This is a genomic window from Limosilactobacillus sp., assembly GCF_051873035.1.
In the GTDB taxonomy this organism is placed as follows: Bacteria; Bacillota; Bacilli; order Lactobacillales; family Lactobacillaceae; genus Limosilactobacillus.
Window position 1 is genome coordinate 1 of sequence record NZ_JBJEEL010000057.1, and the last position, 56,533, is coordinate 56,533.

A 56,533-nucleotide genomic window follows, 5' to 3' on the forward strand; every position below is an offset into this window, starting at 1 on the left:
GGTCAGTATTATTTATTTGAGTCCAGTGGCTAACTTATTCTTGAAATTTAGGAATAATAATGAAAGGATAATTTTTCATATGAATACCGATGACTACCTCTTTACCTACTTTGTAATTCTCGATAAAACCGCCAGTATGATCCCGACCTATGACCAGGTGGTAGTGCATGAATTGGTCAAGAATAACCAGCGCTTCACCACGGTGACTAAGAAATACGACCAGGCAACGGTCGACCAAACCATCCACGAAATATTCGTTCAGCTAATTAACGGTCGGATTTTCCAGGGAAACATTGCTAAGGATGAGATCATCATTAGCAATACCACTCCCCTCGCCGTGGAAATTTTACAACACGTTCAAGATCAATCCTTCTGGTCGGCACTTAAGCAAACCGCTGACCAGTGGTCCCAGACGCCACTAACAAAATTTGTAGTTGATTACGTTGAGCACTAATTATAAAACCCGGTACCACGATAAATACGCGACACCGGGTTTTAGTATTTTAAAAATAAAAAAAGGACGCTTTTTAGGCGCCCTGCTACCGGTACGATTATTGAGGAGCTACCTCAATATCATTTTGCACACCGGCCTTATTATTCTGATAACTTAATTATAGCACAACTTAATTATGATACAATTGTTGTGCACATCGGGTGGGTAGCTCCCACTTAAACCATGTGCAATAGGAGGTGATCTCCTATGGGACATTGGTTCCTTGTTATTCTGATTGTGTCTAGTAAGCACATTAAAAAACTAATTCATAAACTATTCAAGTAATAGTTTCAGCGCTCGTTCAAAGATGAGCGCTTTTTAATTTTAAACCAAAAAAGAACCCTTGTCTAGCAAGGGTTCTTATGTTTAGATTACTTTTCGCTGTCGCGACGACGTTCAGCGATACGAGTAGCCTTACCAGTACGTGCCCGCAGGTAGTACAGCTTAGCACGACGTACACGACCATGACGCAGAACATCGATCTTAGCAACCCGTGGTGAGTGTACTGGGAAAGTACGTTCAACACCAACACCGTTACTGATCTTACGAACAGTGTAGGTAGCGCTGATACCAGCACCGTGGCGCTTGATAACAACACCTTCGAACATCTGGATACGTTCGTGGGAACCTTCAACGATCCGGGCGTGAACACGAACAGTATCACCGGCACGGAAGTCCGGAATATCATCACGTAATTGACTAGCAGTAATCTTTTCGATTAACTTATTTTGACGCATAAAAATTTCTATCCTTTCGCCGACATTCATGTCCTTAAGTGGGCAGCGGAATACCGTTATTCACGGCTAAACAGCCAATAACTACTATACATACTTTTGCCTTTACTTTCAAGGGTTATTCCTGATGTTCTTCATTAATAATGGAATGCCGGATCCCATAAGTAAAGTAGATCAACAGGCCGATTACAAACCAACCGACCATCAAAATCTTGGCATCTCGATTCAGTCCCCAGAAAATCACTGCCGAAAAAATTACCGAAACTGCCGGTAAAACTGGATACCAGGGCATCTTAAATTGGGCATCTGGCAGGTCCTTCCCTTCCCGGGGCCGCAGGGCGTAAATGCCCAGCGAAACAAAGATGAAGGCCACCAGGGTTCCCGCGGAAACCAGCGTGGCCAAGAACGTAAACGGAAAAACGGAGCCTAAAATCATTGCTAAAATCGTAATCAGCCACAGGGCGTGGCTTGGCACGTGCTTTTGGTCAACCACTCCCAGCGTTTTAGGCAGTAGGCCATCCCGACCGAAAGCGTAAATTAGCCGTGACGAGGCCAGCAGGATTGCAATCAAGGCGGAGAAAATGCCGACAATGGCCACAATTGACAAGAGGTTAGCTGTCAGGTAGTGGCCAGATTGCCGCAGGGCCCAGGCCGCTGGTTCCGCATTATTGGCGTAGCGGGAATACTTAAACATCCCCACCAGCACCAAGGAAACGGCAATAAAGAAGCCCGTCCCCAGTACCAGGGTGCCAATTAATCCCCGGGGCATCGTCTTTTGGGGGTTCTTCGTTTCGGCTGTGTTAGCCGCGATGGCGTCAAAGCCCACGTAGGCAATAAAAATCTGCGCGGTCCCCGCTAGAATCCCCTGCCAGCCACCAAAGGTCGTCCCGGCACGGTGGGGCGGAATAAACGGTACGTAGTTCTTAGACTGAATCGCCGTCGCGCCCACCACGATGAACATGATGATTACCAGGAGCTTTACAGCAACGATGGTATTTTCGATCCGACTTACCTGGTGGACCCCCCGCGAAATCAACAGGCCCACTACCAGGATCGCCACCGCCGCCAACAGGTCGACGTACGACCCCTGCTTGGGGTTAAAGCCCCCCGTCAGTGCAGTCGGTAGCTTAATTCCCAGGCTCGCCAAGAAGCCTTGCATATAGGCCGACCAACCAGACGCCACAAAAGCCACCGAAATAAAGTACTCGGCTAACAGGGCCCAACCCGCAATCCAGCCAAAGAATTCACCAAAGAGCACGTTGATCCAGGAAAAGGCCGAGCCGGCAAAGGGCAATACTGAAGACGTTTCGGCATAGGCTAATGCCGATAGGCCCGCCCCGATCGCTGCCACAATAAAGGCAAGCGGAACCGCCGGACCGGTATGTTCGGCCGCCACAATTCCCGGTAGGGTAAAAATAGCGGTCCCAACCACCATCCCCGTTCCCAGGCCGATTAAATCAATTGTCCGTAGACTGGGGGTCAGCTTGGCATCCTTTTGCTGGTAAACGGTTGGATCCTGTTTCCAAAAGAGGCGCTTAATTAACTTCTTCATTGGCACCTCCTAGTCCGGCACGTTCGGATCCTGGTCTAATTTAAGATCCTGGAGCATGATTTCCTGTTCACGGGAAAGCTTAGCGGTCTTCAGGAGGTCGGGCCGCCGTTGAAGGGTCCGGCGTAGGGATTCACGCATCCGCCATTCCTTAATCTTTTGGTGGTTACCGCTGGTCAACACTTCCGGTACCTTCATCCCCCGGAAGTCAGCTGGCCGGGTATACTGCGGGTATTCCAGCAGGCCATTGCTAAAGGAGTCCCCCATCGGCGAGGCCATATTACCCAAGACCCCAGGCACAAAACGAACGGTTGCATCAATCATGACCATTGCGGGCAATTCACCACCGGTTAACACGTAGTCCCCTAGGGAGGCCTCATCGGTCACCAGGTTACGAATTCGTTCATCATAACCCTCGTAGTGCCCACAGATAAAGGTCAAGTGTTCTTCTTGAGCAAGTTCTTGAGCGTAGTCTTGGTCAAACTTACGGCCAGCGGGATCCATCAAAATTACCCGTCCCTTAGGGTATTGACCCGCTGTCTCCTTTTCAATCGCCGCCATTGCATCATAAATTGGCTGGGCCTGTAAGAGCATTCCAGCGCCACCGCCAAAGGGTGCATCATCAACGTGGTTATGCTTATCGGTGGTATAGTCCCGAAAGTCAGTGACGTGCACGTCTAAAAAGCCATTATCCTGTGCCTTTCCGACAATTGATTCGCCCAGCGTGGCCTGAAACATGTCCGGAAAGAGGCTTAAGATATCAATTCGCATTATTCTAACCCCTCCATTAACTCAACCAACACCTGACCATTTGCCAGGTCAACCTTCTTGACGACATCATCAATCACCGGTAAAAGGAGGTCCTGCTTACCGGCCCGTTTGACCACCCAGACATCATTGGCGCCAGGCGAAAGAATTTCCTTGATGGTTCCTAATTCACGGCCATCATCAACCGTTTTAACAGTTAGGCCAATAATTTGGTGGTAATAGTATTGACCATCTTCAAGTGGCTGTTGGTCCTCACCACTAACCTGTAATTCGTGGTCACGGAACTTCTCCACATCATTGATATTGTCATAGCCGACAAACTTAACCAGGACAAAGCCCTTATGCTGCCGGGCCTTTTCAATGGTTAACTCCAACGGTGCCCCTGCCGTCTGTAGGTACAGCTTGTGCTGGGGAGCAAAGCGTTCTTCGATAAAGTCGGTAGTTGGAATTACCCGGACTTCACCACGAATGCCATGCGTATTAACGATTTTACCAACGTTATACAGTTTCATATTTCCTCCTAAAACGAGAAAAACTCCCACCAGAAAGTGTGGGAGTTTTTTTATTTAGTGACGATGATCGTTAATCAGTAACCGGACTTTTTTAGAGTTGGAACGCCGAGAACGCGCACCTTCGACAACGGTCCGCAATGCCGCAGCAACATGTCCCTGTCGTCCAATCAAGCGGCCAACATCATCCTTACGAACGTCAACAATGTACCGATGATAGCGACCACTATCATCTTGCGTAATCGTCAACGCCTCAGGATGCTTTAAAAGTGGGGTAACTAAACTACGAATCAGCGTCTCTATATTTGTCTCAGTCATGATAACTCATCACTACTTCTTTGCGTACTTAGCTTCGTGGTACTTCTTCATCACGCCAGCCTTTTGAAGCATGTTACGAACCGTGTCAGATGGTTGGGCACCCTTTTGTAGCCAATCCATAACAGCGTCTTCATCAAACTTGACTTCCTTAGGAGTAGTCAATGGGTTGTAAGTACCTAAAGCGGTAATGAAACGACCATCACGTGGTGAACGTGAGTCAGCTACGACGATCCGGTAGAAAGGACGCTTCTTTGAACCCATACGCTTTAAACGAATTTTAACAGACATTTTTGCACCTCCCTGAATTCTTTTAACAGATAATAATATACCAGTCTTCAAGAAGAATGTAAAGTAGTTTTTCTTGACAGGCTTAATTATTTTTTGGTCGACGGCGAGCCAGGCCAAATAATGCCGCTAAGGCCGCTAGCCCCAGTGCCAATAACCCGTACTGGTTGGCCGTTCCCGTTTGCGGCAGCTTAGTTGCTTGCGCAGTCGCGACTGTTTTGTTTGATTCCTCAGGCAGAGCTGGTCTTACAGGGTCACCTGGTTGGGATGGGGTAGCTGGCTGGGTTGGCACCTCCGGAGTGGTCGGGTTAGCCGGTGTAGTTGGGGTCGACGGCGTAACTGGATCAGTTGGGGAGGTTGGAGCAACTGGCGTAGTTGGACTCGTCGGTTGTGGGTCCGTTGGCTGCGGGTCTGTCGGCTGTGGATCCGTCGGTTGTGGGTCTGTTGGCTGCGGGTCCGTCGGTTGTGGATCTGTTGGCTGGGGATCCGTTGGTTGCGGGTCTGTTGGCTGCGGGTCTGTTGGTTGTGGATCCGTCGGTTGTGGATTCGTTGGCTGTGGGTCTGTCGGCTGCGGGTCCGTCGGTTGCGGATCTGTTGGCTGGGGATCCGTTGGTTGTGGATCTGTTGGTTGCGGATCCGGTTGCGGATTCGTCGTGTAGTTAACCACAAATTCAAAGTGCTTAGTCGCACCGTTGACAAAGTCCGCCGCTGATAACTGCGGAGCAGCAACTAGTGACTGATCAGCCTGGTAATTACTGATTATTGGCGACTGGACATTCCCAAAATTACCGTCAGCCTGCCAAGCACTCCAATCATTCAACACCTGATTATTAGTTAAATCAATGCTCCGCTCCCGGGAATAGTTAATAACGTGATTATAGTCTGGGGCGGCCGTTTCTCCTGCGTGCTCACCATTGGCATAAACGTACTTAATATTCTCCGTTGCCGTAAAGTTCTCCGTCTCAACCTGTACCCGATGCTTCAAATAAATGTAAACATCCTGGTGACCCGCCGTGAAGTTCCCGGCGGTCGCTGCTGAATCAGCTGTGGCGGTCGCTAATTCATACCCCGCCTGACGGTAGTCCCAAAGTGTATTAGTATACCGGTCACCGACTTCACCAGTTCTTGACTGCTGCTGGGCCGTCAATTCCGTTCCGTCCTGAGGAGTAAAGGTGGTTGCACTTGGGTTAACGCCCTCATCCATATAATGAATCGTAACGCTCCCCTCCTCTGGCTGGGGAGTAGGCTGGTCTTTCTTGTAAACGACGTATTCGACAAAGTTATCGTGAGGAAAGCCAAATGCGTCCTCATGACCATAGACTTCATGGCTCTCACTATCGCCAGTTAGCTTACTACTCGTCACCGCTTTGCCATTTACCAAAACGAGTTGGCCGTTTTGATCCTTTTCGCCGACAAAGGCCGTATAGCCATCACGATGAACGTCAACGTCCGTAAATGCCTGGGTTTGTCCCGCAAAGTCATTTTGGTCGCCACCACTAACAAAGCTAACGGTCCGGACAAGGTCGCTGACCGGCTGTCCATTATCGTCCTTCATCGGTTGACCATTTTCATCTACAAAGTGGATGGTCTGGCTGACCCAGCCGTAGAAATGGTTAGCAATGTAGCCATTGTTAGTCGGGCGGTTGTCCGAACTAGCATCAATCCAATAACCATAATCTGTCGTATAGTTGTATCCGGCGTCATTGGCGACAGCCACGTGCCAGGGATGACTATTAAGGTAGTTTCTAACGGCCTGGTTTTGGATTGGGTAGCCGCTGAACCAGTTTTGCCGGTCATTGTCCCCCTGGTAGGTGACGTTAGCCTGATCCTTGGCAAAGTCCGTAATTGAATCCGGTGGTAATAATGCGGTTGGATCAGCAGTTCGCCAATTAATTAGGGTGAACGGTGCGGTATTGTTGTAGGTTACCCGAAAGCCTTTGTAGGCCTGGTCAACATTTACAGTATAGGTAACCGTGTTGCCGTTATTAGAATAATTAGCGGTCACCGTCACTTTCGGCTGCTGGTAAAGCGATGGATTAGATAGGTAGTAGTCGCCAGTACCAGTAACCTGGTCGACTAATTGAGAACGATTATCTTCTGGGACGATTAAATCCTGTAACTGCCTTTGGACATCCGCGGCTGTCACGAAATCAAAACTAACATCGGCATTATTGGCCGGTTTGGTAACCGTAATTGTAAATTGTTGTCCCAGTTGGTGATTATTTTGATCCTTATTTGCCAAGGAAAGACCCACACTCTGGGTTTCATCGTGGGGAATTAAATATTCCTGACCATTAGCCGTAAACCATTCATGTGCTGGCATGTTGCCAGTATGATTGCTAGCGATTGGCTTATCCGTCACTTTAACGTTCGCCTGACCTGAATCGATCTTTTGAACCGTAAATTGCAGACCGCTAGCGAACTTCTTATCACCAACCTGTAAATCATCATTTGGCGTATAGGTACCCGCATTACCGGTACTAGTATACAGGGTAAATGGCGCGGGGGCGTTGCTCTTCTTATCCTGATACGATGAGCCATTGTACCAAACCAGGCTAAAGTCAAAGTGCCAGGTCCCGGTGGTGCCGGCGTGGCTTGCCAGGTAGTCTTTGATCCCATCCGTAAAAATAAGGCGGTAATAGCCATTACTAGTCCCCAGGCTATCCGCATCACCATTACTATTCTTGGTAGAGACTAACCGACCATTCTGGCCGATCGTTTGCTGGTAGCCATCTAACTGCCCAACCGGAACAATGTACGCCGCCGTCACGCCATTACCCGTCACTGCTAAAGGCTGGGCCTGGTTATTAATAACTCCGTAACTCATTACCCAAGACTGACCGTCATTGGTTTGGTATGGTAAACCTAATTTAATGTCAAGGTAGTCTCCCGCCTTCAGTTGGGCCGCCTGATTACTGGGAATATCTAGTCCCAGATCTAAAGTAGTGGTTCCGGGAGTCCCCGTTTGCTGGTCCCCGCTTGCTTCTACTACCTGATGGTTGCTAATTTCAATCTGGTTATTGCTATCACCAACCTGATCATTGATCGCTGTTTGGGCGGTTGGCACTGTTGATGTTGCTTGCTCTGCCGGGGCCACCTGGACTGGTGATGAGCTCTCACTTGCTGCTGGTTGCTGGGCACCATTACCTAGCGACTGATCACTGGCCTGTGCCTGGGTCACTTCACCATTTGCCGGGACGGTGGCGGCATGCCCCGTGTCTGCACTTAATCCGAGGTAAAACGATGTTGATAATAAAACAGAGGCCACACCAATGCTAAGTTTACGTAGGCCATAGTGCGGTAACTGTTCTTGTGATTGCTTACTCTTCCAAGCCATCTTAACTTTCCTCCGTTAATTAGTAAATTCGGCGGGGTATTCCCCCGTGATATCAGCTACTCATTCCAGCAAGGATTATTAGTTAATACCACAATTCAATTCTAATTATCTTAGCACAATTTTAGGTAACTGAACAAAGAATTTGCAATCAAGTGATAAGACGTTCTAGATGCCATATTCAAGCTGTTTTTCGTCATAATTTCATTAATATCAGTTTGGAAGATCACTATGCTCAATATCTATTTAATTATCGGACAATAATTAACCACTAAAGTCAATTATCGATGATAGTTATATAAAATAAAGCACCAGTGTCAATTACTAACACTGGTGCTGATTAATAATTATCTCTTTTTACGCAGCTTCCGGAGCTTTTTAATTCGCTTGGCCTTATCCTTCTTCATCTTCCGGGCCATCCGATTCATTGCCATCTGCCCCATCTTACCGCCAGGCATCTGACCGCCAAACATATTCTGCATGCCACTCATGTTACCATTAGTGACCTGCTTCATCATCTTCCGCATCTGGTTAAACTGCTTGATCATCCGGTTAACTTCCACAATTGGTCGCCCGGCACCCGCTGCTAACCGGCGCCGCCGACTTGGATTCATCAAATCCGGATTCTCTCGTTCTTCCGGCGTCATCGAGTAAACAATTGCCTTGATGTGGTCAAATTGCTTCGGGTCAACGTTAAGGTTCTTCAGTGCCGGATTGTTGGCCATCCCCGGCATCATCTTAATGATATTTTCAATTGGCCCCATCTTAGTAACCTGGTCCAACTGGGCGAGAAAGTCGTTATAGTCAAACGTGTTTTCCCGCATCTTGTCCATCGTCTCTTGGGCCTTTTCTTCATCGAAGTCCTTTTGGGCCTTTTCGATCAGGGTCATCATATCCCCCATGCCCAAGATTCGGGAAGCCATCCGGTCGGGGTGGAAGACGTCTAAGTCGGTCATCTTTTCTCCTTCACCGACGAACTTGATTGGCTTACCAGTAACAGCCCGAATTGACATGGCAGCCCCACCACGGGTGTCACCATCCAACTTGGTTAGTACTACCCCAGTGATATCGAGCTTGTCGTCAAAGCCTTGGGCCGTGTTGACGGCATTTTGCCCGGTCATGGAGTCAATTACCAGCAGGATTTCATCCGGGTGCACGAGTTCCTTAATGTTGGCCAGCTCATCCATCAGCTGCTCGTCAATTTGCAGACGACCGGCCGTATCGATGATGACATAGTCATTGTGGTTCTGCTTAGCCACTTCCATCCCCTGACGGACAATTTCTACCGGGTCAACATCGGTGCCCTTTTCAAAAACCGGGACATCGATCTGGTCGGCCACCTGTTGCAGCTGGGTGATGGCCGCTGGCCGGTAGACATCGGCCGCGATAAACATTGGCCGGGCGTGCTCTTCATTTTTTAAGCGGAGGGCCAACTTACCGGCCGTGGTCGTCTTACCGGCCCCTTGTAGACCAACCATCATAATAACGGTTGGAATATGCTTGGACTTATTAAGCGGGACCGCTTCTTCCCCCATTAACTTTGTCAATTCATCGTTAACGATCTTAACAATTTGCTGGGCCGGGTTCAGGCCCTTCAGTACTTCAGCACCGGCGGCCTTTTCCCGGACCGTTTTAACGAAGTCCTTAACCACCTTAAAGTTAACATCGGCTTCTAGTAGGGCCAGGCGGATTTCCCGCATTGTTTCCCGCAAGTCGGCTTCCGTCACCTTAGGCTTACGCCGGAGTTTTTCCATCGCCTTTTGCAGGCGTTCAGTTAATCCTTCAAATGCCATTCTTTATTCTTCCTCCAAACTTTCCAAATGACTAACCAGGTCATTCAGCTTTGCATCCGCTGGGTAGTGACTACGAACATATTGTTGAATTTCGTCCGCCTGCTTATTACGGGCCTGAAATTCGGCGTATAAATGGAGCTTTTGCTCATAGTCTTCCAGGATGTTTTCTGTTCGTTTGATATTATCATAGACCGCCTGGCGACTCACGTGAAAGTTCTCCGCAATTTCACCGAGGGAGTAATCCTCACCATAATAGAGCTCCAGGTAGTCATTTTGCTTTTTGGTCAATAGCGGTTGGTAAAACTCAAAGAGGGAGTTAATCCGGTAATTTTTTTCAATTTCCATAGTAACTCCTAGTTAACATCAACCAGGCCCTTGAAGAGGCCGTAAACAAAGTCTCCGGCGTCGAACTTCTCCAAGTCATCGACCTTTTCACCAAGGCCAACGTACTTAACTGGCAGGTGAAGTTCGTTACGGATTGCCAGGACAATCCCCCCACGGGCCGTCCCATCCAACTTAGTAAGGACAATTCCCGTCACGTCAGTACTTTGCTTAAACAGTTTAGCTTGGTTCAAAGCATTTTGTCCAGTCGTGGCATCCAAGACTAATAGAACTTCGTGGGGGGCATCCGGGATTTCCCGGGTCAAGATCCGCTTCATCTTGGCCAACTCCTTCATCAGGTTGACCTTGTTCTGCAGCCGACCCGCGGTATCAACGAAGAGGATGTCGTAGTTCTCCTTCTTCGCCTTTTGCACTGCGTCAAAGACAACTGCCGCCGGATCACCGTTTTCGGGGCCGGTCACAATATCAACCCCGTCACGCTGGGCCCAAACTTCTAGTTGTTCGGTTGCCCCGGCACGGAAAGTATCGGCCGCGGCCAGCAAGACACGTTTGCCTTCCTTCTTGAAGCGCGCCGCCATCTTACCAATGGTGGTTGTCTTGCCGGCACCGTTCACACCGACAAACATAATGACGGTTGGGCCTTCCTTAGCCATCTGCAGGTTAGGATTTTCATCCTTACCCGCCGCCTCATAGATGTCGACCATCTTTTCAATGATAACGTTGGACACGTCCTGCTTGCTCTTGGCGTTTTCCAGTTTAACCTCTTCCCGGAGGCTGTCGCTGAGTTTCATCGCCATGTCATAACCCACGTCAGATTCAATTAACAGGTCTTCGAGGTCATCAAAGAAGTCCTCATCAACGTGACGGAAGTTGGCTAAGAAACGGTTCAGGCGGGCGCCAAAACCAGTCCGTGATTTTTCCAGGCCCCGGTCATACTTGGCCTCAGTCTGGTCGGGTGTTTCTACCGTCGCTTCCGTGGTGGTCGTGTCAGCTGTAGGTGTTTTTCCCACCAGCGAGGTCGAGCTGGCCAGTGACGTGGAGCTGCTCTCACTGGTGACACTAGAAGTGGATACACTCTGTGAAACACTCATGCCAGTAGATTGACTGCTACTCAGCTGGCTTTCAACCGCACTAACAGCTTCCTGACTAGCGCGCAACGATTGGATCAGGCTGGTCGTGGTTGAGAGTGACATGACCATAGAAGTACTCAGTGAAGTTGACTGGCTTAGCGATCCACTGACGGACTGGCTCTGTGACTGTGCCACGCTCGTGCTAATACTGATACTCGTTGAGGTAGAGGTCGTCGTCGATAAGGACGCCGTCGTTGAAGTAGACTGACTAGCCGTTGACGTTGACGCTGACTCCGAACTTACTTGTTTTTTCTTGTGCCGGCGGAAAATATCAAATAATCCCATATTTATTCCTCCTCATTATTACTTTTATCCAGGGTATCAACCACGTCGACAGAAACCATCTTTGAAACACCTGATTCCTGCATGGTAACCCCATAGAGAACGTTAGCCCCCATCATTGTCCCCTTCCGGTGGGTAATAACAATGAACTGCGGGCCGGACTTGCCAAACCGCTGCAGGTAGTTGGCAAACCGTTGCACGTTAACGTCATCGAGAGCTGCTTCCGGTTCATCCAAAATTGCAAATGGAACTGGCCGGACTTTGAGAACCGCGAACAATAAGGTAATTGCGGTCAATGCTCGTTCCCCACCAGATAACAGGTTCAGGTGCTGGTTCTTCTTGCCCGGTGGCTGAGCAATAATATCCACCCCTGTTGTTAACAGGTGCTGCGGATCAGTCAATTCAAGTTTAGCCCGGCCACCATTGAAGATCTGGCGGAAGGTTTCATTAAAGGCGGCCGAAACCTGATTAAAGGTCGTCAAGAACCGTTTCTTAACGGTACTATCCATCTCAGCCATGGTTTGTTGTAACTGGTCACGCGACGTTAAGAGGTCGTCTTGTTGGCCCTTTAAGAAGTCGTACCGTTCCTTTACCCGGTCATACTCCGCAATGGCACTGACATTAACCGTTCCTAACTCATCGATCCCCCGTTGCAGCAGTTTCAAGCGGGTAGCCAGGTCCTGGTCACTAATGTCTTGATCCGCCTTTTGCCGGGCCGCATCGATTGTCATCGAGTAGTGTTCACTCAGCTGGTTTAATAACTGGTCAAGTTGTCCTTCACACCGGATACGTTGGGCGGTCAGGTCACTGACATTATCAGCCGCTGCCCGTAGCAGTCCCTGCAAACGGTCCTGGCGTTTTTCTTCGCCACTTAATTTTTCTTCAACCGCTGTCAGGTCATTGTTGGCCGCCGTTAGCTGCTCCTGCAGGCCGGCTAACCTATGCTTAGCCTGGTCGAGTGCGGCCGCGGTCGACTTTTCATCACTGTCCTGAACCTGGAGACTCTGCAGTAGCTGGTCACGCTGATGAGTCAGTTGCTGCCCCTGCTTCTCCAATTCCCGTAACCGGGCTACCAGCCGTTGCTCTTGCTGGTGGTACTGCTGCCCCCGTTCATCGGCCACCGCTAACCACTGGTGGAGTTGGTGAACCTGCTCGTTTTGGCTATCCGCATTGGTGCGCAATTGTTCAATCTGCTGGTTAACCGACTGGGTTGCTTCCTTCACCTGTGCCAACTGGCGATCGGTTTGCTGTTGGGCCGCCTGGTTTTGAGCCACCTGAGCCTGGTAGGACTGGTGCTGGTCCGTTTGTTGATTATTTTGGTATTGGAGCGAACTGATCTGCCGGTCCAGTTCCTTCAGCTGGTCACGCAGGCGTTGAACATCATTTTGGGCCGCCTGGAGTTGCTGCGTCAGGTCATGACCCTTTACCTGCAACTTAGCCTGGCGATCCTGCCCCTGCTCTTGGGACTGGTGGAGTTGGGCAACCTGGGCCTCTAATGACTTAGCAGACGCTTGTTGCTGCTGCAGAAGCGTTGACAGTTCCTTGCCGGTTTGCTTCTGGCTTAAGACCCCGTGTTGCTGGTGACGGTTAGCACCACCGGTCATTGCCCCACTGGCATTGATCAATTGGCCATCCAGGGTAACTACCCGAACCTGGTGACGACCGGCACGAGCAATCGTAGCCGCGTGGTCCAAGTTATCAGCGATAACGGTATTGGCCAGTAGGTGGTCAACGATCAGCTGGTACTTAGCTGGGTATTGAATCAGTTCGGTTGCCCGACCAACATAGCCGGGAAGACTCGCCAGTTCAGTCCAAATAGTTAATGGCCGGCGCTGCCGTAGGGTATCTAGTGGCAAAATAGTTACCCGACCACCACGCGTTTTTACCAAGTAGTTGATAATCGCCTTCCCGGTTGCCTGCTGGTCAACCACTAGCTGCTGGAGCTGGCCACCAAGAACCGTTTCAATTGCCGTCGTCAGTTTGCTAGGAACTTCGACCAGTTCACTAACCGCCCCTGCCAGGCCGGGGAATTGATCCCGGTTTTTCAAGACACTCTGCACTCCCCGATAGTAACCGGCATAGGTCTCTTCCATTGCCTGAAAGGCCTTAATCCGGGAGGCCGTCGAATGGGCATCCCCTAATACCTGATACCATTGCCGTTGGGTCTGCTGGTAACGGTCCGTCACCGTCGATAGTTGCTGGTTAACGTGGGCTAATTCTTGCCGCTGCCCGGTGAGTGCTGCCTGCAACTGGTCAACCCGCTCTTGCTGGGTCGTTAACTGAGCACTAACCGACTTTTTACGGTCTAGCCGGGCTGACAGGTCGGCGTTACTCTGTTTCTGCTGACTGAGGCTTTGCTGGTGATTTTGCTGCAAAAAGGTGGCCTGGTTATGAAGGGTGGTCTGCTTTTGCAGCAGGTCAATCTGCTGGTTTTGTAACTCGGCCAGGCGCTGTTGTAACTGCCGTAGCTGTTCACCCGCCGTCAAGTGCTGGGCCCGGGACAATTCTTCACGGTGACTAGCAATTGCTGTCTGCTGTTCTTCGATCGTGGCCTTTAGCTTCGTCAGGTCCTGGTTAGCCCCGGTAACGGCCTGCTGGTTAGTCGCCAACTGCTCTTGAAGACGTTCTGCCTCTCTTTGGCGCTGTTGCTGCTTAACGTCCGAAACCGACCGCCGGTTACGGTAATCAGCAATCAACTGCGTCTGTTTTAAGATTGACTGTTGGACCTGGTCCTTCTTTGCGGCTAAAGCTGTCCGGCCTTCCTTATGCTGGGCTAATTTCTTTTCGGCCACCGTTGTTTCCAGCTGGTACTTTTTAGAAAGCTGCTGGGCTTCCTGCAATTTAGCTTGGAGCTTCGTCAGCTGGCCATGTTGCTGGTCATAAGTACGAACTATCCGGGTCTGGTCAAAGCGGTCAAATTGCTTCTTTTGCTCTAAGTAGTCCTTAGCCAGGGCACTTTGATCGGCCAGTGGATCTAACTGACTCGATAGTTCATGAATAATGTCACTAACCCGGTTAAGGTTATCCATTGTGGTTGCCAGACGCTTTTCCGCCGTTGACTTATTCTTTTGGTACTTGGCGACGCCCGCTACGGCCTCAATAATGCCCCGCCGGTCTTCGGGCTTACCGTTGAAGATAGCCGCAATTCGTCCCTGCGAAATAATTGAGAAGGACTCCCGACCGAGCCCGGAGTCAATAAAGAGGTCAACGATGTCTTTTAAACGCACTTTTTGACCGTTAATCAGGTACTCACTGTCCCCATTGCGGTACAGCTTCCGACTAACGGTCAATTCAGTGTAGTCACTCGCTAGGTAGTGGTCACTATTGTCAAAAGTAATTGAAACCAGTGCCCGGTTAAGCGGTGCCCGGTTGGCAGACCCATTAAAAATCACGTCGGCCATCTTATCACCACGCAACTGACGGGCCGATTGTTCACCCATTACCCAGCGGATCGCTTCAATAATATTACTCTTTCCACTACCATTTGGCCCCACAATCCCGGTCATTCCTTCTTCAAACTTAATCGTGGTCTTGCGGGCAAATGATTTAAATCCATCAATTGTTAATGATAATAATCGCATTCTGATCTTCTCTCACGTTAGTTGTGGGCGCGGAGCTTTTTGAGCGCACTTTGGGCTGCCTGCATCTCCGCCTGCTTCTTAGATGATCCTTGACCATCGGCAATGACCTTGCCATCGGCTGAGACATTAACGTGAAATTCGGGAGCATTTTCCGTCCCCGTCTCATCCAGCAGGTGGTACTCAATCAATACGTCCCCGTCCCGTTGAAGGAATTCCTGTAGGCTCGTCTTGGCGTCAACCGCGTGGTCAAACCAGCCCATGTCAAGCTTAGGGAAGATCACCCGCCGGACAAACTTCTCAACCGCCGGGCGTCCTTGATCAAGGTAGAGGGCACCGACAAAGGATTCAAAGATGTCACACAACAGGCCGGGACGTTGCCGTGCTCCTGCCAGTTCTTCACCATGACCCAAGCGGATGTACTGGTCAAAGTGGCATTCCTTAGCAAACTTGGAGAAGCTATCCTCACAGACCATTGCCGCCCGCAGCCGGGTTAACTTTCCTTGAGGAAGCTCAGGATAACGTTTATAGATGTATTCGGAAACGATCAGTTCCAACACGGCATCGCCAAGAAATTCGATCCGTTCGTAAAACTTCAGATTCTGGTCCGGGTGTTCATTAACGTATGAAGCCTGTGTGAAGGCCTCTGCCAACAAACTCGGATCAGTAAAGTGAATATCAAATTCCTTGGCCAAGTAGTCTTGTAATTCTTCAATCATAAATTAAAGTCCTTTCTGCTAATTAAAGATACATTCTTTCCTATTATACTAAACAAAACCGCTTTGCACAGGCTCTTTACCTAATTTACTTTCGATTGTGACTTTTAAAATCAGCGGGCAGCCGTACGGTACACAAATAGCCTCAAACATTCGGTAAACCCGAACGCTTGAGGCCGCTTAGTGCTTGCGGGAGTGTCTATCACACTCCCGCATGATTATCTTTTTAGACGATCCTAATTGGTGTGCGTGGCAATGTAGTCAACTACTTCACCAATGGTTGATAGCTTCTCCGCTTCATCATCTGCGATTTCCGCATTAAAGGTATCTTCCAGCTCGAGAACAAATTCAACAAAGTCAATTGAATCTGCATCTAAGTCCGTCTTTAGGTTCAAATCATCAGTCACTTTGGCCCGGTCAATATCAAAATGGTCGGCCACGATTTCTGAAACCTTGTTAAAAATTTCTGTACGCTTATCATTTTCAGCCATGGTAAATAACCTCACTTTATTAAATACGAACCTATTTTATTCGTTTTTGTCCGCTTTGTCTACTGATGAATCCTGACTAAAGAACTCAACCGTTTGTTCAACCACTCCTGACTTTAGCATTGTCCGGATTTGTGAAATGGTGTTGGCAACCGCCGCGGCGTCGGAAGCACCGTGCGTTTTAACAACTGGGGCCTTCAAGCCCAGTAGAACTGCCCCACCATACGTGGAAGTGTTCATCCGCTTACCAATCTGGTGAAAGACCGGCTTTAGTAATAGGTAACCAAGCTTGGCCCGCAGACCACCATTTAAAATACCGTGCCTAATCAGGGTTAGCATCATTTTAGCCGTTCCCTCGGTGGCCTTTAGCGCCGCGTTGGCCGTCCAACCATCACTGACCACCACATCCGCCTTGCCAAAGAGGAGGTCACCGGATTCGATGTTACCAACAAAGTTAAGGTCGGCCTGCTTGTTGAGTTCTTGCCAAACGGCCTTATGGAGCTTATCACCCTTATCTTCTTCGGCCCCGTTATTTAAGAGCGCGATCCGCGGATTCTTAACGCCCAGGACGTTTTCAGCATAAAACTTACCCAGGTAACCGTACTGAACCAGGTTCCGTTCCTTACTTTCTGCGTTAGCCCCCGAATCAAGGTAGACAAAACTCTTTTGCTCGGCACCCGGCTTAGTAATCGGCAGGATACTGGTCAGCCCAGGCCGGTCAATTCCCTTAATCCGACCGACAACAAAAATACCAGCAGCTAACACCGCACCCGTGTTACCGGCAGAGAAGAAGGCATCGGCCTCGCCGTCCTTGACTGCCTTAGCAGCACGCACGATCGACGAGTCCTTCTTCTTGCGGATTGCGCGTACCGGTTCTTCACCCATCGAGATTTCCTGACTAGTAGCCACCATGGTTAGCCGCTCTTCATTCTTGATCAACGGCTTTACCTTTGCCGGGTCACCGTATAGTTGAAATTCAAGGTCGGTAAATTGATCCCGTGCTTTTTCAACCCCTTCAATAATTGCTTGGGGGGCATTGTCGCCACCCATTGCATCTACCGCAATTTTCATCATAATCTTTACTCCTTAATCAAAGTGTGTTTCAAGCTGGTGGCGTTGTAGGTACAGCACCAGCGGTTGGTTATCATCTTGTTCATCCCAGTGGGGGGTCCGTAATAGGTTGGCCGCATCCTCACGGGCAATTTGTAGCATTTTTAGGTCACCAACTGGGTCACCTACTTTAAAGTCCGGCACCCCAGATTGCTTGTTTCCTAATACATCCCCGGCGCCCCGCAGCTCCATATCCTTTTGGGCCACCACAAAGCCGTCGTTAGTTGCCACCATCGTCTTCATCCGTTCCTTCCCCTCAGCGGTTTTCGGATCGGCCAATAAGAGGCAGTAACTCTGCCGGTCACCACGGCCAACCCGTCCCCGCAACTGGTGCAGTTGGGCCAGGCCAAAGCGATCCGCATTATAAATCATCATCACGGTGGCGTTGGGGTTATCAACCCCCACTTCAACCACGGTCGTCGAAACCAGGACCTGCAGTTTGCCGTCCTGGAAGTCGTGCATCACGGCGTCCTTTTCGTCACCACTTAAACGACCATGAAGCAACCCGACCCGGTACTGGGGGCCAAAGTATTCTGCCAGCTCGTTATACAGGTCCGTCGCGTTTTGTACATCGAGCGCCTCGGACTCCTCAATCAGGGGACTGACAACGTAGGCCTGCGCCCCGGCTGCTAATTGGTCGCGAAGGAAGTGCAGGGCCTGGCTCTGCTGACTGACGGTTAACCACCTGGTCTCGATCGGCTTCCGTCCTGCCGGTAGCTCATCAATTACCGAAACGTCCATTTCACCGTAAGCCGTAATGGCCAGGGTCCGGGGAATCGGGGTTGCCGTCATCGCCAAGACATCGGGTTGGTCACCCTTTTCCCGGAGTTGCTGCCGTTGGTTAACCCCAAAGCGGTGTTGCTCATCGGTAATTACCAATCCTAAATTAGCGTACTCAACGTCATCTTGAATTAAGGCGTGGGTACCGATTACCAGGTTGACATCCCCACTCTTAATCGCTCGGCCCAACTCACGGTGTTGCTTGGCGGTCAAGGACCCCGTTAGCAGGCCAACATGCACATGGGTACCGGCAAAAACCTTCGCCAGCTTTTCCGCATGCTGGGCCGCCAGTATTTCGGTGGGAGCCATTAAGGCCGCCTGATAGCCCGCCGTAATGGTAGCGTAAATGGCAATCGCTGCTACAATCGTTTTACCAGAACCGACGTCCCCCTGTAGGAGGCGGTTCATCTGGTAAGGCTCACGGAGGTCCCGACAAATTTCATTGACCACCCGCTTTTGGGCATTGGTCAACTCAAAGCCGATCCCGGCAATAAACTCCTTTAGTTCATCATTGTGGTAGAGGATACGGTTGCCCGTGGCCCGGCGGTTAGCCTGCCGAATTGCCTGGAGGCGAAGTTGAAATAAGAAGAATTCCTCATAGGCCGCCGTTCGTCGGGCCGCCTGGGCGACACTCGCGTTTTTGGGGAAATGAAGGTCCCGGATCATCGTCCGCCGGTCTAATAACCGGTAATGCTCCCGCAACCGCTGCGGTAATAGGGTGGGAATTACATTTTGGTAATCATCAAAGGCCTGCTTAATCAGCCCCCGCAAAGTGGCCTGCCGAATATGCTTGTTGACCGGGTAGATCGCACCAGAACCAGTTTTTTCTTGGTCACCAGACGCCAGTAACTTATTAGCCGTCACCTGCTGGCGCTGGGCGTCCCACTTTCCCATTACCGTCGCCGGCTGGTTTAACTTAACCTTCTTTTCGAGGTAGGGCTGGTTAAAGAAGGTGACTAAAATTACCTGTTGTCCCACCCGGATTCGAAAGGCCAGCCGACTGCGCCGGTAACCAAACCGGGTCAAGAGGGGCTCAGAAACTACCATCCCTTGAACAGTAACCTTTTGGCGGTCCTTAACCGTCGCCAGGTCCACCGGCGTTACATCGTCATACCGACTAGGGTAATAAGTCAGCAGGTCGCCGACCGTATCAATGCCGAGGGTTGCTAGATCAGCCACCCGTTTAGGGCCGACCCCTTTGAGGCAACTCACGGGATCCTGCAAACTCTTCACTCTGCTTCCCCCCTTTTTACAGAAAAAGGATGTGACCACATGCCGACATCCTTTTCGTGTTTATGTTAATTCATCAGCAAGCTATTCTACCGAAATGAGGTATGGATAAACTGGCTGTCCACCGTCATAAATCTGCACATCCAATTCATCGTCCACTTCTTCCACGGCGGCCTTAATGGCTTCCGCGGTCTTTTCATCGCCATCTTCGCCATAAAGGATCGTGACGATTTCGCTATCCTCATCCAGCATCTTTTTAACCATCTCAATGGCCGTCTTCTCCAGGTCTGGATCGGTCTCGACGATCTTGCCATCAACGATTCCAAGGTAGTCATCCTTCTTGATGTCTTGACCATCAATGGTGGTGTCACGAACAGCATGGGTCACTTCCCCACTCGCAACACTGTCTAGGTTAGCTTCCATATTTTGTTGGTTAGTCTTGAGATCCGCTTCTGGATTGTATTCCAATAGTGCGGACATCGCCTGGGCAATTGTTTTGGCATGCACAACGGCCGTTGGAATGTCCACCACTTCGGCTGCTTGTTCAGCCGTCATAAAGATATTACCGTTGTCCGGTAGTACCAGTGCCTGCTTAGCACCACTATTATTAATGGCATCCACGATATCCTGCGTGCTTGGGTTCATGGTTTGCCCACCACTAATAATATTAGTAACACCCAGGCTCTTTAATAGCTTAATTACCCCATCACCAGAAGCAACCGCAATCACGGCCGTGTCAGGCTGTTCGTCTTGTTGTTCCGCCATCTTGGCCTTTTCAACTGGGGTCGGTTCCTGACTCTCACCAGCGGTTTCATCATCGTTTTCCATGATTTCTTCTTGCTGCCAAACCATGTTATGAATTTCGATCGTTTGGAGGTCACCAAATTGTTGACCCCAAGTCAGAACCTTGCCGGGATGTTCAGTATGAACGTGTACCCGAACCACTTGGTCATCATTTAGGACCAGTAAACTATCACCTAGTTTAGCCAGGTAGTTGTAGAAGGTATCGTAGTCAAACTTCTTGGTGACCTGCTTACCCTTACCAATCCGCACTAACATCTGGGTACAGTAAGTATACTTAATATCAGCTGGGTCGAGCTTTCCCTGGACACTTTGGTGATCCATCGCATTAACCATCTCATCAACTTCCGCTTGGTCTGGTTGATAGTCGGCACTCTTCTCAACTTGCTTACCACTCAGTGATTCGTCAAAGGCCTCTAAGACATCGACGAGCCCTTGACCACCGGAATCGACCACACCGACTTCTTTTAAGACTGGTAAGAGGTCAGGGGTCTTCTTCAGGGCTGCCTGACTAGCTTCATAAATTGCGTGAACGATCTCAAGCAAGTCATCGCTTTCCTTAATCTTATTCAGACCAGCCTGGGCCGATTCACGGACCACCGTCAAAATCGTCCCCTCAGTCGGCTTCATGACCGCCTTATAAGCAACCTTGGCCCCATTCGCATAGGCATCCACAAAGTCCTTGGCAGTCAAAACATCCTTACCATCAACGGCCTTGGCAAAGCCCCGGAAAATTTGTGAAAGGATCACACCGGAATTACCACGGGCCCCCATTAAAAGTCCCTTTGCCAAAGCGGCACTTAAATCGCCAACCTTGTCACTAGAAGCCTCACGCTCGTACTTAGCGCCACTCGCCATCGATGAGGCCATGTTGGTACCCGTATCACCATCCGGAACGGGGAAAACATTCAAGGAATTAATGAAGTCCGCTTGCTGGTTTAACTTGTCAGCAGCCGCTTGAACCATCTTACCAAATTCAAGGTTTGTAATTTCTGTTACAGCCAATTAAAATTTCCTCCCGTACTCCAAACTAATCTTCCGTCGACCGGACACCTTGAACACAGACGTTTACGGCATCGGCACTAATGCCCAGCATTGATTCCAAGTTGTACTTGACCTTGGACTGGACACTCTTTGATACTTCTGAGATCTTCGTCCCGTAGCTAACGATAATGTTAACGTCAACTACGATACTGTTGTCTTGTTGGCGAACCACCACTCCGCGGTTAAAGTTCTCCCGCCGGAGGATTTGGTTAACGCCGTCCCGAACCGGGTTACGACTTGCCATTCCAACAACACCGTAATTATCAGTAGCAGCGCCACCGACAACTGTCGAAATCACATCGTTATCAATGTCAATTGTTCCAGCTTTTGTTTTAATCTTAACTGCCATCGTCATGGCCTCCCTGTTAGTTTATCAACTTTAATTCTTATTTTGAGCTAACAATATCATAGCATAGCACACCCGTAATAAAAAGTAACCCGGCGAAAGTAGTTAATGGGGTAAACTATTTCGGATAAAAAGAGAAGTGGCCAGGTCAACCTCATTGCTGGCCTGCCCACTCGCAAGAATAGTTGAGTTGTCGTCTTCTAGTCCGTCTAGCAACCATCCTTGCCGAGTCTTTCTTTAAAAAAGAAAGGAGAGGCTGAGTAATACCCCCAGCCTCCCATTTGAATTAAACCCGAGTCACTTTACCGGACTTTAAGGTACGTGCTGAAACGTAAACCTTCTTAGGCTTACCATTAACCAAGATGGTTACCTTTTGCAAATTAGGCTTCCAGCTACGACGACTTGAGTTAAGGGCGTGAGAACGCTTGTTACCAAAGCGTGTCCGTTTACCGTTGATAAAATCTTTAGCCATTGGTGATACCCTCCTCTTTATTTCAGTATTTATTTACGCATTACTGCGATATAACTCACCTAATTAATTTACCATAGCGATTCCGACAATGCAATAGTTTTCTTTCAAGTATTTTTCCTTGACAGCTATTGCAAAGGAAGGTCACGACACTGAATCACGGCGACCACACCAGAAGCAAAGGAGAAATGGTTCACCGTGCCAACAAACTCGTTGCTGGTCCAGGAAATGGGGATGGTGCTTGACCAGTCCTGCAGTGGGTACTTTTCGTCGGTTAAGGTCAGGTGGGTCACCGGGGTGAGGTTAACAAAGGCCAGATACTTCATCCCCGCCTCCTTGGTAACTGCGTACTTCCCCGGCCGGTAGTAGGTTACCGTGTTTCCACGGTCAATCAACCGGATCCGGTCCAGGTAATCCTGGTAGGCACTTTGCAGTGGTAAAAAGAGGTTAGCCAGTAGGTGGTCGAGCCGGCCCCCCGTCGCACCAAAGATATCAATTTGCGTTGGCTGGTACCGCTCAATCGCCAACTTAACCCCCAATTGGGTATCGGTAAAGTCCTTGGCAGGCGGGAAAAGTTCAATTTCCGCTAACTGGTCCTTCACTATCTTCATTTCGGCAGCACTAGTTGAGTCAAAGTCCCCAATTGCTACGGCCGGCTTAATTCCCCACTTTAATAATAGGGTCGTGCCGTGGTCGACAGCAATCCACGTTTCCGCTTGCCGAGATTTAACCTGGTCGACCGGAATTAACGACTGCGGCCCACCGACGAGTAAGTTTACGCGCATTCAAATTCGCTCCTTATCAAAAAGAGGCTGAAAGTTGACTACTCTCCGCCTCTTTTTATTAATATTTGGTTTACTTAGTTGCGTCCCGCAGTGCTTCAACCCGTTCTGCTGGATTATCAGCATTAAAGACGTAGGAACCAGCAACGGCAACCGTGGCACCAGCCTTGTAGCAGTCCACAACGGTTTGGTTGTTAACCCCACCATCGACTTCAATGTCAAAGTTGTAGCCCTTTTGCTTCTTCAGTTCGTTCAATTGAGCGATCTTTTCAACCGTTTCGGGGAGGAACTTCTGACCACCAAAGCCAGGGTTAACCGTCATCACGAGCACTTGATCAACCATGTGCAGAACTGGTTCAATCATAGCTACCGGCGTACCAGGGTTAATAACAACTTCGGCCTTTACGCCGCCGTTCTTAATGATTTGCAGGGCCCGGTGAATGTGCTGGGTTGCTTCAACTTGAACACCAATAATATCAGCGCCGGCATCAATAAACATTGGCAAGATGTGTTCTGGGTTTTCAACCATCAGGTGGACATCCAAAGTCATGTTAGTAATTGGCCGAATTGCTTTGACAAAGCCTGGACCATAGGAAATACTTGGCACAAAAGTCCCATCCATTACATCGATGTGCAGGTATTCTGCACCGGCCTTATCAACCTTTTCAATGTCCTTTTGCAAGTTTACGTAATCAGCACTCAAAATGGAAGGTGCAACCTTAATCATTCTAAATTCCCTCATTTCTTATAATTTGGTTTCTGGTTAACGATAATGTCATGAAACTGAACATAATCGTCATACCGACTCTTCATGATTATACCATGTTCCAGGGCATCCTTCACCGCGCAATGCGGTTCTTTCAAATGAAGGCAGCCCCGAAACTTACATTCCGGAGCAAGCCGGCGCATTTCAGGAAAAAGCTGCGGAAGCTCTTCAACCGTCATTGTAAAGGTCTCGTAAGAGGAAAAACCGGGAGTATCAGCAATCAGAGCCCCATCAACATTTAGGAGGCTTACCTTTCGCGTCGTATGCCGGCCCCGTTTTAGCGCCTGGGAAATCTCGCCCGTTGCCAGGTTTAATTCCGGTGCAAGGTGGTTTAACAGTGTCGACTTACCGGCCCCGGTCTGCCCCATCATCGTGACGATTTTGCCTTTTAGGAGCGATTTAAGTGCCGCTAACTGGTCAGGGGCAAAGGGATCCCGGTTAAAGAAAACCTGGTAGCCCACTTGCCGGTAGCCGTCTGCAACCGTTTGTAATTGCGCCAGTTCAGTCTCCCTTAGTAGGTCAACCTTGGAAAAGAAGATAACAGGAGTAATCCCCTGTTCTTCGAGACCGACTAGCTGCCGGTCCAACAGGTTAGCAGAAAAGGTCGGCTGCGTTGCGGCAGTAACCACTACTGCCGCATCAACATTAGCAATGGGTGGGCGGACCAGCTGGTTGCGCCGGTCCAACACCTTTAATAGGTAACCATCGTTGCCCGCCGTAATCGAAAATTCGACCCGGTCACCGACTACTGGCTTAATCCTTTTAGCACGAAAATTCCCCCGACCACGGGTCCGGTAGATTTCACCATCTGCTAATACGTCATAAAAGCCACTCAATGATTGTTGAATAATTCCGGTTTTCACTGCACACCTCCAACTCTAAGCAGTAATGTTCGTGGCACTCGCAATCGTCCGCCCATTACGAACGACCCGGTAAGCACCCATTTGACCAGGCTTCAATGTAAACGGCACGTTAACCGTCGTTTCCTGGTTAATTGTAATGTCTTGATATTCCATTGTCAGGTTGTGGTTCGCATCCCGGATGTAGATTTGAACCCGGTTTTCCCGTTGACCACCATTACCATCAAAAGGAACGTTAATCTGAATATTAGTGGTCTTGGTTTGCCGCCCTGAATTTGCTAGCGTCACCGTCAAGGTATCACCATGGCCCAGGGTTCCCCCGGCCTTTGGGGTTTGACTGATCACGTGGTTCGTGGCCACCGTCTTGGACTTCTTTTCCTGGGTGGTCAGCTGAAGCTTATGTTCATTTGCAAACTTTTGGACAACGCTGATGTCCTGGTTGCGGAAGTCGGGAATCTTAATCTGCTCCCGTCCCGCGCTAACTTCAAAGTCAATCGAGTCACCATTCGTGGCGACGGTCTTCCCCTTGCTATGGTTTTGTTTAATAATCGTTCCCTCATCGGCGGTGTCAGAATAAACCCGCCGTTCGTGAACCACAAAACCCTTATCCCGCAATGAGGATGCTACTGAGTCATAGTCGTCGCCAACATAATCCGCCATTGACATACTCTTAACACCGGTGCTGACCTTCAAATCAACGGTTCCGTTAATCCGCTTCTTGGCACTATTACCCGGATCAGTGCTAATAACGTGGTTTCTAGCCACCTGTCCATTATTAACCCGGGTAATATTTCCGACCCGGAGGTCCTGCCGGCTCAAAATCCTTTCCGCCTGAATCGGTGTCTTTCCCGCAACGTCAGGTACAATCACCTGGCGAAACATGAACCACCAAGTTGCAAAGGTTACCCCGAGGACCATCAACGCCGCAATTTCCGACAACCAATACGGTAAGAAGCGGTGTTTACGCGTCGGTTGCTGATTTTCCCGCGTCTCATCATGGTCATCTTGTTCGGCAGCTGCCTGCTGGTCATCAACTTCACGGACCTGCTTAGCAATCTCCGCTGCTGACAGGACCTTGGTCTTACCGTCATCACACTGGGCATGCCACTTTTCTTCATCAGCACGCTCAGGATCTAGACTCGTTGCTAAATCATCGGCCATCTCACGAACACTGTCGTAACGTTCGTGGGGACTTTTCGCCGTTGCCTTTAAGACAACATTTTCAAGTGCCTGTGGGATCCGGCTATTAACCGTGCGTACTGAGGGAATATCCTCACGAAAGTGCTTAAGGGCGATTGAAACTGCGGTCTCACCCTCAAACGGGACCGTTCCCGTCAGTAATTCATAAAGAATAATCCCTAATGAATAGATATCAGACTGCTTAGTGGCAATGCTTCCCCGTGCCTGTTCTGGCGACAGGTAGTGGACCGACCCCATCAAGGTATTGGTCTGGGTCAATGAACTTTGCGAAGTTGCCACCGCAATGCCAAAGTCTGTAATTTTGATGTTTTTATTAGCGTCAATTAAGATGTTTTGTGGTTTTAAATCACGGTGGATAATACCGTGTGCGTGGGCCGTTTTAACCGCCGACAAAACCTGCTCCATGATATCAACTACCTGGGGGAGCGGGATTGGGTAGTGTTCTTTAATAAAAGCCTTTAAATCGGTCCCCTGGACATACTGCATCACCATATACTGGAGGCCATTGTCTTCGCCCACATCGTATACACCAACAATGTGGGGATCATTTAACTGCGTTGCCGCTAGAGCCTCCCGATGAAAACGACGTTTCGTGTCTGGGTCATCTCGTAAATCCAACCGTAGAAGCTTGACTGATACATCGCGATCTAAAACCAAATCATGAGCTAAGTAAACATTTGCCATTCCGCCCTCACCAAGGGAACGGATAATCCTGTATCGATTACCAATTGTATCTCCAGGATTCATACTCAACCCTCCTGGCTATTATCATTTATTCCAATTAGAACAGTGATATTATCAGGTCCCCCGGCGGCGTTTGCCATCTTAACCAGTCGTTCACACTTATCACCGATTGGCGTGGTGGCTGCCAAGGCACTTTTAAGTACCTGGTGGTCGACAGTCTTAAACAGGCCATCAGAACACATCAATAACTGGTCGCCAGAGTTGAACTTAAAACGATTTACTTCAATTTGCGCATCTGGTGAAATACCAATTGCGCGCGTAATAATGTTACTTTGGGGAAGCTTGAGAGCCTCCTCTTCGGTAATATCACCGCTCTTAACGAGCTCATTTACTAAGGAATGGTCAATTGTCACCTGGGTCATTACCCCATCATGAAAGAGGTAGCCACGACTATCACCAATGTTAGCAACCACGAGGGTCGTCTTAAAGGCAATGGCAGCCACCATTGTCGTGCCCATTCCTTGATAAGTTACTTGTTCTTTTGATTTTTTTAAAATTTCATCATTAATTAGTTGAACTTCCCGGGCAAACCACCGGATTGCTTCCAGTGGGTCTTCCGGTCCATCCTCAATAAAGCGATGACCGAGTCGTTTAACCGTCATTTCAGCTGCGACGTCCCCGCTACGGTTACCACCGATCCCATCGGCAATCACCACTAGTTGATTCCCGCGTTTATCGGTAAATTCAGCCACCCGGTCTTGATTTTGTGACCGTTGGTGACCAACATCTGTTTGATAAGCAACTCTCATCTTGGTGCTAATTCCCTTCTACAGATTTCGCTGGAGACTACTGATAAAGAAGCCATCAGAACCATAATCAGATGGCAAGATAGTCAACGTATTTGAACTGCGATCATCTTTTAGTTGCCGTGCCGTTTTGGTCTTTAATAGGGTGAAGTCAGGATGGCCAGCCAAAAAGGCTTGAACCGTTTGATCATTTTCCTGCTTCAAAATTGTGCACGTACTATATGTGATTATACCGCCTTTTTTCACTTTTGGGGCAACTGCATTTAAAATACTTTTCTGAATCTGGTGTAAATTAACGCTATCTGCCAGTTTCTTCGTATACCGAATCTCCGGTTTACGTCGTAAGAGCCCCATTCCGCTGCATGGCGCATCAACTAAAATCTTATCAAAAGTCTCATCAGCAAATTCATCGTCCACCCGCCGGGCATCGAGGGCGTGACTAACCACCCGGTCACTAACGTGGAGGCGGGCCGCATTGCGGTCAATTAAGCGCGTCTTATGTTGGTGAATATCAAGAGCGTCAACGCGACCACCCGCGGCGGGGTCAAGCCGGGCTGCAATTTGGGTTGTCTTCCCCCCCGGGGCGGCACAGGCGTCCAAGACCCGGTCACCCGGTTGAACATCCATACTATCAACCGCCAACATGGCACTTTCGTCTTGGATCGTAATCTTTCCCTGGTCAAACAAGGGTGATCCGACGACGCTACCACTAGTGATTACCAGTGCATCAGGGACCACCTGACTATCTTGGAATTCAACTCCACTAGCAGTCAGCTGTTTTTTCACCGTCGCAACGTCCGTTACCGCGGTATTTACCCGGATTACTAACCGAGCGGGTTCGTTAATTGCCGCTAAAATTGCCCGGGTCTTGGACTCACCATACTGGTCAGATAACTCACCGACAATCCATTCTGGGACACTGTACTTAATCATCAGGCGCTTTTGTTGGTCTGCAATCTGATCAAGGTCGGCCAGGCCCTGGCGAAGGATCGCGTGCAAGACCCCCGTCACAAACTTACGGATTCCTTGACCGCCACGGTGTTTGGCAATTTCAATTGACTCGTTAGTGACCGCCCAATCCGGTACCCGTTCTAGATAATGGTATTGGTAAATCGACAGTAACAAGAGCGTTTCTACCCACGAGTCAAGGTGTTTTCCCTTCACGAAGGGAGCTAACCAATATTCAAGGGTTAGCTGGTGCTGTAAAACACCGTAGACAAGCCGCGTGGCTAGCCGGCGGTCACTATCGTTTAAATGATTTTTAACCAGTAACTGGTTTAACTGGAGGTTGGAGTAAGCCCCGTTTTGGCGTACCCGGTCAAGTGCGGTTAGTGCAACCTCCCGGGCTGTCATCTGTTTAGTCATCGGTTACTGCCTGACCTCCTTCGTGCAGGTCCTGGTGGCCATTCAAGTAGGCCGTAATATCCATGGCCTGCTTCCCGGCCGGCTTCAAGCGGTTAATTTGGTAGGTGGTTCCCTGACCGGCTGCTAGGACAAGCTGGTGCTTGCTGATCCGCACCACCTGGCCAGGCGCCAAGTTAGTCTGTTCCTCTAAGGGGGTCACGTCGTAAATCTTAGTCCGCAGGCCGTCAATTACCATATTACCCAGGGGTGCTGGCCGTAACCCCCGCACCTTATCATCAATTTCTTGGGCCGTCATCCGGTAGTCAATCCGCTCTTGCGCCGTGGAAATATTCGGTGAGAAAACCACTTGCGATTCATCTTGTGGGGTAGCGGTGGCCGTACCATTAATTAGGTCGGGCAGCGTTTCGAGCAAAAGGTCCCGCCCTAACAGGCTTAGTTTCTTAAACATGGTACCATTATCATCATCTTTTTCGATTGGAATTGCCCGTTGCGCAATCACGTCACCGGCATCCATTTTCTTAACCATGTACATGATGGAAATCCCGGTTTCCGGATCCCCGTTAATAATCGAGTACTGGACCGGTGCCCCTCCCCGGTACTTCGGTAGTAACGAACCGTGAACGTTGATGGCCGCAATTTGAGCCGCTTCTAGTAACTTAGTTGGTAAAAACTGTCCATAAGCAGCCGTGATTAAAAGGTCCGGGTGCAGGTCGATAATTTCTTGCATCTCAGGACTCTTACTCAACTTAGCCGGCTGCAAAACCTTAATGTTGTTTGCTACTGCCAGTTGCTTAACCGGTGAGGCAGTTAGGACATGCTTACGCCCTACTCGGTGGTCAGGCTGGGTTAAGACTGCTTGAACATCATATTCTGGATGGTCGATTAAACTTTGCAAAATCGGTACCGCAAACTCAGGAGTACCCATAAATACGATTGATGTTGACATTTAAAATCATCCTTTCACATGAAGTATTGTGGATCCGGATCAATACTAATTTGGACATCCTTAAAGCCTTTACTCTGCGTTGCTTGTAAGACTTCTTGTAACGCCGGATGGAGGGCCGGATCATGTTTATACTTGATTACAATTTGATAGTAATAGCGCCGCTTCATTCGGGCGATTGCCCGGGGAGTTGGTCCCAAAATAATCGTTTGCGGTGCCAGTTCTCGCTGGAGCTGTTCCTTAATTCGGGCCATTGCCCGGGCCGCGGCCTGTTCTTCCGGATGACTGGCCATCAGGCGAACGGTGTAATAATACGGCGGGTAGCCGGCCTGGTGGCGAAGGTTCATCTCCTGGAAGAAGAAGCGGTCATAGTCGTTGGCCTGGGCATCGCGGATTGCGTAATGGTCAGGGTTAAAGGTCTGAATAATTACCTGTCCCTGCTTATCAGCCCGACCTGCCCGGCCACTAACCTGGCTAAGCAGGTCAAAGGTACGCTCACTGGCCCGAAAATCGGGTAGGCCCAGGCCAGTATCAGCGTTTAAGACCCCCACCAAGGTGACGTTCGGGAAGTCCAACCCCTTAGCAATCATCTGGGTACCCAAGAGGATATCCGCCTGGTGGTCCCCGAATTGCTTTAAGAGTTTTTCATGCATCCCCTTGCGCCTGGTAGTATCCACATCCATCCGGATAATCCGGGCCTGGGGCAGTAACTGTCGTAACTCTTGTTCTACCTTTTCGGTCCCGGTACCGTAGTAGCGGATTCGGCGACTATGACAATTGGGACAAAAGCGGGGAATCGGCTCTTCGTGGCCACAGTAGTGGCATTTCATCGTCCGGGTATCCATGTGGAGGGTCAAGGAAATATCACAGTTGGGACATTTCAAAACGGCCCCACAATCCCGGCACATCATAAAGGACGAAAAACCCCGCCGGTTAAGCATTAAAATTGACTGCTCCCCCCGGCTAATCCGGTCACTTACGGCCTGTAATAGCGGACCAGAAAAGTTACTTTCGCCCCGTTGCTTAATTTCCTGGCGCATATCAACCACTTGAATTGGCGGCAGTGGTTGCTGGTTGACCCGGTGCGGGAGTTGTAAGAAGTGGTAGACCCCCTTCAGGGCCCGGGCGCGACTTTCCAAGCTCGGCGTGGCAGATCCTAACACGACGGGGGCATTATGGTAACGCCCCCGCCACTTGGCCACTTCCCGGGCATGGTAGCGCGGCGCCTCATCTTGTTTGTAACTAGACTCGTGCTCTTCATCCAGAATAATTAGGCCGAGATTTTGTAAGGGGGCAAAGACCGCGGACCGGGCCCCCACAACTACCTTAGCTTCTCCCCGTTCAATTCGCCGCCACTCATCGTACTGCTCACCATTTGAGAGGCCGCTATGTAAGACTGCCACCTGGGAACCGAAACGGCGGCGGACCCGGTTAACGATTTGGGGCGTCAAGGAGATCTCTGGAACAAGCATCAGGGCAGTCCGCCCCTGGGCCAGCGCCTGGGCAATTGATTGTAAATACACTTCGGTCTTACCACTTCCCGTAACGCCTTGCAAAAGGAAGGTCGTGGCCTGGCGGCCCTTTACCGCCGTATTAATCTGGTCAACTGCTGTTTGCTGGTCTGGATTTAGCTTTAAGGCTTTTTGCAGGTGCTGGTCATCAGGAAGGTCATCCTGGGCATGCGGTCGACGGTAAACCTCGACCGGAACCTTCTTTAGCCAGCCCTTTTTCGCCCCCTGGTTAAAGGTGGCTGCCGACAGCTGGGCGGTCTTTTCCGCCTCTTTTTGGATAACCGTCCGTTTGCCAAGACTTTGGAGATACGAAATTAACCGGTTCTGGGCATGGGCGTTAGGGTGGAGAGAGGTTCGTGCTTCCTCAAGTTCTTCAAAGCCCAGCTGGGGAGTAATCCCCATCACGGTTTTAGCCCGGGCACGGTTTTCAACCTGGTAGTCGATTCGGATTTTACCGGCCCGCTTGAGTTGAAGGAGCCGGCTAACAGCCATTGGATCATCAGCAAAGTCCGCGTAGTCACGCGAATCCCGTCCCGCAAAGAGGTCAAAGTAATCCTGCTCATTTAATTCATCAACTACCCGAACCACCCGGTGACTCTTCCCCTTCAAGAGGTTTGGTAGCATCGTATACAGGCAGGCAATCCAAAAGGAATAGGTGGTATCGGCCAACCACTTACTTAGCTTGAGCATTTCCGTATTCATTACTGGTTGGAGGTCCATTACCGCTTGAATGGGCTTGAGCTTACCGGCATAGTCACTAGTAGCGGTAAAGCCCACTACGAAGCCCTGAACCTGACGGTGGCCATTACCAAAGGGCACGACCACCCGCATTCCCACCTGTAACTTCTGTTCAAGTACTTCCGGAACCTGGTATGTGTACGGTTGGTTAGTCTGCATTGTTGGCACATCAACGATGACTTGCGCCAATTCGGCCATTTAATCACCTGATTTCATCATTACAATTTGGTGGAGTAAGCGCTCCGCTACTTTCTTTTTAGACATTACGGGCCAACGATCAGCTGGCTGGTGGGGACGGAGAATCGTAACCTGGTCATCATCACTACCAAAGGCACTATTGGTCCCGCCAACACCATTAGCCACAATCATGTCGGCACCCTTGCTGGCCAACTTTTGCTGGGCATTAGCCAACAGGTTTTGGGTTTCCGCAGCAAAGCCAATGACGAGCTGGTCAGCCGTTTTCTGTTGGGCAACCGTCTTCAAAACATCGGTCGTCTCCGTTAGACCTAGCTGCCAGTCAGTCTTCCCCGCCCGTTTTTTAACCTTTTGATTAGCCGGTTTAAGTGGCTTGAAATCTGCCACGGCCGCGGCCATTAATAAGACATCGGCCCGTTTAAATTCGCGCTGGACAGCTGTCAAGAGGTCGGTGGTACTCTCAACCGGAACGATTTTTAAGCGCGGTGACTGGGGAAGGGGCACGCTAACCTGCCCCACTACCAGAGTAACTGTCGCCCCAGCTGCCAAGGCAGCCTTAGCCAGAGCTATCCCCATCTTGCCAGAAGAACGGTTGCCGATAAACCGGACCGGGTCAATTGCCTCCCGGGTACCACCAGCCGTGATTAATACCCGGCAGCCACTGAGGGGACCGTCGGCGGTTAATAGCGCTTGGAGGTCGGTAACAATACTCTCTGGTTCGGGCAGCCGTCCCTTCCCTGCATAGCCTTCCGCCAGGCGGCCTTGAACTGGTTCAATAATGGTTACACCGTCTTGCTTGAGCTGGGCCAGGTTACGCTGAGTCGCGGGAGCTGCCCACATATGACTATTCATCGCTGGCACTACTACTTTGGGAGCACTAGTGGCAAGCAGGGTTGTCGTTGCCGCGTCATCTGCCAGGCCATTCGCCATTTTAGCAATTATATCTGCTGAAGCCGGTACAACAACTGCTAAGTCCGTCCAATCCGCCAGCTCAATGTGGGGGATGGGATCCTGGCTATCCCACAACGACGTTAATACCGGCTGCTTGGTCAGGGCCGCTAAGGTCGCGGGGGCAACTAACTTAGTAGCGGCGGCAGTCATTACAACCCGGACCACCTGTCCTGCTTTTTGTAGGCCCCGCACCACTTCAACTCCCTTATAAGCGGCGATGCTTCCTGTTATGTATACTGTTATCTTTGCCATTTTTTCACCCCGTCAGCGAATTGAATTTACCATCTGATTATAGCATTTATCCCTAAAACGAAAAAAGGCTGGGAAAACATGTCTTTTCACCAGTCTCTTATCATTATTCTTTTATACCCGCTAACTAGTTACGACTAGTCTTGGAGATCTTCAGTGTGGTCCGGGTCAATCGTTACCTTGTCAGCCAAGATTTCTTCGAGGGCCTTACCAACTGACTTACTAGATTCGTAGTGTTCTAGCAGTGGTGCAGCACCATTATCTAGTTCGTGAGCCCGCTTACTAGCTAGCATTACCAGTGAGTAACGAGAGTCAATCCGCTTAAGTAATTCATCAACTGATGGGTAAAGAATCATTTTTCTGAATCTCCTAACATTTCAAGATAGCGTGGCATTACCCGCGGAACCCGTAAACGTTCCGTCCGGATAATATCCTTAATTTTCTCAACGGCCCGCGGTACTTCATCATTAACTACCGCGTAATCGTAATTTTGCATCATTTGGATTTCACCAAAAGCCTCATGGATCCGCTTATTGATGACTTCCATGCTGTCGGTTCCCCGGTGAATCAAACGTTGCTTTAACTCATCTAGGTCCGGCGGCGTCAGGAAAATAAAGACACCGTCTGGCACCTTAGAACGAACCTGCATTGCACCGTTAACTTCGATTTCTAGGAAGACATCCTTCCCCGAATCCAGGGTTTCATTTACATATTTTAATGGGGTGCCGTAATAGTTGTCAACATACTTCGCATACTCAAGCATCCCCCCGGTTTGGATGTGGTGCTCAAATTCTTCTTTGGAGACAAAGTAATAATCAACCCCATTGACTTCCCCGGGCCGTGGCTGACGGGTGGTCATCGAAACTGAATATTGAAAATCATTGTCATTCGAATCAAAAATTGCTTTACGTACCGTTCCCTTACCAACACCAGAAGGTCCCGAAAGAACAATCAACATTCCGCGATTTGCCATCATGTAACTCCTATCCAAAATTTAACGTATTACTACTATAATGCACTAACTTTGTCATAAAATCAACTCCCCGCCACTTTTAGAAAATAGTGCTTGCAATTTTGAACAGACGTTCGTATACTAAGGATGCAAACAAATGTTCGGAGGGTGACATCATGCAACAACCAAAGTCTTACTCACTATTTAAGGAAACACCGCAACTATTGTCACGGGTAATTGGACAGCTCTTCGATGATGAACCGATCCGCCAACGTCAGCATACTGATGTCACCCTGCTTAAGCCCCAGCCGGCTGCACAGCGACGGCAGTTTCTACGGCAAGCAATTGACCGCCACTACCGGGTACTTCTCCAGGTAGTGCCGGCCGGTTCGGATGGCTTTCCCGAAAATATCCGGGGATACGTTAAGAAGCTAGGCCAGCAAAAGTTCCTTATTTATAACCACAACCTAATCTACGCCGTTAGCTTTGACCAGATCCGCTACATCATCCACCAGGACTAACTCATAATTTCAACTTATTATAGTTAGCTAGGCAGCGGCGGCTTGCTGCGTAGTGTTTGAATCAAAAAAGAGGCTGAGAAAATTTCTCAGCCTCTTTTTTTACTGACGCGGGTGAGCCATCTGTAAGAGCTCTTTAGCATGTTCCTTCGTCAGCTTAGTAACCTTTTCTCCAGAAAGCATCCGGGCCAACTCATCAACCCGTTGCGCCGGTTTCAAACTAGTTACGGTCGTCGTCGTCCGGTCATCGTGAACACTCTTCTTAATTAGGAAGTGGTGCTGCGCAACCGCCGCCACCTGGGGTAAGTGGGTAATACACAGGACCTGGGAGTGGGCCGCAATCAGACGAATCTTATCCGCAATTGCCTGGGCGACCCGACCGCTAACCCCGGTATCGACCTCGTCAAAGATAATACTCGTCACCCCTTCATTAGCCGCAAAGATCGTCTTTAAGGCCAGCATTACCCGGGATAGTTCCCCACCTGATGCGATCTTAGCCAGGGGACCCATCGACTCACCCGGGTTAGTTTGAATGTAAAATTCAACATCATCAATTCCCGTCGGCGTAAAGCGCGTTGTACTAGAACGTTTCGCAAAGTGAACTTCAAAATCCGCCTTAGCCATGTACAGTTCCGCCAGTTGCTGGTGAACTCGTTTCGCAAGGTCATGGGCCGCCCGTTGACGAACCTGGCTGAGTTCTTCCCCAGTTTTCAATAGCTGGTCTTCCGCCGTCGATAGCCGCTCCTCAAGGTCACTGCTCGAGTCCGCCGCTGCTTCCATCGAATCGAGTTCCTTTTTAATCTTCTGGTAGTATGCCAACACCTTTTCAACCGTGTCGCCATACTTATGTTCAAGGTCCCCAATCAGGGTTAGCCGTTGGTCAATTTCTGCTAACCGCTGGTCGTCAAATTCCAATAAGTCCAGCTGTTGACCAGCCTCATTGGCCACGTCCTGGAGAGCATAATAGGCATCGTTAAGCGCCTTACTGAGTGAGTCGTATTCGTCATCAAAGGCCGCAATCCCGTTGATGGCTTCCATTACCGTCGCGACCCGATCCAGCACCGGTGCCTCCCCTTCATTAAAGGTTGCCACCGCCTGCTGAAGGGCATTATTAATCTGCTGAAAGTGCTCCAAGCGGTCACGTTCACTCGTTAACTGCTCTTCTTCACCCGCCTTTAACTGGGCACTACCAATTTCGTTCACCTGGTAGCGGAGCATATCGAGGCGTTGGGCCCACTGCTGCTCATTCGCCTGTTTTTTGTTAACGGCAGCCTTTAGGTCGGTATAGCTATGGTACAACTCCTGGTAGCGGGCCAACAGGGGCTGCACTTCCTTATGGGCAAACTGGTCTAGCATACCGAGGTGCTTTTCGGGCTGCAGGAGCTGCTGGTGTTCATTTTGTCCTTGAATATCAACCAGGTAAGCCCCGATCTGGCGGAGCATCGTGGTATTAATTAACTGTCCATTCGCCCGAATCGTGTTCCGACCATTCCGGTGAATCTCCCGCATAATAATCAACGTACCATCCTGGTGGTCAATCCCTAATGAATCTAACAGTGCCGTCAGCCCCGGATCCGTGGTAAGTGTAAACTGCCCCTGGAGGCGGAGCTTTTCTTCTCCCCGGCGAATGAACTCCTGGGATCCCCGTCCACCAGCGAGTAGCCCCACCGCATCAATAATAATCGACTTCCCGGCCCCGGTTTCCCCGGTTAGTACGGTCATCCGGTCAGCAAACTCCAAGCTCAGGTGTTTGATGATCGCTAAGTTATCAATTGTTAATTCCTGCAGCATTGCATTTCCCCGCTTATTCTGCCAACTGCTTGAGGTAGTCCTCTAGCTGGGCCGCCCCCTCAGCAGAGGTTGAAACGACTAAGACATTGCTGTCATCCCCAATAGTGGTAAAGACGTCTTGGTTGGATAGCTTACGAATAAGGTTAGCAACCACGGGCCCGTTCCCTGGTCGTACATCCAAAGCTAAAAACCGGTCGCTACGCTTTAACTGCAGTAGGCTATCCTGGAGAGTACTACCCAGCTGGTCAGTTTCATCCCGTTGCCGGGTAGCGGGCATTGCATAGCGGTAACCACCACTCGCTGCTGGCACCTTAACCAGCTGCATTTCCTTAATGTCTCGTGAAATCGTCGCCTGCGTCACTTGCAGTCCTAAATCATTTAACTTACGAACCAAGTCTTCCTGCCGTTCAATACTTTGGTCAGTAATAATCTCACGAATCTTTTTTTGCCGGTCAGCTTTTTTCATAAGTAACCCCACCTTTCTAACTATTGGTTTAACTCCTGATCTGCATTAGCAATTACCTGATCGATATCAACATGGGGATCAAGTGTCCCGGGCTGATCACTCAACCGCAAGTGGACCAGGAATTCCATGTTTCCCTGACCCCCTTTAATCGGTGAAAAATCAAGGCCCAACACGTCAAAATGATCCTCGCGGGCAAAGGTTAACACCTCGTGGAGGACCTCCCGGTGAACCCGGTGGTCCTTAATAATCCCGTGTTTACCGACGTGTTCCTTACCGGCCTCAAATTGAGGCTTAATCAGGGCGACCACCTCACCACCTGGCTGGAGGATTCCCGCCAGTGGCGGTAGGATTAACCGCAGTGAAATAAAGGAAACATCGATTGAAGCAAAGGCCGGCTGCCCATGGGTAAAGTCAGCTAACTTGCTGTAACGGAAGTTGGTTTGTTCCATCACCACAACCCGGGGATCTTCCCGTAACTGCCAAACCAACTGGTTAGTACCAACATCTAGCGCGTAACTTAGCTTGGCACCATTTTGGAGCATTACATCGGTAAAGCCACCGGTTGATGAGCCAATATCCAAGACCACCTTATCCGCCACGCTAATGTTAAAGACCTTCAAGGCCTTGGCTAATTTTAAACCGCCCCGGCTAACGTAGGGCATCTTATGCCCCTTCATATGCAGGGTGGTGGTCACCGGAATCTTTTGGCCCGGTTTATCAAGCCGTTCATTATTTTTGCCAAGGATCTCACCGGCCATCACAGACCGTTTTGCCTGTTCGCGTGAATCAAAGAGTCCTTGCTTGACAAGTAAAACATCAACACGTTCTTTTTCCATAGTTCTTTTCCTTATAATTTAAAATACGCTAAAAAATCATCATACGCAGCAAATGCCCTGCCCGTTAACTGGGCCAGGTCAGCCTGGGTTTGCCGAGCCCCAGCTAGGGCCTGGTGAAGTTGGTCTTCAGCAGCCGGGACACCGAGTAAGCCCGGGTAGGTGTTTTTATGTTCTTCCGCATCCTTACCGACTTCTTTCCCCATCTGCGCGGTCGTTCCTAAAACATCCATGAGGTCATCATAAATTTGAAAGGCCAGACCATAGTAGTCACCAAACTTAGCTAGAAGCTGCCTAACGGCGGTTGGTTGGTTAGTAATAATTCCCCCCGCCAAAACCGCATAGTGAATCAACGCCCCGGTCTTTTGCCGGTGGAGGTACCGTAACTGATTCAGTGACAGGTGCCGACCCGTATTTTCAATATCTCGGGCCTGGCCGGCTACCATACCAGCGGGACCCGCGGCCATTGCCAGCTCACGGGTCAGGTCAACCTTAACCGGTGCTGGTAGCTGGTTATCGCTCACCCACTGGAAGGCCAGGGTCAAGAGCCCATCACCTGCTAAGGTCGCCATGCCAGCACCAAATCGACAATGATTAGTTGGCTTCCCACGGCGTAGGTCATCATCGTCCATTGCTGGCAGATCATCATGGATCAACGAGTAAGTGTGGAGTAGTTCTAGTGCCGTCGCTGCTCGCATGACATCCGCATTCAATTGGCCACCCAGTACTTCAACCGTCGCCAGGGTCAGCGTTGGCCGAAGTCGTTTGCCACCAGCCATCGTTGAATAAAGCATCGCGTCGGCCAGCGTTGAATAAAGCATCGCGTCGGCCAGCGTTGGTTGGTCAATATCGGCGGGGAGGTTGGCCGCCAGATAGTCATTCACCCGTTTTCTTAAACTCGTTAGTGATTCTACCATTATTAATCCCGCCTAACTAATCTTCACTACCGAAGCCCCGGTTACCGCCACCATTATTGCTGGGGTCATCCGTAGCCTTTTCGTATTCTTTTTCGTTACCATCGTCATCAATTAAGTGTCCCAAAGTCTTTTCGGCACTCGTTAATTTCTGCTGAAGTTGCTTTGACAGCTTAATCCCGGCCTGAAACTGCTTAATTGCCTCTTCCAGCGGAACATTTCCCTGCTCTAACTGATTAACAATTTCTTGCAGTTGGGTCAGTTGGTCTTCAAAGCTCGGTTCTTTACTTGCCATTATTTTTTCTCCTTAATTTCCGTAATCGTTACCGCCACATCACCATCAGCAAAGTGAAGCAACATCTGGTCACCAGGGGTTAGTTGAGCGGCCTGGTTAACCACTTGGCCGTCCTTAGTAACATAAGTATATCCCCGCTCCATAATTTTGAGCGGGTCTAGTGAATGGAGTTGCTTAACTAGGGCCTGGAGTTGTTGCGCCGTTTGCTGGCTGCTCGTTTGCATCGCATTCTTTAGTCGCGCCGTCAGTTGGTCAACCGCACTCTTCCCCTGGTCAATCTGCCGTTGGGGAGTATAAGCGACCATTTTATTTTGTAACTGCGTCAGTTGATTTTGGGCGGCCGTCAGCTGTTGCTGTTGAAGCTGGGCCAGGCGTTGTGTTAATTGGTCAACCTTTTGGGCATAATTTTCGTATAAGCGGGTCGGCTGTTGAAAGATATAGCTCTGGGTCAACTTAGTAAGCTGCTTCTTATCAAAGTCAATCTGGGACTTCATAATATTATACAGCCGCCGCTGCAGGTCTTGAATTGCCATTAAGGTATCATCAAGCCGTTGGGGGGTTGCCAATTCCGCAGCCGCGGTTGGGGTTGCGGCCCGCCGATCGGCAACCAGGTCAGCAATGGTCGTATCGGTTTCGTGACCCACCGACGAGATTACCGGCAACTGACATTTGGCAATTGCCCGGGCAACAACCTCTTCATTAAATGGCCAGAGGTCCTCAATTGAGCCCCCACCACGACCAATGATCAGGGTGTCAAAGTTCCCCATTTCATCTGCCCGCTCGATTTGCCGGGCAATATCGGCCGCGGCCTTATCACCTTGAACAACGGTTGGGAAAAGGACCACCTGAGCGATCGGATACCGCCGCCGGACAGTAGTGTTAATATCCCGAATGACTGCCCCGTTTAAACTGGTGACCACCGCAATCCGTTGGGGAAAGGTCGGAATCGGCTTCTTAGGCCGGTTAAAGAGCCCCTCCGCGCTAAGCTTTTTCTTTAGCTGCTCGAAGGCCAGGTAGAGGGAACCCACACCATCCGGCTCCATTGTATCAATATAAATCTGGTAGCGGCCGCTCCGTTCATACAGGCTGACGTGACCACTTACGAATAACTTCATCCCCTCTTCTGGGGTAAACTTCACCTTACTAAACTGACTACGAAACATGACGGCATCAATCACCGCATTGTCATCCTTCAGGCTAAAGTACTGGTGTCCCCGGCGTAGACGAAAGTTAGAAAGTTCTCCCGTCAAGTAAACCTTTTGGAGGTAGGGATCACGGTCAAATTTTAGTTTTAAATATTTAGTTAGCTGACTAACCGTTAAATACTTATCTCTGTCCATTTCTTCTCCATTCAGCCAGGTCAACAGTCTGTTCCATTAAGCTGGCGATCGTCATTGGCCCTACCCCGCCAGGAACTGGGGTGATCAGCTTGGCCTTGGATTTAACCGCAGCAAAGTCAACATCACCAGTTAGTTTCCCGGACGGCAAGCGGTCCATGCCCACATCAATAACCACGGCCCCCGTTTTAACATCAGCAGCACCGATAAAGTGGGCAATTCCAGTGGCTACGATTAAAATATCGGCCTGGCTGGTTAACTGACGAAGGTTCTTGGTATGCCGACCGGCCATGGTAACCGTCGCGTTAGCATTATTCAGTAACGCTAACAATGGTTTACCCACCAGGATGCTTCGTCCCACAATGACCACGTTGGCCCCTGCCAAAGGAACTTCATAGTGGTCAAAGATCCGCATAATTCCCCGGGGAGTGCAGGCAACCGGGTAATGACCCGGTTGGTTTGCAAATAGCTTTCCTAAGTTGCTAGGGTGTAAGCCATCAACGTCTTTATCGGGACGGATGGCATTAGTGATGGCGACCGCATCTAAGTGATCAGGGAGGGGTTCTTGGACGATAATCGCGTCGATGTCGTCATCGGCGTTTAGTTCACTGATCGTTGCCATCACCGTCGTCTGTTTGACATCGGTAGGAAAACGGTAAAGAGCAGACTTTAACCCCATTTTTACCGCCAACCGGTGTTTATTCCGGGTGTAGATCTGACTGGCCGGATCATCGCCAACGAGGATCACCGCAATACCGGGTTTAATTCCCCGGGCCTGTAAATCAGCAGCGCGCTGTTGGGTCTGCTCATTGACCTGTTTAGCTAGTTGCTTACCATCGATTAAGATTGCCATCACTTTTCCTCCTCAAGTACTACCTATTTTAACATAGGTACTTTACAAAATAGCGGCCGGAGAAAACCCTGCCTTCTCCAGCCGCTGCTTTTTTATAGCTGATTATCTTTTTCAAATTTGCCAAGTGCCCCGTTAATAAACTTACGTGACTTGTCATTGCTAAAGGTCTTGGCCAATTCTAGCGCTTCATTAATTGCGACCGCAGTCGGTACCGTGTCAACAAATTGCATCTCATACAGTGCAAGACGGAGGATAATCAGGTCAGCCTTAGCCAGGCGGTTGATTGTCCAGCCGCTAGCAAGGACCGAACTAATCTGCTGGTCAAGTTCTGCTTGATGGTCACTAACTCCAGTCACCACTTCTTTAACGTATGCCGGTAGCTCCTGCTCATCATGGTGAGGAATTGATTGGTATACCGTATCAAGGTCTACTTCAGGGTTTGTCTGTAAGGCAAAGAGGACCTGAAACGCCTCTTCACGAATTGCGTGCCGAGTCAAACTCATGCTTAGTCATTACCTCCATCGTCGTCTTCTGAATCATCGCCAAATAAGTTATCTGGATCTACCTGTTGTTCTTCTTGGGGCGCAACGATTCCCTTAACGTGAACATCTACCTCGGTAACTACGAGGTCCGTCATTAACATTACTTGTTGTTTAATCCGCTTTTGGATCTGCGCTGCTACTTTCGGAACCGAAGCACCATATTCAACGAAGACATCAACATCAATTGACAATTCATCGTTGTCATTCGTCAACTTAACGCCCCGGCGGTGTCCAGACCGGCCCAATAATTCACCAACACTGTTGGCAAAGGAACCGTACATCTTAGATACCCCTTCGACTTCGCTGGCCGCGTAACCAGCAATAATTTCCAATACCCGGGGTGCAATCTGAATTGTTCCCAAAGATTGGTCATCATTTAAAACAATTTTTGATTCTTCTGGCATCTTTAACCCTCCATTAACCATTCGTCGAGCTAATAATTAGATCGTGATTGACATTTGCCATTTATATACCCTATCTATTTTGCACTAATTGGCACTAAAAATCAACGGCCATCAGTCCGCAAGCGGGAGGTGGGCCGTTGACGTTATTTGGTGATTATACCAGTCGTGAACAACCAGGTCTAACGAGTGCATACTAAAGGCCCCAAAGTCCAGATTCTTTGCGGCCGCTAACTTTGCTAGTAGCGCGGCCGACTCCTTAAGGGGCCTTTTGAACCTAACCACCGTCACATGACCCGAAAAGGTGGGGTAACGTTCCGTTAGCTTTAACCCCGCCGCAGGTAGTGCCTGTCGAAGGCGGTTCCGCAGGTCGGCTAGTTCTGGACTATAAAAGCCCCGCGCCATAACTGCAGATGGGCTAACAATCAGGCCCTGAATACGCCAATGAATCGGTGGCGTACTAGCAACCAGCGGTGCAACTACCCGTTGGTAGTGGTCAAATTGAGCCGCCGTTAACGAAAAGTCAGCTTGAGCCGCTAATAGGTCCATCACGGTAATATGCATGTCCTGGGCCGGGTAATAGTACTGGTCTGGGGCCAGTTGGGCAATGGTTTGCAAGTAAAATTCGAGATTGCGGCACACGTGGGCTGGTAGGTGTCCTAAAAGTGTTAACCCGGCGCGCGAATCAACCATCCGCCCCGCCAAATACGGGTCAAGCTCTTCTCGACCCGCAGCCAGGGCCGTTCGTCCCCGGTGGTTAATCTCATCATATAGAACTTCTAGTTGAGCCGCCATCTTTAGTCCCCCACAATTAGTAGTTCAGTTGGTGCTAACGTTAACACCTGGGGTCCCCCGTGGGTAACCACGACATCATCTTCAATCCGCACACCACCAAGTTCGGGAATATAGATCCCCGGCTCAACCGTAATCACTTCATTATTATGTAACTTGACATCTGGTGTTCCTGGACCATAGCTGGCCGGCAGTTCATGAACGGCCAGTCCGATTCCGTGACCCATCCCGTGGTTAAACTCATCCCCGTAACCCGCTTCCTCAATTAGGCGGCGGCCGGCAGCGTCTAAACGGTTACCCCGCTGACCGACCTTAACCTGGTCAATAACCGCCTGGCGGGCCGTGTTAACGATTTGGTAAACATCACGGAGTTCTGGATCAACTGACCCCACCGCCACCGTCCGGGTCATATCAGCCGTATAACCAGCGACAAAGTAACCAAAGTCAACCGTCACGATGTCACCATCTTCAATTAGCTTCTTACTGGCGGTCGCATGCGGTTTAGCTGCATTAGCACCACTAGCAATGATCGTCGGGAAAGAAGCGGCGGTTGCCCCGTGTTCTTTCATCCAAAAATCAAGTAGGTTTGCTAAATGCTCCTCACTCACCCCCGGATGAATCTCATTCAATAGGTAGTTAAAGCCCGCCGTATGTAGGTCCGCCGCCTGCCGTAACTTAGCAAGCTCGGTGCTTTCCTTTACTAAGCGCATCTTTTCAATTAAGTTCGTAAAGGGAACCAGGTCCGCCTGCATGATCTCATCAAGCACATCATATAGGTAGTATGAGATGGTACTTTCATAGCCTAAGACACTGACCTTCATCGTTTGGCAGATCCGGTTTAAATCATCATAGTAATCCTGACTGACCGCCGCAACGACCTCATCACTGTCAAACTCCTGCAACGCCAATGAGTAGCGCGCATCGGAGACGATAATTGCCCGGTCAGCGGTTACCAGTAAAAAGCCATCTCCCGCCAGCAGGTGAAAACCGGTCAGGTAGTAAACATTGGTTGGGTCGGTAACCAGGAAGGCATCCAGATAAAGCTTTCCCAGCCGTCCCTGCAACCGTTCAATCCGACTTGCCATTTTTTCCTCCTTGATAAAAAAGATGGGTTCAGACGTACTACTTCGTCCGTCTTCCCATCTCCCGTTAGTACAGGCAGGGGGGTGAATCTCCTGGCCCTTAGCGCAAAGTTCTTTAAAACAAGAAAAAGGCCGGAAAAACTCCCAACCTTTTTAATTTATTATTCAGCAACTGGGTAAACTGATACCTTACGCTTGCTGCGGCCCATGCGTTCAAACTTAACAACACCGGCTACCTTTGCGTAAAGCGTGTCATCGCCACCACGACCCACGTTTTCACCTGGGTTAATGTGCGTACCACGTTGACGGTAGATGATAGAACCAGCAGTAACCATTGAACCATCAGCAGCCTTAGTACCAAGACGACGACCAGCTGAGTTCCGACCGTTAGCAGTGGAACCACCCCCCTTGTGGTGGGAGAAGAATTGCAAATCCATAATCATAGTTGTTCACCTCCAGCAATGAACTTTAGTTTAACATTTTTACTTCAATGTTATCTGGATAACTCTCCTGAACGTCAAGTAAGCCATTCATTAGAGTATTCAGGAGGAGCTGACTATCGTGATCAACTCCCAGCTGGGCAACCTTTAGGAGGCCCCCATTTTGATTATCACTCTCCACTTGCGGCTTCACATGGACAACATGTTCGAGACCATTGATAGTGGAGATAGCTAGTGCCGAAACCGCTGCACAGACAATGTCTTGTCCATAGGGACCGGCGTCGGCATGCCCGGTAATCGTAAAGTTGGTGATTCGCCGATTCGAATCTAACTTAAAATGTGCTCGAATCATTGGTTCACCTCCGCATTAAGCGTTGATCTTGTCAATCGTAACCTTAGTGTATGGTTGACGGTGACCTTGCTTAGTGTGGGTGTGCTTCTTAGGCTTGTACTTGAAAGTAACAACCTTCTTTTCCTTGCCTTGCTTTTCGACAGTCCCTTCAACAGCAGCACCATCAACAAATGGCGTACCGATCTTGGTGTCGTCACCACTTACCAGGACAACCTTGTCAAAAGTGACCTTGTCACCTTGCTTTGCGTCAAGCTTTTCAACGAAGATGGACTTACCTTCTTCAACCTTGTATTGCTTGCCGCCAGTAACGATAATTGCGTACATATTGTGCACCTCCTTAATATCTAAGACTCGCCGAATCAAGCAGCAGTGCTTTAAACTTGATAGCGTGCGGTTGTAGTTGTTGGTTCACAAATACAACGTTTGTATGATAGCAAATTTAGGCCTAATCGTCAACTACTAAATAGCATTTAAAAAGGAAAGCAGCTGGTAGAAAGCCTTGCCTTTCTACCAGCCACTTTCAAACTGCAGATTGGGGCAACCGTTAGACGTCCTCCAAGGCTGAATCTTCTCCGCCGACAAAGAAACCAGCGATAGCAACGTTAACCCGGTCGAATTGACTAAACATCTTCTCAACACTTTGGGTCATGTAATGGGCAGTGTAAATCATCCCGTCCATTAACCAGTGACGAATTAGGCCAAGAAATGCCGAATCAATAAAGGAAACCTGTAGCTGAAGAGGAACCGAAGACTGCTTTTGACTATCACTCACAGTTTCATAATAATCGGTTAAGTAGTTCGCCAAACGATCATACATCTGTTCATAGAAAAAGTCGGTCTTTTCGCTATTTAACAGAACATCAAAAACGTCGGCGTTGTTTTCAATGTAGCGAAAAGCCTTGCTTACAGAAAATACCTGCACCGTTCGCTCCGTTGACAAACTTAAGTCACGACTATCTACCATTACTTCGGCAAAGAAATCATCTAAGATTTCCTTAATCGCTGATTGAATAAAATCATGCTTATCCTTGTAATGGAGATAGAAAGTTCCGCGGGTGATGCTGGCAGTTTCTGTAATCTTCTGGACGCTAATATCTTCAATCTTTTCACGCCGCATTAGATAAACAAGGGCCTTGCGTAGACTATTTCTAGTTTTAACTACGCGAGGGTCGGTCTTGTTAACAGCCATAAACCATCATCCTTTCATAGCCAGTTTCAGTTCTTCTCCCTTCCATACTTCTACTAATTTAAAGTATAGGTTCATCAGCCCGCTCTTGTCAAACAGTTAACAGCTTTCTTTCAATAAATGTTTTAATATCGGACTAGGAACGGTTGACAACGATTTGGCAGCAATTATATACTGGAGGTTGTCTGGAGCGGTAGCTCAACTGGATAGAGCATCGGTCTTCTAAACCGAGGGTTGAGGGTTCAAGTCCCTCTCGCTCCATTTAACTTAAAAAACGGCAGTTCAAATGAACTGCCGTTTTTTATTTTTTGAGATGATTTTTACTTCATACTTAATCTTCGGCAAACTTCTGGTTAAGCGTCGTTACCATTTTCTGGTAGGCAGCACTAATTTCAGCAGGGGTAAAGCCAAAGTCAACTAAGCCCATTTTCAGCCATAAGTGCCAAGCATGGCGAAAGTCTTCTTGGCGGCGGCTAAAGTAGGCACTGTTCAAGAAATTCTTAACCGCTAAGTATTCACGGTTAAGGTCCGCTAACTTGGTCTTCTCTTCGGCATCGGTAATCCGTTGCCACTGTTGCTGATCTAAAACAATCAAATGTGTCCACTGCCGCTTAGCACTTGCCAAGAGGAACCACGCTAACGCCTGGACATAATCCTTTAATAGTTGCGGCCGATCGATTCGATGGTCTGGGTGTAAAACATCCGCCCAGCCGGCAACCTTGGCACAGGCACTCAGCTGTAAGTCCAGTTGTAAATAAGCCGTTTGTAACCGCGCCTCCGGACCAATCATCAGTTCCAGTGCGTCATCAACCGTTAATTCCAGGTCGATTACCTCATGTAGCATCTTGGTAATGTTTAATTCATTATCTTTCATCCTGGTCACCGCCGTTCGTTACTGGTTGACTCTTACCATCGGGTGTAAAGACCTCCGTCGGTTCAGCATCCGTAGCGTTGACTTCGTGATCGTCACTAGCTAAAACCATCTTTTCGGACCGAACCGCTAAGGCCGCCCGGTTAGCCAAGAACCACTTTCGGATGAGGTTATAGTGCAAAAGGGTATCGAAGAATGAAACTTGGGATGCAGGATCATGCACGGCAAAGAACCACTGCTGGCTGTAGTCATCAGGATCAAAGGCAATATCTAGTTTAATTCCTTGATCCAAGACTAGTTCGGCCCCGTTATTGTGTGGCAGGTTCATTAACATGTAGTCGTTTTCCGCGGTAGCGACAAAGAGCCGGTCAATCACGCGGAGGTCAAGGTCTGGTTGTACCAAGTTAAAGTGTTCCTCATTGGTGGTGTTCAAGATTCCCAAATTAATGGTAAAGTCAAGGTCGGCTGCCAAGTCCTTGGCAAATGAAATTAACGGCTTGACGGCATCCCGTAATTCAAGATCCGTATGCTGCTTTAATGCCCGAACGATAAAGTAGTTGACCAGGGCCTGGTTATTAAACTGCAGGAAGCGGTTGGCAAGGTCCAGATAAAAGAGCGGCTCTTGCTCTCCCTGCTCCGTAAAGGCCGCCTCACCGTGATTAACAATAAATTTAAATGATTCCCGGTCAGCGATTGAATCAATCCGGGCAATAAATTCGTGCCGCGCGTTTTCACTAATCTTGACCGCGTCAATCCCATGCTTTTCCAGCAACCGCCCCATAAAGATCAGGTAGTAGTCTGCCGCCTGGTAGTGCTGGGGGAAGTTAATAAATGCATTCTGCAAGTCCAGCGTTACTAGTTGGTTCGTCGCCGCCAGCATTTCTTCGGCGTCATCCGTCTGGGCTAGCTGGTCAAGCAGGTCGACATAGCGTTGGCCCAATTTTAAAACGTCCTTAAAGGAATCAGCTAGCGCGGTGAGCTGCTCGCTTGGTGAGCTAATCATCTTATTATTGTTCATCTGCGCTCACCTGCTTTCCATCCTGCTGCCCGTCAGTCAAGCTGGCCAGGTAGTCGGCATATAAGTTGCGGTTGGCCAATTCAAAGTCTTCAAAGCTACCGAAAGTGTCAATAATACTCTTTTGTTCATAACTCAGAATCGTGTTTTCCTTAGAAAGAGCCAAGACCACTTGATCGTTTTCCCGGATCGTCTTGTTAGCAGTCCGGGCCTCCTGCTCTTCATCCTCTAACTTTTGCAGTTGATCCACGAGTTCTTGACGGGTTTCCTTATTCTTACTCGACTCAAAAATACTGGAGCGGGAATTAACCTCTTCCAGTTGCGATTCAACCTGCTGCCGCTTCTGTTCCCGGGCAGCCTGGTGATCAATTAATGACTGTAAATGGTCGTTTTGATTAGAGATTTTTTCAATCCGGTCACTGTTGTACCGTTTATTCTTCCGGCCCAGTTCAAATGACTTCGCAAGTTTCTCGTATTCGTCCCGGCCAAAAGAAAAACGAACATTTAAAACATCTAATTCACCGAACTGCCGCCGATCCCACCAATTACCGAAGTAAATCCGGTAGTGGCCAGTCTGGTATTCCTCATAGTAAAAGAATGGGTAAGCATGCCCTAAGTACTTAATCAAGTTGACACTGAGGTAGTTGCTCAACTGATCTGCTAAGTCATCAACTAAACTCATTACGCCCTCGTCATTAGGCTGTTGTTCCCGGTGCTCAATCTCCTTCGCATACCGGCGGTTATCTAACAGCCGGTAGATCTCCCGGTCATGATGTGCTTCAACTGCCTGGTTAAGTTCTTGTAAGTACTTAACCTTAGTCGCCACCCGGTGCTCAATCAATGTACTGATGTCAACAGCTTTATTTCCATGTTTTTCATTCGCCATAAAGCACTACTCCTTGTCTGCAATCACTAACTTAATAGTAGCTGAAAATCACGTAGCGTGATTAATTCTTGGCAAAAACTTTATAATTGCTTAATTATTTTACTAAAACCATTTTGGCACATTTTACCCTTTTTGCAATAGTACAACGATGACAATTTACTATGGAAAGTCAAAACAGCTACACGGTACCAAGAAAATTGTAAAGAATTTGCCACGTTTCACGACGACCCTTTGCAATTCTGATCAGCTGAACTATAATAATATTAACAGGTTTATACCTGTTACTTAATGGAGCGTTTCGAAAAGAGGCGAAGTTAACTATGGCATTAAGTAAGCAAGAACGTAAGGAAATGGCTCGTAAGGCCATGGAAAAGCGTGGGAGTAAGAAGCCTGATGGCTCTGGTTTCGCAAAGCTTGACGAAGAAGCCAAGAAACTGAGCGACTAAGCTTTTTGAAGCAATCCGGTTTATTAAAGCGGCTGAAGAGAGCCGCTTTTCATTTTTTAAAAATAAAGCAGGCCAGCGAAAATAACTTTTCGCCGGCCCGTTTTTTTATTTCTGCCTGCTATCCTAGTTCATTGCATTGATCATCCGGTCAAGCAATTCAACATCGGTCTTCTTCGGGTAAATAGCCATGATTTCAAAAATCTGTGGTGCCGAAGTTGAACCGGTAAAGGCGAGGTTCAGTGGGAAGTAAAGGTTACGACCCTTAATACCAGTTTCTTTACCTACTTCCTTGATGGCCTGACTGTAGTCCAAGTCATCGTCACCGTTAACTAGCTTCTCCTTTAAGCCCTTTAAAACGGCCAGCACATCCTGGTTGTCAAAGCTATCGTCATTGATAATCTGGTCGTAGTTAAAGTGTTGGTCTAAGACGGTGTAGTATTCCCAAGAATAGGAAATGACATCCAATAGCTTGTCAACATCCCGTTGGTGAACGTGGATGGTCTTCTTAATGATGTCTTCGCATTGGTCTTCCGGAATACTTTGAAGGCGCTTAGCCTCTTCCGTTTCACCTTCCTTAACCAATTCCATCGTCCGCTTGGCCAATTCATCAACGTCCATCTTCTTGATGTACTGAGCGTTCATCCAGTCGAGCTTCTTCTGGTCAAAGTAAGCTGGTGCCTTTGACATCCGCTTTGGATCGTAAACCTTGATCAATTCATCCTTAGAGTAGATTTCCCGCTCGCCCTTTGGTGACCAACCAAGGAAGGCGATGAAGTTAAAGATGGCTTCTGGTAAGTAACCATGCTTCTTGTATTCATTAATGAACTGCAGGGTATCCTTATCCCGCTTACTCAACTTCTTCCGCGTCTTCGGGTTAAAGATCAACGGAATGTGGCAAAAGACTGGGTGTTCCCAACCAAGAGCTTCGTAGATCGCCATCTGCTTAGGGGTGTTAGAAATGTGGTCAGCACCACGAAGGACATGGGTGATTTCCATGGAGTGGTCATCAACAACAACGGCAAAGTTGTAGGTTGGCATCCCATCACTCTTTTCGATGATGAAGTCACCACCAAGGTTGTCAGAGTTAAAGGAAACGTGGCCCCGGGCAATGTCGTCCCATTCGTATTCATGATCCTTTGGGAAGTGGAAACGAATAGTTGGCTTTAATCCCTTGGCTTCAGCAGCCTTTTGTTCTTCTTCACTCTTACCGTACCAACGACCATCATAGTGTGGAGCCTCACCATTAGCGCGTTGACGTTCACGCATTTCTTGAAGTTCTTCTTCAGTCGTATAGTCCTTGTAAGCAATCCCCTTATCCAATAGTTCTTGGATGTACTTGTGGTAAATGCCCTTTTCGTTCCGTTCACTTTGCCGATAAGGTGCGTACTTCGGGTTAGGCTTGTTAGGACCTTCATCCCAGTCAATCCCTAACCAGTGTAAGTTTTCCCGCTGGCTATCTTCACCGGATTTAACGTTCCGCTTGGTATCGGTATCTTCAATCCGTAATACCATGGTTCCACCAAAGTGCCGTGCAAATAAGTAGTTAAACAATGCTGATTGTGCATTTCCAATATGCAAGAAACCAGTCGGACTTGGTGCATACCGAACTCTAACCTTTTGATCCATTATTACGATTCTCCTTTAGTAACTAGTTAGCGGCCTAAAAATGCCACTAGTTCAACAATTATAATTTTATCTGAATGTGCTCATTTGTCAATGCAAGTTCCCCGCCTTTCACCAGGGCGGGTTGGCCGCATAAAAGACGCCCAACAAACTGTGAAGCCGCACAGTACTGTCGGACGTCTTAATAAGGTTTTCTATGTTAAATTAATTAGTATTCTTCCATGTACCGCTTACGTTCCCAATCTGAAACGTGTTGACGGTAGGAGTCATATTCACGCGTCTTAGCTTCCATGAAGCTGTGGTAAATGTGTTCACCCATGGAACCCTTCACTACTTCATCCTCGGCCAAGGACTTTAGGGCATTGTGCAGGGTATCGGGCAGGTTGCGGATATCCTTTTCCTTTCGTTCAGCTGCCGTCATCTGGTAGATATTTTCATCAACTTCGTGAATTGCTGGCAGTTCGTTCCGCAAGCCATCAAGACCGGCCTCTAAGACCGCTGCAATTGCCAGGTATGGGTTAGCAGATGGGTCGGCGGACCGTAATTCCAGTCGGGTTCCCATCCCCCGATCACTTGGGATCCGGATTAGCGGTGAACGGTTGGACGTGGACCAAGCAACGTAAACTGGTGCTTCATAACCAGGGACCAACCGCTTGTAAGAGTTAACAATTGGGTTGCAAATAGCAGTGTAGCTCCGGGCATGCTTCATCAGACCACCCAGGAAGTGGTAAGCCGTTTGGGAAAGCTTCTTGTCATCCTGGTCATCAAAGAAGGCGTTTTTGCCATCCTGGTTAAACAGGGACATGTTTAAGTGCATCCCGGAACCATTAATTCCGGATAATGGTTTTGGCATGAAGGTCGCGTGCAGGCCATACTTTTTGGCAATGGTCTTCACAATTAGCTTAAAGGTTTGGATATTGTCGGCGGCCTCTAAGGCGTCGGAGTATTTAAAATCAACTTCGTGTTGACCAGGGGCAACTTCGTGGTGGGCCGCTTCAACGTCAAAGCCCATCTTTTCCAGTGCTAAGACAATGTCACGGCGACAGTCTTCACCACGGTCGGCCGGTTCCATATCAAAGTAGTTTTCCTGGTCATTGACGGTTTGGGTTGGGTTACCCTGGTCATCAGTCTTGAAAAGGAAGAATTCCGGTTCTGGACCGATGTTGAAGTCCTTAAAGCCCATCGCTTGCATATCATGTAAAACCCGCTTCAGATTATTACGGGGATCGCCAAGGAAGGGTTCACCATTTACCTTGTGGACACTGCAGATTACCCGAGCAACCTTACCGTGTTCAGCACCCCAAGGGAAGACTAACCAGGTTGCCATATCAGGGTAAAGGTACATGTCACTTTCTTCAATCCGTACAAAACCATCGATCGAAGAACCATCAAACATGATCTTATTGTCCATCAGCTTGTCAAGTTGACTAACGGGCAGGTCAACACTCTTAATTGTCCCCAATAAGTCAGTAAACATCACACGCAAGAAGCGGATGTTTTCATCCTTGACCATCTTGCGAACTTCATCTTTTGACAATTCTCGCTTTGCCATTTTATCCATTCCCTTTCGTAAAAAACTCTCACGTCGCATGCCATCATTAATAAAATTAAGTTCAGACTAACTCATCTTTCCAGACTGGAATAGACCAATTGATGAAACTTAGACTTATCATCAACGTTAACCCTTCCTCAATACGGTTCTTAGGATAACAACCTCTGCGGACCAAGTCAATTTTATTCCGAAACTTTTCGGCAATCGCAAGCAAATATGTTCGGCAACTTTACTTTCTTAACCAATCATCGACCAACGACTTAATATCCTGAATACTATCCTGACCACTAACCAGGTCAAACCAGTGAACCGGCATTTTATTGCGGAACCAAGTTAACTGCCGTTTGGCATAGTGACGGGAGTCCTGTTTAACCTTAGCGACCGCCTCGTCCAGGGTACACTCACCACGAAAGTACGGGAAGAACTCATGGTAGCCAATTCCCTTTCCGGCGGGGAGGTTTTCCCCTCCCTGATCGAAGAGCCAGCGCGCCTCGCTTTCCAGTCCCCGGTCCATCATCTGGTCCACCCGCTGGTTAATTCGGTGGTACAATACCGCCCGGTCAGTATTGAGACCAATTAATAGGAAATCCGCATCGGGAGCCGAATGCGGCTGACTAGAGAAGGGCTGGCCTGTTTTTTCAACAACCTCAATGGCCCGGATCAGGCGGCGCCGGTTGCCTACTGGGATTTGCTGGCTGGCTACGGGGTCTAACTTAGCTAGGTGTTGTTGAAGGTAACTATTTCCCTTTTCGGCAGCTACCTGGTTCCAGTGACGGCGGATCGCAGCGGACTGCTCATCATAGTGGTCGCGCCCTAAAGCAAGGTTTTCGGTAAGGGCCTGCAGGTAAAAGCCCGTTCCACCCGCAATAATTGGCAACCGCCCCCGGGCAGTAATGTCATCAATCCATTTCGTGGCCGCCGCTTTAAAGCGGGCCGCTGAATAGCGCTCATCAATTGCACACACGTTAATCAAATGGTGGGGTACACCAGCCATTTCCGTTGGCGTCACCTTGGCAGTTCCAATATCAAGGTGCCGGTAAACCTGCATGGAATCACCAGAAATAATTTCCCCATTTTCGGCCTGGGCCAGGCGAATGGACAATGCTGTTTTGCCCACCGCGGTCGGCCCGACAATTGCAATAATTTTCTTCATTTCTAAACTTCCTTATAAACTTCTAAATTTAATCTGAATCACTGGTAAAATGCCTTAAAGACAGTCATAATAAGGGTAAGCCTGATACTAAAAAGGAGGAATACCTAAATGAAAGCATTAACCAAGGGATTCTTAATCGGAACGGCTTCCACCCTCGCAGCAATCGCTAGCGGTGCTGTTGCCTTCCACAAGACCGTTATTAAACCAGCTGAAGAAGAAGAAATTAAGTTTGACGAAAACCGGCGGGCAGCTACTCGTAAGAACCGGTCGGCTCATCAATTCTAATTTCATCACTATTATATAAGATCACTGTCCTAAAGTGGTTAAAAAGCCAGTCAATAATAAAAGCGGCTCCTAACGTTCGGTAAAACCGATCCGGTTAGGGGCCGCTTTGTTAACTTAATACTTATTCTTCTTGGTCTTACCGTCCCATTCGCGGTAACCATTCCGCAAGATGTACAACTTCTTGTAGCCATGCTTATTTAAGAAAGCTGCCGCTTGGGTTGATAAGGTCATTGACTCATCGTACATGTAAACCGGTAAGTCAGGCCGTAATTCACCATACTGTTGACGGAGGTAAATGTAAGGAAGGTTCCGGGAACCCAGGATATGCCCAGCAGCAAAATCCTTTTCCTGACGAAGGTCAATTACCTGGGCCTTCCGCATCCCCTTTTGAAAATCTTCTTGATCCAGAACAGTTGCGTAGTGGTTCCGGCGCCAGTAGCTCCAGCCCCAGCTGATCAACCAAGCCAGGATCAAGATGATTATAACTATATTAACCGTTAACAGCCCATTACTAATTCCGAGTACCACGATTCATTCTCCTCGCTTAGGCTTGTTCAAACTGGCGTGCCAGTGATGCCGCACCAATCACACCAGCATCGTTACCGAGTTGTGCCAACTTCAGCTTTGTAGAGGTCCGAACGGTTGGGAAGGCAAACTTCTCAAAGTTCTTTTGAACCCGCTTCAGCAGGAAGTCTCCAGCAGCGGAAACACCACCACCGATAACCAGGTATTCTGGGTTCAGGGCGTTAGACAGGTTAGCACAGGCCAAGCCTAGGTAGAAGGCCATTTCATCGACAACCGTGTTTGCCAGGTAGTCGTTTTGCTTAGCCAAGTCAAAGACGATCTTAGAGGTAATCTCATCACCATTATCGATCATTGCCTTCAGACGGCTGTTACCCTCGTATTCTTCGGCCTTATCTTGGGCAATGTGAACAACCCCGGTTGCGGAAGCGTATTGTTCCAGGCAACCCCGGTTTCCACAAGTACAAAGGTAACCATTCGGCTTAACAATCATGTGGCCAACTTCACCACCGGCACCGACGACACCATGAACCAGTCGACCGTTGGAAATTAATCCACCACCGACACCGGTACCTAAAGTAATAAAGGCCACGTCATCACCTTCATTACCGGCACCCTTCCAGCGTTCACCAAGGCCGGCTACGTTGGCATCGTTATCAAGGGCGAACTTCATGCCCGTTCCCTTTTCGATCTGTTCCTTAACGTGTTGCGTGGTCTTCCAGTTTAGGTTAAAGGCCCCCACAACGGTTCCTTCTTCCCGGTCAATTGTCCCGGGCGTCCCCATTCCGATACCAACGAATTGGTCCGGAGTCATCTTATAAAGGTCCAAGTGGTGGTTGATTGAATCGATAATATCAGGAACGATGTGTGAACCATCATCTAAGATATTCGTCCGAATTGACCACTTTTGTTGGATTTCACCATCTTGGGTCAAGATTGCGAACTTAATCGTGGTCCCACCTAAATCAACACCAAATAATTTCTTTGCCATGATAAACTTTCCTCCTGATTTTACTAAGGGTTAGTATAAGCGACCGCTTGCTTCGCGGCGCTCTTCTTCACGATGTTCTTTACGAAGAACAAGTTTAGCCTTCATATAGGTCTGGCGATCAACGACACCGGCCTGGTATAAGTTATCCAACTCAATTGCCATCAGCTCAATATCATACAATCGTTTACCGACATATACAAAGATATCAAATTGCTTTAATAATTGCTGGACATCGTATAATGTCCGATACTCACGTGGTAGCGCCATCTTATCAGCTCACTTTTATAAATAATGCAACCACACCGGCAAGTAGCACCACTGTCGCGAGCAGGCGCTCAATAACGTTGACCCGGCCTAGACGGGGTGCTGCCACCATGTAGGCGGCCAAGAAGCCACCAAACAGGCCACCAATGTGACCCGCCAGGTCAATTCCTGGAACCATTAAATCAGTCACAATGTTTAAGACCACCAGGATCAAAAACTGCCGGCTGAGGATCCGAATTGCCTGGTTATCACGAAAAGAGAGTCCTAACATGATGAAGGCGCCAAAAAGGCCAAAGATCGCGGTACTAGCTCCAGCGGAAATACCGGTAGGCAGCCAGTAGGCACTGAGAAGGTTACCAGTTAGCGCACTAATAAAGTAGATTGCCACCATCCGCCAGTGACCAAATAACTGCTCAACGTACATCCCAATAAAGTAAAGGGTAATACTATTGATCAAAATATGGGCAAAACCGATATGGACAAATACCGGTGTGATCAAACGCCACCATTCACCGGCATGAACCAGGCCCGCCTGCAATGCACCAAAGCGGAGTAAGATAACTGAATTCTCTGAACCACCAGCCAGGGTCATCATAACATAGACGATCACCTGGATAGCAATAATAATAACCGTTACTGGGTTATTCTTCCAAAAATCAGCCTTCATCTGCTAGTTCTCCGCGAGTGTAATCACCCGGTCGATCTCCTGGTCATGTTCTTCAGCTGTCCACTCATTATCACCGGCAACCTGGGTCGGTAGTGCCAATGAAATCGTCTTACCGTGGTAGTTGCTAAGGTAACGATCATAATAACCGCCACCAAAGCCCAGACGCTTCCCGGTCGTGGTAAAGGCAACACCAGGGACAACTATTAAGTCAATTTCGTCCGGTGTAAAAACCTGGCCATCTTGCGGCTCTAAGACACCAAAGCTGGTTTCTTTAAATGTCGTATTTTCCTTTAACTCCACAAACTCCATCTGACGGTGAGGTAAGGTGCGTGGGACCACAACTGTCCGTCCTTCA

The 56,533-nt window shown here is 49.0% G+C and carries 59 protein-coding genes, 1 tRNA gene and 1 other annotated feature (1 of these 61 cut by a window edge); of the genes, 5 read left to right on the forward strand and 55 right to left on the reverse strand.

Going from position 1 to position 56,533, the window contains the following annotated elements; genetic code table 11:
- The first annotated feature begins 79 nt into the window (after positions 1-79).
- The gene (locus ACI31H_RS05515) at positions 80-454 is read left to right on the forward strand and encodes a hypothetical protein (protein WP_439770997.1); all 375 of its coding nucleotides are present in this window, start codon (positions 80-82) and stop codon (positions 452-454) included.
- 410 nt (positions 455-864) lie between these two features.
- On the opposite strand, the gene rplS is transcribed toward ACI31H_RS05515, so the two are convergent.
- The 29 genes from rplS to gmk form a co-directional block, all read right to left on the reverse strand.
- Positions 865-1,230: a 50S ribosomal protein L19 gene (gene rplS / locus ACI31H_RS05520; RefSeq protein ID WP_439770998.1), complete on the reverse strand. Its 366-nt coding sequence runs from the start codon at positions 1,228-1,230 to the stop codon at positions 865-867.
- A 115-nt stretch (positions 1,231-1,345) separates the two neighbouring features.
- Positions 1,346-2,779, reverse strand: coding sequence for an APC family permease (locus ACI31H_RS05525; protein WP_439770999.1), 1,434 nt, complete (start codon positions 2,777-2,779; stop codon positions 1,346-1,348).
- A 9-nt stretch (positions 2,780-2,788) separates the two neighbouring features.
- Complete coding sequence (gene trmD / locus ACI31H_RS05530; RefSeq protein WP_439771000.1) at positions 2,789-3,547, reverse strand: tRNA (guanosine(37)-N1)-methyltransferase TrmD; 759 nt, start codon at positions 3,545-3,547, stop codon at positions 2,789-2,791.
- On the reverse strand, positions 3,547-4,056 hold the full coding sequence (gene rimM / locus ACI31H_RS05535) for a ribosome maturation factor RimM (RefSeq protein WP_439771001.1): 510 nt from the start codon (positions 4,054-4,056) through the stop codon (positions 3,547-3,549). The genes trmD and rimM overlap by 1 nt, the downstream gene beginning before the upstream one ends.
- A gap of 54 nt (positions 4,057-4,110) precedes the next feature.
- Complete coding sequence (locus ACI31H_RS05540) at positions 4,111-4,371, reverse strand: KH domain-containing protein (RefSeq protein ID WP_439771002.1); 261 nt, start codon at positions 4,369-4,371, stop codon at positions 4,111-4,113.
- Positions 4,372-4,383: 12 nt separating this feature from the next.
- Positions 4,384-4,659, reverse strand: a complete 276-nt coding sequence (gene rpsP, locus ACI31H_RS05545) for a 30S ribosomal protein S16 (protein ID WP_047770352.1) — start codon at positions 4,657-4,659, stop codon at positions 4,384-4,386.
- An 82-nt stretch (positions 4,660-4,741) separates the two neighbouring features.
- Positions 4,742-7,993 carry a mucin-binding protein gene (locus ACI31H_RS05550; RefSeq protein ID WP_439771003.1) on the reverse strand — a complete coding sequence of 1,084 codons (3,252 nt, stop codon included), beginning with the start codon at positions 7,991-7,993 and terminating at the stop codon, positions 4,742-4,744.
- Between the two features lie 344 nt (positions 7,994-8,337).
- Complete coding sequence (gene ffh / locus ACI31H_RS05555) at positions 8,338-9,783, reverse strand: signal recognition particle protein (protein WP_439771004.1); 1,446 nt, start codon at positions 9,781-9,783, stop codon at positions 8,338-8,340.
- A 3-nt stretch (positions 9,784-9,786) separates the two neighbouring features.
- Positions 9,787-10,128, reverse strand: coding sequence for a putative DNA-binding protein (locus tag ACI31H_RS05560; RefSeq protein ID WP_439771005.1), 342 nt, complete (start codon positions 10,126-10,128; stop codon positions 9,787-9,789).
- 8 nt (positions 10,129-10,136) lie between these two features.
- Positions 10,137-11,540, reverse strand: a complete 1,404-nt coding sequence (gene ftsY, locus ACI31H_RS05565) for a signal recognition particle-docking protein FtsY (protein ID WP_439771006.1) — start codon at positions 11,538-11,540, stop codon at positions 10,137-10,139.
- A gap of 2 nt (positions 11,541-11,542) precedes the next feature.
- On the reverse strand, positions 11,543-15,118 hold the full coding sequence (gene smc / locus ACI31H_RS05570; RefSeq protein WP_439771007.1) for a chromosome segregation protein SMC: 3,576 nt from the start codon (positions 15,116-15,118) through the stop codon (positions 11,543-11,545).
- Between the two features lie 17 nt (positions 15,119-15,135).
- Positions 15,136-15,834 (reverse strand): ribonuclease III, encoded by a 699-nt coding sequence (gene rnc, locus ACI31H_RS05575; protein ID WP_439771008.1) that lies wholly within the window; start codon positions 15,832-15,834, stop codon positions 15,136-15,138.
- A gap of 233 nt (positions 15,835-16,067) precedes the next feature.
- Complete coding sequence (acpP, locus tag ACI31H_RS05580) at positions 16,068-16,322, reverse strand: acyl carrier protein (protein ID WP_439771009.1); 255 nt, start codon at positions 16,320-16,322, stop codon at positions 16,068-16,070.
- A gap of 36 nt (positions 16,323-16,358) precedes the next feature.
- Complete coding sequence (plsX, locus tag ACI31H_RS05585) at positions 16,359-17,390, reverse strand: phosphate acyltransferase PlsX (protein WP_439771100.1); 1,032 nt, start codon at positions 17,388-17,390, stop codon at positions 16,359-16,361.
- Between the two features lie 15 nt (positions 17,391-17,405).
- Complete coding sequence (gene recG / locus ACI31H_RS05590) at positions 17,406-19,442, reverse strand: ATP-dependent DNA helicase RecG (RefSeq protein ID WP_439771010.1); 2,037 nt, start codon at positions 19,440-19,442, stop codon at positions 17,406-17,408.
- Positions 19,443-19,523: 81 nt separating this feature from the next.
- Positions 19,524-21,245, reverse strand: coding sequence for a DAK2 domain-containing protein (locus tag ACI31H_RS05595; protein ID WP_439771011.1), 1,722 nt, complete (start codon positions 21,243-21,245; stop codon positions 19,524-19,526).
- 25 nt (positions 21,246-21,270) lie between these two features.
- A complete protein-coding gene (locus tag ACI31H_RS05600; RefSeq protein WP_289558597.1) occupies positions 21,271-21,633 on the reverse strand; it encodes an Asp23/Gls24 family envelope stress response protein in 363 nt (120 codons plus the stop codon).
- Positions 21,634-21,916: 283 nt separating this feature from the next.
- Complete coding sequence (rpmB, locus tag ACI31H_RS05605; RefSeq protein WP_003713527.1) at positions 21,917-22,102, reverse strand: 50S ribosomal protein L28; 186 nt, start codon at positions 22,100-22,102, stop codon at positions 21,917-21,919.
- Positions 22,103-22,227: 125 nt separating this feature from the next.
- The gene (locus tag ACI31H_RS05610) at positions 22,228-22,884 is read right to left on the reverse strand and encodes a thiamine diphosphokinase (protein WP_439771012.1); all 657 of its coding nucleotides are present in this window, start codon (positions 22,882-22,884) and stop codon (positions 22,228-22,230) included.
- A 70-nt stretch (positions 22,885-22,954) separates the two neighbouring features.
- Positions 22,955-23,608: a ribulose-phosphate 3-epimerase gene (rpe, locus tag ACI31H_RS05615; RefSeq protein WP_439771013.1), complete on the reverse strand. Its 654-nt coding sequence runs from the start codon at positions 23,606-23,608 to the stop codon at positions 22,955-22,957.
- 11 nt (positions 23,609-23,619) lie between these two features.
- On the reverse strand, positions 23,620-24,510 hold the full coding sequence (rsgA, locus tag ACI31H_RS05620) for a ribosome small subunit-dependent GTPase A (protein ID WP_439771014.1): 891 nt from the start codon (positions 24,508-24,510) through the stop codon (positions 23,620-23,622).
- 15 nt (positions 24,511-24,525) lie between these two features.
- Positions 24,526-26,454 carry a Stk1 family PASTA domain-containing Ser/Thr kinase gene (pknB, locus tag ACI31H_RS05625; RefSeq protein ID WP_439771015.1) on the reverse strand — a complete coding sequence of 643 codons (1,929 nt, stop codon included), beginning with the start codon at positions 26,452-26,454 and terminating at the stop codon, positions 24,526-24,528.
- 2 nt (positions 26,455-26,456) lie between these two features.
- Positions 26,457-27,200, reverse strand: coding sequence for a Stp1/IreP family PP2C-type Ser/Thr phosphatase (locus tag ACI31H_RS05630; protein ID WP_439771016.1), 744 nt, complete (start codon positions 27,198-27,200; stop codon positions 26,457-26,459).
- A gap of 18 nt (positions 27,201-27,218) precedes the next feature.
- Positions 27,219-28,562, reverse strand: a complete 1,344-nt coding sequence (gene rsmB / locus ACI31H_RS05635) for a 16S rRNA (cytosine(967)-C(5))-methyltransferase RsmB (protein WP_439771017.1) — start codon at positions 28,560-28,562, stop codon at positions 27,219-27,221.
- Positions 28,555-29,508: a methionyl-tRNA formyltransferase gene (gene fmt / locus ACI31H_RS05640; protein WP_439771018.1), complete on the reverse strand. Its 954-nt coding sequence runs from the start codon at positions 29,506-29,508 to the stop codon at positions 28,555-28,557. The genes rsmB and fmt overlap by 8 nt, the downstream gene beginning before the upstream one ends.
- A gap of 14 nt (positions 29,509-29,522) precedes the next feature.
- Complete coding sequence (gene priA, locus ACI31H_RS05645) at positions 29,523-31,952, reverse strand: primosomal protein N' (RefSeq protein ID WP_439771019.1); 2,430 nt, start codon at positions 31,950-31,952, stop codon at positions 29,523-29,525.
- Positions 31,953-33,152: a bifunctional phosphopantothenoylcysteine decarboxylase/phosphopantothenate--cysteine ligase CoaBC gene (gene coaBC / locus ACI31H_RS05650; protein WP_439771020.1), complete on the reverse strand. Its 1,200-nt coding sequence runs from the start codon at positions 33,150-33,152 to the stop codon at positions 31,953-31,955.
- Positions 33,153-33,286: 134 nt separating this feature from the next.
- Entirely contained in the window at positions 33,287-33,505 is a 219-nt protein-coding gene (rpoZ, locus tag ACI31H_RS05655) for a DNA-directed RNA polymerase subunit omega (protein WP_003713351.1), read from the reverse strand.
- Positions 33,502-34,122 carry a guanylate kinase gene (gene gmk, locus ACI31H_RS05660; protein ID WP_439771021.1) on the reverse strand — a complete coding sequence of 207 codons (621 nt, stop codon included), beginning with the start codon at positions 34,120-34,122 and terminating at the stop codon, positions 33,502-33,504. The genes rpoZ and gmk overlap by 4 nt, the downstream gene beginning before the upstream one ends.
- A gap of 155 nt (positions 34,123-34,277) precedes the next feature.
- On the opposite strand from gmk, the gene ACI31H_RS05665 reads away from it, so the two are divergent.
- Positions 34,278-34,622, forward strand: a complete 345-nt coding sequence (locus ACI31H_RS05665) for a hypothetical protein (RefSeq protein ID WP_439771022.1) — start codon at positions 34,278-34,280, stop codon at positions 34,620-34,622.
- 99 nt (positions 34,623-34,721) lie between these two features.
- Here the strand turns inward: ACI31H_RS05665 and recN are convergent, their stop codons facing one another.
- From recN to ACI31H_RS05740, 15 genes are all read right to left on the reverse strand, one after another.
- Complete coding sequence (recN, locus tag ACI31H_RS05670; RefSeq protein WP_439771023.1) at positions 34,722-36,410, reverse strand: DNA repair protein RecN; 1,689 nt, start codon at positions 36,408-36,410, stop codon at positions 34,722-34,724.
- A 13-nt stretch (positions 36,411-36,423) separates the two neighbouring features.
- On the reverse strand, positions 36,424-36,876 hold the full coding sequence (locus ACI31H_RS05675; protein ID WP_439771024.1) for an arginine repressor: 453 nt from the start codon (positions 36,874-36,876) through the stop codon (positions 36,424-36,426).
- Between the two features lie 20 nt (positions 36,877-36,896).
- The gene (locus ACI31H_RS05680; protein WP_439771025.1) at positions 36,897-37,712 is read right to left on the reverse strand and encodes a TlyA family RNA methyltransferase; all 816 of its coding nucleotides are present in this window, start codon (positions 37,710-37,712) and stop codon (positions 36,897-36,899) included.
- Positions 37,713-37,723: 11 nt separating this feature from the next.
- Positions 37,724-38,626, reverse strand: a complete 903-nt coding sequence (locus ACI31H_RS05685) for a polyprenyl synthetase family protein (protein ID WP_439771026.1) — start codon at positions 38,624-38,626, stop codon at positions 37,724-37,726.
- Positions 38,627-38,642: 16 nt separating this feature from the next.
- Positions 38,643-38,918, reverse strand: a complete 276-nt coding sequence (locus tag ACI31H_RS05690; protein WP_439771027.1) for an exodeoxyribonuclease VII small subunit — start codon at positions 38,916-38,918, stop codon at positions 38,643-38,645.
- Entirely contained in the window at positions 38,918-40,258 is a 1,341-nt protein-coding gene (gene xseA, locus ACI31H_RS05695) for an exodeoxyribonuclease VII large subunit (RefSeq protein ID WP_439771028.1), read from the reverse strand. Before xseA ends, ACI31H_RS05690 begins: the two co-directional genes overlap by 1 nt.
- Complete coding sequence (locus tag ACI31H_RS05700; RefSeq protein ID WP_439771029.1) at positions 40,245-41,108, reverse strand: bifunctional 5,10-methylenetetrahydrofolate dehydrogenase/5,10-methenyltetrahydrofolate cyclohydrolase; 864 nt, start codon at positions 41,106-41,108, stop codon at positions 40,245-40,247. Before ACI31H_RS05700 ends, xseA begins: the two co-directional genes overlap by 14 nt.
- 92 nt (positions 41,109-41,200) lie before the next feature.
- Positions 41,201-41,611, reverse strand: coding sequence for a transcription antitermination factor NusB (gene nusB / locus ACI31H_RS05705; RefSeq protein WP_439771030.1), 411 nt, complete (start codon positions 41,609-41,611; stop codon positions 41,201-41,203).
- 2 nt (positions 41,612-41,613) lie between these two features.
- Positions 41,614-42,054 carry an Asp23/Gls24 family envelope stress response protein gene (locus ACI31H_RS05710; RefSeq protein ID WP_439771031.1) on the reverse strand — a complete coding sequence of 147 codons (441 nt, stop codon included), beginning with the start codon at positions 42,052-42,054 and terminating at the stop codon, positions 41,614-41,616.
- A gap of 111 nt (positions 42,055-42,165) precedes the next feature.
- Positions 42,166-42,846, reverse strand: coding sequence for a 2'-5' RNA ligase family protein (locus ACI31H_RS05715; RefSeq protein WP_439771032.1), 681 nt, complete (start codon positions 42,844-42,846; stop codon positions 42,166-42,168).
- Positions 42,847-42,848: 2 nt separating this feature from the next.
- Entirely contained in the window at positions 42,849-43,928 is a 1,080-nt protein-coding gene (locus ACI31H_RS05720; protein ID WP_439771033.1) for a M24 family metallopeptidase, read from the reverse strand.
- Between the two features lie 158 nt (positions 43,929-44,086).
- The gene (rpmA, locus tag ACI31H_RS05725) at positions 44,087-44,368 is read right to left on the reverse strand and encodes a 50S ribosomal protein L27 (protein WP_289558639.1); all 282 of its coding nucleotides are present in this window, start codon (positions 44,366-44,368) and stop codon (positions 44,087-44,089) included.
- Positions 44,369-44,393: 25 nt separating this feature from the next.
- Positions 44,394-44,717, reverse strand: coding sequence for a ribosomal-processing cysteine protease Prp (locus ACI31H_RS05730; protein ID WP_439771034.1), 324 nt, complete (start codon positions 44,715-44,717; stop codon positions 44,394-44,396).
- A gap of 15 nt (positions 44,718-44,732) precedes the next feature.
- On the reverse strand, positions 44,733-45,041 hold the full coding sequence (gene rplU, locus ACI31H_RS05735; RefSeq protein WP_439771035.1) for a 50S ribosomal protein L21: 309 nt from the start codon (positions 45,039-45,041) through the stop codon (positions 44,733-44,735).
- Between the two features lie 13 nt (positions 45,042-45,054).
- Positions 45,055-45,123 (reverse strand) — a sequence feature (ribosomal protein L21 leader region).
- 138 nt (positions 45,124-45,261) lie between these two features.
- A complete protein-coding gene (locus tag ACI31H_RS05740; protein WP_439771036.1) occupies positions 45,262-45,906 on the reverse strand; it encodes a TetR-like C-terminal domain-containing protein in 645 nt (214 codons plus the stop codon).
- 184 nt (positions 45,907-46,090) lie between these two features.
- Between ACI31H_RS05740 and ACI31H_RS05745 the strand changes: the two genes are divergently transcribed.
- Positions 46,091-46,164: transfer RNA gene (locus ACI31H_RS05745), tRNA-Arg, on the forward strand.
- Positions 46,165-46,234: 70 nt separating this feature from the next.
- Here ACI31H_RS05745 and ACI31H_RS05750 read toward each other — a convergent pair.
- From ACI31H_RS05750 to ACI31H_RS05760, 3 genes are read right to left on the reverse strand one after another with little or no spacing between them, the layout of a single operon-like run.
- Positions 46,235-46,777, reverse strand: coding sequence for a hypothetical protein (locus ACI31H_RS05750; RefSeq protein ID WP_439771037.1), 543 nt, complete (start codon positions 46,775-46,777; stop codon positions 46,235-46,237).
- On the reverse strand, positions 46,767-47,792 hold the full coding sequence (locus tag ACI31H_RS05755) for a hypothetical protein (RefSeq protein ID WP_439771038.1): 1,026 nt from the start codon (positions 47,790-47,792) through the stop codon (positions 46,767-46,769). Before ACI31H_RS05755 ends, ACI31H_RS05750 begins: the two co-directional genes overlap by 11 nt.
- Positions 47,782-48,675 carry an exonuclease SbcC gene (locus tag ACI31H_RS05760; protein ID WP_439771039.1) on the reverse strand — a complete coding sequence of 298 codons (894 nt, stop codon included), beginning with the start codon at positions 48,673-48,675 and terminating at the stop codon, positions 47,782-47,784. Before ACI31H_RS05760 ends, ACI31H_RS05755 begins: the two co-directional genes overlap by 11 nt.
- Before the next feature lie 320 nt (positions 48,676-48,995).
- Here ACI31H_RS05760 and ACI31H_RS05765 point away from each other — a divergent pair, with 320 nt between their 5' ends.
- Positions 48,996-49,121 carry a hypothetical protein gene (locus tag ACI31H_RS05765; protein WP_267202282.1) on the forward strand — a complete coding sequence of 42 codons (126 nt, stop codon included), beginning with the start codon at positions 48,996-48,998 and terminating at the stop codon, positions 49,119-49,121.
- Between the two features lie 123 nt (positions 49,122-49,244).
- On the opposite strand, the gene gltX is transcribed toward ACI31H_RS05765, so the two are convergent.
- The 3 genes from gltX to miaA form a co-directional block, all read right to left on the reverse strand.
- The gene (gene gltX, locus ACI31H_RS05770) at positions 49,245-50,747 is read right to left on the reverse strand and encodes a glutamate--tRNA ligase (RefSeq protein WP_439771040.1); all 1,503 of its coding nucleotides are present in this window, start codon (positions 50,745-50,747) and stop codon (positions 49,245-49,247) included.
- 205 nt (positions 50,748-50,952) lie between these two features.
- Positions 50,953-52,296 (reverse strand): type I glutamate--ammonia ligase, encoded by a 1,344-nt coding sequence (glnA, locus tag ACI31H_RS05775; RefSeq protein ID WP_439771041.1) that lies wholly within the window; start codon positions 52,294-52,296, stop codon positions 50,953-50,955.
- A gap of 229 nt (positions 52,297-52,525) precedes the next feature.
- Complete coding sequence (gene miaA / locus ACI31H_RS05780; RefSeq protein WP_439771042.1) at positions 52,526-53,449, reverse strand: tRNA (adenosine(37)-N6)-dimethylallyltransferase MiaA; 924 nt, start codon at positions 53,447-53,449, stop codon at positions 52,526-52,528.
- 108 nt (positions 53,450-53,557) lie between these two features.
- Here miaA and ACI31H_RS05785 point away from each other — a divergent pair, with 108 nt between their 5' ends.
- Entirely contained in the window at positions 53,558-53,734 is a 177-nt protein-coding gene (locus tag ACI31H_RS05785) for a DUF3042 family protein (RefSeq protein WP_439771043.1), read from the forward strand.
- 114 nt (positions 53,735-53,848) lie between these two features.
- Here ACI31H_RS05785 and ACI31H_RS05790 read toward each other — a convergent pair whose 3' ends face one another.
- The 5 genes in view from ACI31H_RS05790 to ACI31H_RS05810 are tightly spaced (at most 30 nt apart) and all read right to left on the reverse strand, a layout consistent with a single transcriptional unit that may run on beyond the window.
- The gene (locus ACI31H_RS05790; RefSeq protein ID WP_439771044.1) at positions 53,849-54,262 is read right to left on the reverse strand and encodes a rhodanese-like domain-containing protein; all 414 of its coding nucleotides are present in this window, start codon (positions 54,260-54,262) and stop codon (positions 53,849-53,851) included.
- 16 nt (positions 54,263-54,278) lie between these two features.
- Positions 54,279-55,247, reverse strand: a complete 969-nt coding sequence (locus ACI31H_RS05795) for an ROK family glucokinase (RefSeq protein ID WP_439771045.1) — start codon at positions 55,245-55,247, stop codon at positions 54,279-54,281.
- A 30-nt stretch (positions 55,248-55,277) separates the two neighbouring features.
- Complete coding sequence (locus ACI31H_RS05800) at positions 55,278-55,514, reverse strand: YqgQ family protein (RefSeq protein ID WP_439771046.1); 237 nt, start codon at positions 55,512-55,514, stop codon at positions 55,278-55,280.
- 4 nt (positions 55,515-55,518) lie between these two features.
- A complete protein-coding gene (locus ACI31H_RS05805) occupies positions 55,519-56,178 on the reverse strand; it encodes a rhomboid family intramembrane serine protease (RefSeq protein WP_439771047.1) in 660 nt (219 codons plus the stop codon).
- Between the two features lie 3 nt (positions 56,179-56,181).
- Positions 56,182-56,533: the 3' portion of a 5-formyltetrahydrofolate cyclo-ligase gene (locus tag ACI31H_RS05810; RefSeq protein ID WP_439771048.1), read on the reverse strand. The gene runs 203 nt beyond the window's last position; the window shows 352 of its 555 coding nt (coding positions 204-555); its start codon lies off the right edge, out of view; the stop codon is at positions 56,182-56,184.

Coding starts and splice junctions, on each gene's coding strand:
- coaBC (WP_439771020.1), bottom strand. CDS start 33,152: ATGGCAAAGATAACAGTATACATAACAGGAAGCATCGCCGCTTATAAG.
- rnc (WP_439771008.1), bottom strand. CDS start 15,834: ATGATTGAAGAATTACAAGACTACTTGGCCAAGGAATTTGATATTCAC.
- ACI31H_RS05750 (WP_439771037.1), bottom strand. CDS start 46,777: ATGAAAGATAATGAATTAAACATTACCAAGATGCTACATGAGGTAATC.
- ACI31H_RS05560 (WP_439771005.1), bottom strand. CDS start 10,128: ATGGAAATTGAAAAAAATTACCGGATTAACTCCCTCTTTGAGTTTTAC.
- ACI31H_RS05680 (WP_439771025.1), bottom strand. CDS start 37,712: ATGGAAAAAGAACGTGTTGATGTTTTACTTGTCAAGCAAGGACTCTTT.
- ACI31H_RS05525 (WP_439770999.1), bottom strand. CDS start 2,779: ATGAAGAAGTTAATTAAGCGCCTCTTTTGGAAACAGGATCCAACCGTT.
- rimM (WP_439771001.1), bottom strand. CDS start 4,056: ATGAAACTGTATAACGTTGGTAAAATCGTTAATACGCATGGCATTCGT.
- rplS (WP_439770998.1), bottom strand. CDS start 1,230: ATGCGTCAAAATAAGTTAATCGAAAAGATTACTGCTAGTCAATTACGT.
- trmD (WP_439771000.1), bottom strand. CDS start 3,547: ATGCGAATTGATATCTTAAGCCTCTTTCCGGACATGTTTCAGGCCACG.
- ftsY (WP_439771006.1), bottom strand. CDS start 11,540: ATGGGATTATTTGATATTTTCCGCCGGCACAAGAAAAAACAAGTAAGT.
- gmk (WP_439771021.1), bottom strand. CDS start 34,122: ATGGCAAATCGCGGAATGTTGATTGTTCTTTCGGGACCTTCTGGTGTT.
- miaA (WP_439771042.1), bottom strand. CDS start 53,449: ATGAAGAAAATTATTGCAATTGTCGGGCCGACCGCGGTGGGCAAAACA.
- rpmB (WP_003713527.1), bottom strand. CDS start 22,102: ATGGCTAAAGATTTTATCAACGGTAAACGGACACGCTTTGGTAACAAG.
- ACI31H_RS05730 (WP_439771034.1), bottom strand. CDS start 44,717: ATGATTCGAGCACATTTTAAGTTAGATTCGAATCGGCGAATCACCAAC.
- ACI31H_RS05765 (WP_267202282.1), top strand. CDS start 48,996: ATGGCATTAAGTAAGCAAGAACGTAAGGAAATGGCTCGTAAGGCCATG.
- ACI31H_RS05515 (WP_439770997.1), top strand. CDS start 80: ATGAATACCGATGACTACCTCTTTACCTACTTTGTAATTCTCGATAAA.
- priA (WP_439771019.1), bottom strand. CDS start 31,952: ATGGCCGAATTGGCGCAAGTCATCGTTGATGTGCCAACAATGCAGACT.
- fmt (WP_439771018.1), bottom strand. CDS start 29,508: ATGTCAACATCAATCGTATTTATGGGTACTCCTGAGTTTGCGGTACCG.
- ACI31H_RS05540 (WP_439771002.1), bottom strand. CDS start 4,371: ATGACTGAGACAAATATAGAGACGCTGATTCGTAGTTTAGTTACCCCA.
- ACI31H_RS05800 (WP_439771046.1), bottom strand. CDS start 55,514: ATGGCGCTACCACGTGAGTATCGGACATTATACGATGTCCAGCAATTA.
- acpP (WP_439771009.1), bottom strand. CDS start 16,322: ATGGCTGAAAATGATAAGCGTACAGAAATTTTTAACAAGGTTTCAGAA.
- plsX (WP_439771100.1), bottom strand. CDS start 17,390: ATGAAAATTGCGGTAGATGCAATGGGTGGCGACAATGCCCCCCAAGCA.
- ACI31H_RS05715 (WP_439771032.1), bottom strand. CDS start 42,846: ATGGCGGCTCAACTAGAAGTTCTATATGATGAGATTAACCACCGGGGA.
- ACI31H_RS05805 (WP_439771047.1), bottom strand. CDS start 56,178: ATGAAGGCTGATTTTTGGAAGAATAACCCAGTAACGGTTATTATTATT.
- rsmB (WP_439771017.1), bottom strand. CDS start 28,562: ATGACTAAACAGATGACAGCCCGGGAGGTTGCACTAACCGCACTTGAC.
- rpmA (WP_289558639.1), bottom strand. CDS start 44,368: ATGATTATGGATTTGCAATTCTTCTCCCACCACAAGGGGGGTGGTTCC.
- smc (WP_439771007.1), bottom strand. CDS start 15,118: ATGCGATTATTATCATTAACAATTGATGGATTTAAATCATTTGCCCGC.
- pknB (WP_439771015.1), bottom strand. CDS start 26,454: ATGAATCCTGGAGATACAATTGGTAATCGATACAGGATTATCCGTTCC.
- ACI31H_RS05720 (WP_439771033.1), bottom strand. CDS start 43,928: ATGGCAAGTCGGATTGAACGGTTGCAGGGACGGCTGGGAAAGCTTTAT.
- ffh (WP_439771004.1), bottom strand. CDS start 9,783: ATGGCATTTGAAGGATTAACTGAACGCCTGCAAAAGGCGATGGAAAAA.
- ACI31H_RS05610 (WP_439771012.1), bottom strand. CDS start 22,884: ATGCGCGTAAACTTACTCGTCGGTGGGCCGCAGTCGTTAATTCCGGTC.
- ACI31H_RS05550 (WP_439771003.1), bottom strand. CDS start 7,993: ATGGCTTGGAAGAGTAAGCAATCACAAGAACAGTTACCGCACTATGGC.
- ACI31H_RS05785 (WP_439771043.1), top strand. CDS start 53,558: ATGAAAGCATTAACCAAGGGATTCTTAATCGGAACGGCTTCCACCCTC.
- rpe (WP_439771013.1), bottom strand. CDS start 23,608: ATGATTAAGGTTGCACCTTCCATTTTGAGTGCTGATTACGTAAACTTG.
- ACI31H_RS05795 (WP_439771045.1), bottom strand. CDS start 55,247: ATGGCAAAGAAATTATTTGGTGTTGATTTAGGTGGGACCACGATTAAG.
- ACI31H_RS05675 (WP_439771024.1), bottom strand. CDS start 36,876: ATGAAAAAAGCTGACCGGCAAAAAAAGATTCGTGAGATTATTACTGAC.
- ACI31H_RS05760 (WP_439771039.1), bottom strand. CDS start 48,675: ATGGCGAATGAAAAACATGGAAATAAAGCTGTTGACATCAGTACATTG.
- xseA (WP_439771028.1), bottom strand. CDS start 40,258: ATGGACAGAGATAAGTATTTAACGGTTAGTCAGCTAACTAAATATTTA.
- recN (WP_439771023.1), bottom strand. CDS start 36,410: ATGCTGCAGGAATTAACAATTGATAACTTAGCGATCATCAAACACCTG.
- ACI31H_RS05630 (WP_439771016.1), bottom strand. CDS start 27,200: ATGAGAGTTGCTTATCAAACAGATGTTGGTCACCAACGGTCACAAAAT.
- rpoZ (WP_003713351.1), bottom strand. CDS start 33,505: ATGATTCTTTACCCATCAGTTGATGAATTACTTAAGCGGATTGACTCT.
- ACI31H_RS05710 (WP_439771031.1), bottom strand. CDS start 42,054: ATGCCAGAAGAATCAAAAATTGTTTTAAATGATGACCAATCTTTGGGA.
- glnA (WP_439771041.1), bottom strand. CDS start 52,296: ATGGCAAAGCGAGAATTGTCAAAAGATGAAGTTCGCAAGATGGTCAAG.
- ACI31H_RS05685 (WP_439771026.1), bottom strand. CDS start 38,626: ATGGTAGAATCACTAACGAGTTTAAGAAAACGGGTGAATGACTATCTG.
- rpsP (WP_047770352.1), bottom strand. CDS start 4,659: ATGTCTGTTAAAATTCGTTTAAAGCGTATGGGTTCAAAGAAGCGTCCT.
- ACI31H_RS05690 (WP_439771027.1), bottom strand. CDS start 38,918: ATGGCAAGTAAAGAACCGAGCTTTGAAGACCAACTGACCCAACTGCAA.
- ACI31H_RS05740 (WP_439771036.1), bottom strand. CDS start 45,906: ATGGCTGTTAACAAGACCGACCCTCGCGTAGTTAAAACTAGAAATAGT.
- ACI31H_RS05665 (WP_439771022.1), top strand. CDS start 34,278: ATGCAACAACCAAAGTCTTACTCACTATTTAAGGAAACACCGCAACTA.
- rplU (WP_439771035.1), bottom strand. CDS start 45,041: ATGTACGCAATTATCGTTACTGGCGGCAAGCAATACAAGGTTGAAGAA.
- ACI31H_RS05600 (WP_289558597.1), bottom strand. CDS start 21,633: ATGGCAGTTAAGATTAAAACAAAAGCTGGAACAATTGACATTGATAAC.
- ACI31H_RS05755 (WP_439771038.1), bottom strand. CDS start 47,792: ATGAACAATAATAAGATGATTAGCTCACCAAGCGAGCAGCTCACCGCG.
- nusB (WP_439771030.1), bottom strand. CDS start 41,611: ATGAGTTTGACTCGGCACGCAATTCGTGAAGAGGCGTTTCAGGTCCTC.
- gltX (WP_439771040.1), bottom strand. CDS start 50,747: ATGGATCAAAAGGTTAGAGTTCGGTATGCACCAAGTCCGACTGGTTTC.
- ACI31H_RS05700 (WP_439771029.1), bottom strand. CDS start 41,108: ATGGCAATCTTAATCGATGGTAAGCAACTAGCTAAACAGGTCAATGAG.